Origin of the sequence: Pseudomonas sp. YQ_5 (genome assembly GCF_043103305.1) — a bacterium.
GTDB lineage: Bacteria > Pseudomonadota > Gammaproteobacteria > Pseudomonadales > Pseudomonadaceae > Aquipseudomonas > Aquipseudomonas putida_Y.
In genome coordinates this window covers 1-55,559 of sequence record NZ_JBICJS010000012.1, presented here as the reverse complement: position 1 = coordinate 55,559, position 55,559 = coordinate 1, and the positions used below count along the sequence as shown (strand labels likewise).

Genomic DNA, 55,559 nt, shown 5'->3' with positions numbered 1-55,559 from the left:
CTTGAGGATCATCGGAAATGGCTCTGCTTGGGCGCTACAACAGTTTGCAAATCGTGAAACACGTGGACTTCGGTCTGTACCTGGACGGCGGCGCCGATGGCGAGATCCTGCTGCCCGGGCGCTACATCCCGAAAAACGCCGAGACCGAGGTCGATGACTGGTTGAACGTGTTCATCTACCTGGACAGCGAAGACCAGCTGATCGCCACCACCGAGAAGCCCAAGGTGCAGGTTGGCGAGTTTGCCAGCCTGAAGGTCAAGGACATCAACGGTGCCGGTATCTTCCTGGACTGGGGCCTGTCCAAGGACTTGCTGATGCCGTACTCGGAAGAGGCACGGCCGCTGAAGATTGGCGATTACTGCGTGGTGCACGTGTACCTCGACAAGCGTACCCGCCGGATCACTGCCACCTCGCGCCTGGACCGCTATCTCGATGTCACCCCGGCCGACTACAAGGTTGGTCAGCCGGTCGAGCTACTGGTGGCCGGCGAAACGCCGATGGGCTTCAAGGCCATCATCAACAACCGCCACTGGGGCCTGATCCACAAGAACGAGGTGTTCAAGTTCTTGCGCTCGGGCATGCACGAGAAAGGCTTCATCAAGGAAATGCGCCAGGACGGCAAGATTTCACTGAGCCTGCAGCCGGTAGGCGCCGCCCTGGCGGACACCCTTCAAGAGCAGATCATGGCGCGCCTGGAAGCCGAAGGCGGGGTGTTGGGGGTGTGCGACAAGAGTGACCCTGCGCTGATCAGCAAGCTGTTCAACGTCAGCAAGGGCAACTTCAAGAAGGCCATTGGCGGGTTGTTCAAGCAGGGCCTGATCGTCATCCATGACGATCGTATCGAGAAAGCCTGACCGCGTTACGGCTGTACGAAGTTGCGGAAGTCCAGCTGCTCGCCACCCGGGCGGGTGTCGCGCAGCAGCGAGTCACGGTCGGCGCTGAGGGCCAGGCTGATGGTGGAGCGGCGCTTGCCAGGCTTGCGCACTTCCATCTGCTCCAGGTGAGCCTTGAGGAAATTGGTGGGTACCTTCAGGTGCTGCAGCTCATCGCTTTCTGGCGTGTGCAGCAGCAGGTTGACCCAGTCGGCCTGGCCTTTGCCCAGCAGTGCCACTGGCACTTCGAACCACCACAGGTTGCGTTTGTTGTCCAGGACGGCGAACAGCGTATTGCTGCTGGTCAGCACTGGGCGGGCCAATGCTTCGTTGCGCCGGGCGATGGCGGCGGGTTTGTCGAGTTTCATGCAGGTTCCTGCGGGTTGACGCTATGAAGGCCTGCATTGTGAGGGGTGGCACGGGGCGGGGCAAGGTTTGTAACTGGCGGCGCATGTGCGAGCCTCTTCACCGGCTTGTGCGGTATTCGCCCGCAGTCTTACCGTCCGGCTTCTGACCGGGAAATCCGTTGAAACTCCTGGCGAAGGCGTTGGGTCCACCTAATGTCGACACGGTTCACGTGTCTCCATTTGCAGGAGTTTTGCCATGAGCGGTACTAAAGACAAAGCGAAAGGCTTGGCCAACGAAGCGATCGGCAACGTGAAACAGGGTGTTGGCAAGGTGACCGACAACGACAAGCTGCGGGCCGAAGGCAAGGCGCAGGAGCTGAAAGGCGAGGCGCAACAGATCAAGGGCAATGTGAAGGATGCGGTGAAGAAGCCTTGACTTGAGACGGCCTGTGCCGGCCTCTTCGCGGACGAACCCGCGAAGAGGCCGGCACTCTACGTAAGCAAATTCTTCAACCACGGCCGGGAGCAGCACAGCACGGGCAGGGTCTATTAGACTTGTCTGTTGTAACGATCAAGCGGCGAAAGGAGACGCTATGATTTTCCCCGACCTGCGCGGCTTGCCCCTGCACCGCGTGCTGGTTCGCACCGTCAAGGAATTCCTCGACGACGAGATGTCCACCTATGCCTCAGCGCTGGCCTACCAGGCGCTGTTCTCGCTATTCCCCTTCCTGTTGTTCCTGATTGCCCTGATCGGTTTCCTGCACCTGCCGGACTTTTTCTCCTGGCTGCGTCTGCAATCGGAACTGGTATTGCCGCCCCAGGCGCTGGAGCAGGTGAATCCGGTGATCGACCAGTTGCAACAATCCAAGGGCGGGCTGCTGTCGGTGGGTATCGTGATCGCCCTGTGGACCGCCTCCGCTGGCGTGCGCCTGATGATGAGCGCCATGAACGCCGCCTACGATGTGCCCGAAGGTCGCCCGGTGTGGAAGCGTATCCCGCTTTCCATTTTCTACACCGTGGGCCTGGCTGGCATGCTGCTTGCGGCCGCAGCACTGATGGTACTGGGCCCCCAGGTGATGGAATGGATCGCCGCCCAGATCGGCATGCAGGAGTTCATCGTCACACTGTGGACCATCCTGCGCTGGCCGGTGATCATCATTCTGCTGATGGTGGCAGTGGCCCTGATCTATTACGTGATGCCTGATGTGAAACAGCAGTTTCGCTTCATCACCCCAGGCTCGGTGCTGGCGGTGGTGGTGTGGATCGTGGCCTCACTGGGCTTTGCCTACTACGTGAAGACCTTTGCCGATTACAACGCCATGTACGGCAGCATTGGTGCAATCATCGTGCTGTTGCTGTATTTCTATATTTCGGCCGCCGTGTTGTTGCTCGGCGCCGAAATGAATGCGGTGATCGAGCACATGTCAGCCGAAGGCAAGAACCCGGGCGAGAAAGACTTCGACGAGGATAAGCCCAAGGAAACCTTGACTGTACTGGGTCACGAGCACCCGAACCCGAGCAAGCCTCATAGCGTCGAGCCGAACCCCTGATGATCCGTGACATTCTCAAGATGGGCGATGAACGCCTGCTGCGCATCGCACCGCCAGTGCCCGAGCACATGCTTGGCAGTGCCGAACTGCAGCAGTTGATCGACGACATGTTCGAAACCATGCGTCACGTAGGCGGTGTGGGCCTGGCTGCCCCGCAGATCGGCATCGACCTGCAGTTGGTGATCTTCGGCTTCGAGCGCAGCGAGCGATACCCCGAAGCCGAGGCGGTGCCGCAGACCATTCTGCTGAATCCGGTCATCACCCCGACCTCCAGCGAGGTCGAGGACGGCTGGGAAGGTTGCCTGTCGGTGCCTGGCCTGCGCGGCGTGGTGCCGCGCTTCAAGCATATCGGCTACCAAGGCATCGACCCCCACGGCAACCCGATCAGCCGCTTTGCCGATGGCTTCCATGCACGGGTGGTGCAACACGAGTGCGACCACCTGATTGGCCGGCTATACCCCTCGCGCATCCAGGACTTCGCCAGGTTCGGCTACACCGATGTGTTGTTCCCCGGGCTCGAGGTCAGCGAGGACTGACCTCGCTGCAGGGCTACCAGGCGTTTGTTGCGCTGATAGCGTTGCAGGCGGCTGGCCAGGGCTTCTGGCAGTTGCTGGGCCAGGTCGAAGCCCAGGCGCTGGTAGAAGGGCGTTAGCTCGGGATGACAGAATAGCCAGACAGGCCCGCCAACTTGCGCCAGCGCTGCCTCGACCAACCGCGCGGCCACCCCTTGGCTGCGTCGCTGCGGGTCGACGAACAGGCCGGTCAGCCAGAATCCCTCACTCACCGCACTCAAGCTCAGCCCGGCGATGATGCCAGGCGCCCGCGCTACCCACAGTTCGGCATCGCTTGCAGCGCGCATGCGTGAGCTGTGCTGGCGGTAGAAGTGGTCCAGCAAACGGCGTTCTGTGTCCGAAAGCTTCGAACAGGACAATTGTTCAGAAATGGTGAGTCCTACCCTGAAACGTGGCCAGAGGCTCTGGCCTGATGATTTGCGGCCACTTTGTCGCAGATTGTTGCAAAACCGGCAAGGGTGAATATCCGACTCCGGGGTTCAACTATTGCTGGCCGGGAGTAGAATTTTGTTCATCCCCCCTGGCAGTACGAAGCGGGATCGGTACTTCGTGCCATCTAGACCATAGATGACAACTTCTCCGCGCCGGATACGGCAATAGAAGTCAATCGATCAGCTTGAACGCGCAAAAGGCAAAACCACATGAAACCATTACTGATTCTTGCATTGGTCGGTATGTCCTCGTTCGCCCTCGCCGATGAGGCCAAACCCGTTTCCAGCGAGCCTGTGGCTCAGCAGTACGACTACTCGATGAACCTGGACATCAAGCGGGTGATCAACCTGTCGACCATCCCCAATGTCTGCGAAGTGGTACCTGCGACCATGACCTATGAAGACCATCAGGGCCAGGTGCACACCATTCAGTACCGGGCCATGGGTGAAGGTTGCCAGCAGGGGTGATAGCTAGGTAGTGCGATGAAAGTTGCTGCTGGCTTCCATGTGATCGCCGCGGCATTTTCACCGCCCGTGGGATCGAGCGCCGCCCGCGCGGCGCATCGCGAGCAAGCTCGCTCCTACATTTGTTTCTGGCCAGTATTGCCTGTGCCTACGCGCGCGACCGCCTTGTTTGCTCCACCCGATATCGAGGAGGGCGCCAAAGGGCCGCGCGCTTCTGCCTCAGGAATAACTGGCCCGAAACAAATGTAGGAGCGAGCTTGCTCGCGATGCGCCGCGCGGGCGGCGCTCGATCTCCCAGGCGCCCAATCACCGAGAACATTCACCGAGAACATTCCCCAGGCAGTCCCTGATGCACGCTCTCAGCTGCCCCCATACAAAATATTCTCCCCCACTGTCGATTCCCCCTCCCTCAGTTCGACCATAAGTGAAGGCACGCACGCAGTGTGCCAAAACACCCTGTCCTGTCGGAGGACCCCCCGATGAGCACCGCAGCCGAATCCGAAATCCGCCAATTGATCGAGCGCTGGATGCAAGCCGTGCGCGATCGCGACATCCCGGGCATCATCGCCCCCTACGCCGACGATATCGTCGCCTTCGATGCCATCCAGGCCCTGCAATTCAAAGGCAAGTCCGCCTACACGGCGCATTGGGAAATGTGCATGGGCATGTGCACCGGCCCCATGGTCTTCGAACTTGCCCAACTTACCGTGCACGCCGCTGGCGATCTGGCCCTGGCCCATTGGCTGAACCGCTGCGGCCCGGGCGATGACGAAAGCCAGTGCGGCTTCATGCGCGCCACGGTGGGCTATCGTCGTCAAGGCGGCCAGTGGCAGGTAATCCACGAACACTGGTCGGCGCCTTTCGACATGGAAACGCAAAAAGCCCTGTTCGATCTCAAGCCCTGAGCCGTTATCGCCAAACGCACTTAGCCAAATGCCCTGGAGGCGACCATGAAATACCTGTGCCTGGTCTATTGTGACGAGGGGCTGTTGCACAGCCTGCCCGACAGCCCGGAAGACGCCGAATGCATGGCCTACGCCGAAGCCATTCACGGTTCCGGGCGAATGCTGGCGGCCGAGGCGCTGAAGTCGGTGCAGACTGCTACCACGGTGCGCATGCGCAACGGGCATATGAGCCTGACTGATGGCCCGTTTGCCGAAACCAAGGAGCAACTGGCCGGCTTTTACCTGGTGGAGGCCCGCGACCTCAACGAAGCGCTGAGTATCGCCAAGGGTATCCCTGCCGCGCGGGTCGGCAGTGTCGAGGTGCGACCAGTGCGTGAGCTGCAACCCTGACAGCCAAGGAGAACAATCAGCATGAGCCTTGCACCCATTGCGCAAGCGCAACACGAGTTGTCCATCAGCCGCCTGATCGACGCACCACCGGCCAAGGTATTCCGCGCCTGGACCGAACCCCAGTGGCTGATGCAGTGGTGGGGGCCGCACGGCATGACCACCCCGGAATGTGAAATGCAGTTGTGGGCCGGTGGCCTGTTTCGCACTCTGATGCGGGCGCCGGATGGCAGCGAGTACCCGAACCAGGGCGTTTTTCTGGAAATTGCCGCGCCACGCAGGCTGGTGTTCACCGATGCCTTCGGCCCCGGTTGGGTACCGTCGAACAAGGCGTTCATGACCGCCGTGATCAGCTTTGACGAGGAACAGGGCAAAACCCGTTACACCGCCCGTGCCTGGCACTGGAATGCCACTGACTGCCAGGCTCATGAAGAAATGGGCTTCTACCAAGGCTGGGGAGAAAGCCTGGACCGTCTTGTGGATGTGGTGACCCAGCGGATGCCCGACTGATGACAGCACCGGCACAGGTGCGCGCCGAAGTCGAGGCCGTGTACCGGCAGGAGTCGCGGCGCATCCTGGCGACACTGATCCGCTTGCTGGGTGATTTCGACCTGGCCGAGGAGGCCATGCATGATGCCTTCTTCGTTGCCGTCGAACGCTGGCAACGCGACGGCATCCCCGCCAACCCGCGAGCGTGGCTGGTCTCTGTCGGGCGCTTCAAGGCCATCGATGCGCTGCGCCGGCGCGCCCGCTTCGACCGCTCCCAGGCTGACTTGAGCATGCTGCTGGAGGGCCAGGCGCAGGACCCCAGTGAAGAAGAACTGCTGGCGGATGACCGCCTGCGGCTGATTTTCACCTGTTGCCATCCGGCCCTGTCGCCCGACGCTCAGGTGCCATTGACCCTTCGCGAAGTCTGCGACCTGACCACCGAGCAGATCGCCCGCGCCTTTCTGCAAAGCCCGACAACCATCGCCCAGCGCATCGTGCGCGCCAAGGCCAAGATCCGTGACGCCGGCATACCGTACCAGGTACCAGAGCTGAATGAGCTGCCTGAGCGCCTGGAAAGCGTGTTGCGGGTGATCTACCTGGTGTTCAACGAGGGCTATTCGGCGTCATCGGGCGAGACCCTGCTGCAGCAGGCGCTGAGTGATGAAGCCATTCGCCTGGCGCGGTTGCTGGTGCAGTTGCTGCCCGACCCGGAGGCGGTCGGCCTGCTGGCGTTGATGTTGCTGCAGGCGTCCCGGCAACGGGCGCGAATCGATGGCCAAGGCAATCTGGTGGTTCTGGAGCAGCAGGATCGTAGCCTGTGGGACCGGCAGTTCATTGTCGAAGGCTGTGAACTGGTGCGCCAGGCCCTGCAGAGCCGTGCATTCGGGGCCTATACCGTCCAGGCGGCGATTGCTGCTGTGCATGCCGAGGCGGCGACGGCTGAAGAAACCGACTGGGGGGAGATCGTCGGGCTGTATGACGTATTGCAGCGGTATTGGCCATCAGCGGTGGTGGAGCTGAACCGGGCGGTGGCGCTGGCGAAGCGGGATGGGCCGGAGGTTGGCTTGCGGGAAGTCGAAGGGATCCTGGCGCGGGGGGAGTTGCTGGACTATCACCTGGCACATGCGGCGCGCGCCGAGTTGCATTGCCAGCTGGGGCAGGTGGACGCGGCGCGTGCGGCCTGGCAGCAGGCGCTGGCCTTGACACGGCAGGCGCCAGAACGGCGGCATATCGAGCGGCGCTTGCAGGCTATCGAATGATGTGGGGTGTGCCGGCTCTTTGCGGGCCAGCCCATATCCCACAGGATGCCCGCTAAATCAACGAATTAGCGGGTTACCCAGGAGAGCAGCCTTGAAGTAGGTGCTGGCTGCATCACACTTCAGCTAGCCACAAAGTTCGGCGGCGACACCAGCTCGACGGTCTGCTGTTTGCGCGGTGCCAGGATCTCGGCTTCACCCGCGACCACCAGCTCGTCGTTCTGGTTGTACACGTTGGTGGCGATGCGCACCTTGAACTTGGGCAGCTTCTCGAGGATTTCCAGGCGCACGGTCAGGGTGTCGCCGATTTTCACCGGCTTCTGGAAGCTCATCTGCTGGCCCAGGTAGATGGTGCCAGGGCCAGGCAGTGTGCAGGCCACTGCAGCACTGATCAGCGCGCCGCTGAACATGCCGTGGGCAATACGTTCGCGGAACATGCTCTTGGCGGCGAACTCGGCATCCAGGTGAACCGGGTTGTGGTCACCGGACATCGCAGCGAACAGCTGGATGTCGCGTTCTTCAACGGACTTCTTGTACTCGGCCTTCTGGCCGACTTCGAGGGCTTCGTAAGGCGTGTTGGTGACCTGGGACATCGATGCTTCCTTAAGCGTTGGGCGAGGGCGGCTATCATTCGCTGCGTGCAGGGCGGCCAAGGGCCAGCGCCTGTTCAAGCCAGCCGAGAATGTCGGCGATGACCTCGCCACGGTTGGTTTCGTTGAGTACTTCATGCCGCGCCTCCGGATAGACGCGCAGCTGTACATGTCGGTTGCCGGTCGCGCGCAGGGCGTCGGCCAGGTGGGTGAGACGCTTGCCGGCACTGACCGGATCACATTCACCGCCGATCACCAGCATCGGCAGGTTGGGATCGATTTGCGCGAGGTTACCCGGCTGACTGATCTGCGCCAAGCCTTGTAGCAGGTCGAGCCACAACTGGTTGGTGCAGCGAAAGCCACATAACGGGTCGTTCACGTACTGATCGACCTCGTCCGGGTCGCGGCTGAGCCAGTCGAATGCCGTGCGGTTGGGCTTGAAGGCGTTGTTGAACGAACCGAAGGACAACCATTCGATCAGTGCACTCTTGCCCAGTGGCCCCTGGCGCCAGGACTCCAGCCGGGCAATCAGCCGCGCAAAGCGGTACAGCACGGCCGGTTGGTAGTTGGAGCCGCTGAGGATCGCCCCGTGCAGGCTGCCACTGTGATGCAGCAGGTAGGCCTGGGCGATGTAGCTGCCCATGCTGTGGCCGAACAGGAACAGCGGCGTGCACGGGTACTGCTGGCCGATGTGCTGGGCCACACATCCCAGGTCGTTGACTACGGCATTCCAGCCATGATGTCGGGCGAACAGGCCGAGGCTGCCCAGTTCGGCAGTGCGCCCGTGGCCACGCTGATCGGCTGCGAACAGGGCAAAGCCGGCCTCGCTCAGGGCCTGGCCCAGGCGCTGGTAGCGCCCGGCATGCTCGGCCATGCCATGGGCCAGCAGCACCACGGCCTTCACCGGTGTGGCCGGCAGCCATTGGTGTACGTAAAGGCTGCAGTGCTCACTGGCGGGCAGCCAGAAGGCGTCGTGGGGCATGGCGGGTCCTTGTGCGCGCGGTTACCCGAACAGTGTATGCACAACCGGCCGGATTGCAGGAGGGGCACAAATAAGATTCACAATGTTAATGGCGGCACTTGGCGTATATGCCACCTTGGGCTTACCTGCTAACGTCGGATCAACGCCTTTTCGCCAGCAGGCGATCAGGTAAAGGACTAAAGGACGCAGTGCAGGTCCAGGCAGAGGAACAATAATAAATGCAAGCCGACTTCTGGAATGACAAGCGCCCGGCGGGCGTGCCTTCCACCATCGACATCAATGCCTACGCCTCGGTCGTCGAGGTGTTCGAACGCTCCTGCAAACGCTTTGCCGACCGCCCGGCGTTCAGCAACCTCGGCGTGACCCTCAGCTACGCGGAACTGGAGCGCCATTCGGCTGCCTTCGCTGCCTGGTTGCAGCAGCACACCGACCTCAAACCGGGTGAGCGCATCGCCGTGCAGATGCCCAACGTGCTGCAGTACCCCATCGCCGTATTCGGTGCCATGCGCGCCGGGCTGATCGTGGTCAACACCAATCCGCTGTACACCGAGCGCGAGATGCGCCACCAGTTCAAGGACAGCGGCGCGCGTGCGCTGGTGTACCTGAACATGTTCGGCAAGCGCGTGCAGGAGGTACTGCCTGATACCGGTATCGAATACCTGATCGAGGCAAAGATGGGCGACCTGCTGCCGACCGCCAAGGGCTGGCTGGTCAACACCGTGGTCGACAAGTTGAAGAAGATGGTGCCAGCTTACCAGTTGCCCCAGGCGGTGCCGTTCAAGCAGGTGCTGCGCGAGGGCCGCGGGCTGTCGCCCAAACCGGTGTCGCTGAACCTCGATGACATCGCTGTGCTGCAGTACACCGGCGGCACCACCGGCCTGGCCAAGGGCGCCATGCTCACCCATGGCAACCTGGTGGCCAACATGCTGCAGGTGCTGGCCTGCTTCTCGCAGCACGGCCCCGATGGGCAGAAGCTGCTGAAGGACGGCCAGGAGGTGATGATCGCGCCGCTGCCGCTGTATCACATCTATGCCTTCACCGCGAATTGCATGTGCATGATGGTGACAGGCAACCATAATGTGCTGATCACCAACCCGCGGGATATTCCCGGCTTCATCAAGGAGCTGGGCAAATGGCGTTTCTCTGGCTTGCTGGGCCTCAATACCCTGTTTGTCGCACTGATGGACCACCCGGGCTTCCGTCAACTGGACTTCTCGGCACTGAAGGTCACCAACTCTGGTGGCACAGCGCTGGTCAAGGCGACCGCCGAGCGCTGGGAAGACCTTACCGGGTGCCGCATCGTTGAAGGCTACGGCCTGACAGAAACCTCGCCGGTAGCCAGCACCAACCCTTACGGCCAGCTGGCGCGTCTGGGGACGGTGGGTATCCCCGTGGCGGGTACTGCGTTCAAGGTCATCGATGATGACGGTAACGAACTGCCGCTGGGCGAGCGGGGCGAGCTTTGCATCAAAGGCCCGCAGGTCATGAAGGGTTACTGGCATCAGCCCGAGGCAACGGCCCAGGCACTGGATGCAGAAGGCTGGTTCAAGACCGGTGATATCGCGGTGATCGACCCGGACGGCTTCACCCGCATCGTCGACCGTAAGAAGGACATGATCATCGTCTCGGGCTTCAACGTGTACCCCAACGAAATCGAGGATGTGGTGATGGGGCATCCCAAGGTCGCCAACTGTGCGGCAATCGGCGTGCCGGACGAGCGTTCAGGCGAGGCGGTCAAGCTGTTCGTGGTACCGCGCGAGGGCGGAGTGAGCGTTGATGAGCTGAAGGCCTACTGCAAGGCCAACCTCACCGGCTACAAGGTCCCCAAGCACATTGTGCTGCGCGAGTCATTGCCGATGACGCCGGTGGGCAAGATTTTGCGGCGTGAGTTGCGCGACATAGCGTGAAACCAGGATGGCTTCTTCGCGGGTAAATCCGCTCTTACACCGCCTGATGTAGGAGCGGGTTTACCCGCGAATGCCTCTGAACTGCTCTAAAAGGCTGTATACAGCCTTATCTGCGACATTTTGGATAATTACTCTAAAAATGACTTGTATTGTTCATTGAGTCATTTTTGTGACCGTAAGGCCTCTTTTGGCCTCTAGGCGACCCCAGGCAAAGCTGTTACTCTCGGCCCGCTTCCAGATGATCCGGTTTGCAACGAACCGTCATCTCATATCAATAATAAGCGCATCGACGCGTGAATCGAACTTCGCTGTTGCTGAAGGAGTGGGCTTCCATGATCGAAAATTTTTGGAAGGATAAGTACCCAGCCGGGATTACGGCGGAAATCAATCCTGACGAATTCCCCAATATCCAGGCGGTACTCAAGCAATCCTGCCAACGCTTTGCCGACAAACCGGCCTTTAGCAACCTGGGCAAGACTATCACTTATGGCGAGTTGTATGCGTTGTCGGGGGCGTTTGCCGCCTGGCTGCAGCAGCATACCGACCTCAAGCCGGGTGACCGTATTGCCGTGCAATTGCCCAATGTCCTGCAATACCCGGTCGCGGTCTTCGGTGCCATGCGTGCCGGGCTGATCGTGGTCAACACCAACCCACTGTACACCGCGCGGGAGATGGAACACCAATTCAACGACTCGGGTGCCAAGGCCCTGGTGTGCCTGGCCAACATGGCCCACCTGGCCGAAAAAGTGGTGCCCAAAACCCAGGTCAGGCACGTTATCGTCACCGAAGTGGCCGACCTGCTGCCGCCACTCAAGCGCCTGCTGATCAACAGCGTGATCAAGTACGTGAAGAAGATGGTGCCGGCCTACAACCTGCCGCAGGCCGTGCGTTTCAATGACGCCCTGGCGCTGGGCAAGGGCCAGCCAGTGACCGAGGCCAACCCGCAGGCCAACGACGTGGCGGTGCTGCAATACACCGGCGGTACCACCGGCGTGGCCAAAGGCGCCATGCTGACCCATCGCAACCTGGTGGCCAACATGCTGCAGTGCCGGGCACTGATGGGCGCCAACCTGCACGAAGGCTGCGAAATCCTCATCACCCCGCTGCCGCTGTACCACATCTATGCCTTTACCTTCCATTGCATGGCGATGATGCTGATCGGCAACCACAACGTGCTGATCAGCAACCCGCGAGACCTGCCGGCGATGGTCAAGGAACTGGGCAAGTGGAAGTTCAGCGGCTTTGTCGGTCTCAACACCCTGTTCGTTGCCCTGTGCAACAACGAGGCATTCCGTGCCCTGGATTTCTCGGCGCTGAAGATCACCCTGTCGGGCGGCATGGCCCTGCAACTGAGTGTGGCCGAGCGCTGGAAGGCCGTTACCGGTTGCGCCATCTGCGAAGGCTACGGCATGACCGAAACCAGCCCGGTGGCGGCGGTGAACCCGTCGGAAGCGAACCAGGTGGGTACTATCGGAATTCCGGTGCCATCGACCCTGTGCAAGGTCATCGACGACGCTGGCAATGAGTTGCCGCTTGGCGAAGTGGGCGAGCTGTGTGTCAAGGGCCCGCAGGTGATGAAGGGCTACTGGCAGCATGAAGATGCCACGGCCGAGATTCTCGACAGCGAAGGCTGGCTGAAGACCGGCGACATCGCCGTGATCCAGGCGGACGGTTACATGCGCATCGTCGACCGCAAGAAAGACATGATTCTGGTCTCGGGCTTCAACGTGTACCCCAACGAGCTGGAAGACGTGTTGGCGGCCCTGCCGGGCGTGCTGCAGTGCGCAGCCATCGGTGTGCCGGACGAGAAGTCGGGTGAAGTGATCAAGGTCTTCATCGTGGTCAAGCCGGGCATGACCGTGACCAAGGAGCAGGTGATGGAGCACATGCGTGCCAACGTTACCGGCTACAAGGTACCGCGCTACATAGAGTTCCGCGATTCGCTGCCAACCACCAACGTGGGCAAGATCCTGCGCCGCGAACTGCGTGACGAAGAGCTCAAGAAGCAAGGCTTGAAGAAGATCGCCTGACCATAAACCTGCACGCTCAGTGTGGCAGCGGCCTCGTGTCGCGAAAGGGCCGCGACGCGGCCCTGGGATTTTGGCGGCGATGCGACAATGGTTGGGGGCGCTATGCGCCCCTTTCGCGACACAAGGCCCCACAATAAGATGCGGCGCCGTCTTCAGACATTGTGAGCCCCTGTAGGAGCGGGTTTACCCGCGAATACGGTAGTGGCGACAACGGTGAACGGCGGGTGGATATCGGTCAGCAGGGCCGGCCCTTTCGCGGGTAAACCCGCTCCTACATCCGCGCAACTCAGCGCAGCTTCTCGAGCATCTGGTAATACCACATCCCCGCCGCCAGCAGCGGATTCCCCAGCAAGTCCCCCATCGGCACCCGCACATGCTTGCACTGGGCGAAGGTGTCGAACTTCTCCAGCGTCCCGGTCAACGCCTCGGCCATGATTTCACCCATGATGTGGCTGGTGGCAATGCCATGCCCCGAGTAACCCTGGCAGTACCACACGTTGTCCGACAGCTTGCCCAACTGCGGGATGCGGTTGACCACGATGCCCATGGCGCAGCTCCACTGGAACTCGATCGGCACCCCCTTCAATGCCGGGAAGGTGCGTTCGATGCAGGGGCGCAATTCGCCTTCGATGTCGCGTGAGTCCTTGCCCGAGTAGTTGGCGCCGCCGCCGAACAGCAGGCGCTTGTCGGCCGTCAGGCGGTAGTAGTCGAGCACGAAGCGGCAGTCGTACACCGCCAGGTCCTGGGGGTTGATCTGCTCGGCCAGTTCACCCAGCGGCGCGGTGGTGACGATACCGCCCATGGCTGGGAAGATCTTGCCCTTGAGCTGGCGCTTTTCCAGCTTGTGATACACATCACCGGCCAACATCACCTGGCGTGCCTCCACCCGGCCGTGGGCGGTAACCACCGCCGGGCGCGGGCCATGGACGATGTCCAGTACTTCGGAATTTTCGAATATCAGTGCACCCAGGCCATGTGCGGCACGGGCTTCGCCCAGGCACAGGTTGAGTGGGTGCAGGTGCAGGTTGCGCAGGTTCTTCAACGCGCCCAGATAAAGCGGGCTTTGCAGATGCTCCGCCACTGCAGAGCGGTCGAGCAGTTGCACCTGCTCGCCCATGCCGCGGCGCCGTGCTTCGGCCTCGAACGCACGCAGCTCGTTCATGTGCGAAGGCTTCATGGCTGCATGCAGGTGGCCACGCTTGAGGTCGCAATCGATGCCATAGCGCGCCACGCGCTGCTCGATCACCTGGTGCCCGCGCCAGCGCAAGTGCCAGATGAAATCGTCGACTTCGGCGCCCAGGTGGTTGCGCATCTGTGCGCGCATGGCTTCGTCGCCCGACAGGCTGCCGGTGACCTGGCCACCGTTGCGCCCGCTGGCGCCCCAGCCGATGCGGTTGGTTTCGACGATGGCGACCTTCAGGCCGCGCTCGGCCAGTTCCACTGCCGTGGCCACGCCCGTAAAGCCACCGCCGATGATCGCCACATCCACCTGTACTGTGCCCTTGAGTTGCGGGTACTCGCTGTGGTCGTTGAGGGTGGCGCTGTAATAGGACGGCGCGCGCTGCGCCGGGCCGTTGTTCAATGCTGCGTTCATGGGTGTTCCTTGTTATGTGGGGGCTCAGGCCTGGTGCAGGTACCAGCGCCAGTCCTGTTCGCTGACTTCGGCCATGAACTGGCGGTACTCGGCGCGCTTGACCTTCAGGTACACGCCAAGAAAGTCTTCGCCCAATGCTTCGCGGGCCCAATCGGAATGTTGCAGGGCGTCGAGGGCGGTCAGCCAGTCGGTGGGCAGGTGTTCGGTGGCCTGGGCATAGCCGTTGCCTTCAACGGGGGCGCCTGGGTCAAGCTGTTCGCGGATGCCCCGGTGGCTGGCAGCAAGGATCGCCGCTGCAGCCAGGTAAGGGTTGGCATCAGCGCCACAGATGCGGTGCTCCACATGCCGGCTGTTGGCCGGGCCACCCGGCACGCGCAGGCTCACGGTGCGGTTGTCCACGCCCCAGGTTGGCGCCAGTGGCGCATAGCTGTTGGCCTGGAAACGGCGGTACGAGTTGGCGTTGGGGCAGAACAGCAACAGCGAGTCGCGCAGGTGGCGCAGCATGCCGGCCACGGCCTGGCGCAGCAGCGGGGTGCCGGCCTTGTCTTCGCTGGCGAACAGGTTGTTGCCGTCGCTGTCGGCCAGGCTCAGGTGCATGTGCATGCCGGTGCCGGCCAGCTGGGCGAATGGCTTGGCCATGAAGCAGGCCTGCATGCCGTGGGCATGGGCCACACCTTTTACGAGGCGTTTGTAGCGCACCGCCTGGTCCATCGCCTGCAGCGCATCGCCATGCTCCAGGGTGATTTCCACCTGGCCGGGGGCGTACTCCGAAATGGCCGTGCGCGCCGGGATGCCTTGGGCCTTGCAGGCAGCGTACAGGTCGGCGAGGAACGGTTCGATCTGCTCCAGTTCGCGCAGGCCATAGACCTGGGTGCTGCGGGGGCGGCCGCCGTCGTTGTCCAGCGCCGGTTGTGGGCGGCCTTGGGCATCACGCTGCTGGTCAAGCAGGTAGAACTCCAGCTCGCAGGCCATCACCGGGTGATAACCGTCAGCCTTCAGCGCTTCGATAGTGCGCAGCAGCACATGGCGTGGGTCAGCGATGCTGGCGGGCAGGCCCTCCTTGGGGTGCATGCTCACCTGCACTGCGGCGGTTGGCACCCGGCGCCAGGGCAGGCGCACCAGGCTGCCGTCAAGCGGGTAGGCACGGCAGTCGATATCGCCAACGTCCCACACCAGGCCGGAGTTTTCCACGTCGTCGCCATTGAGGGTCAGGCCAAGGATGGTGCTGGGCAGTGGCCGGCCGGTCTGGTACACGGCCAGCAGTTCCTCGCGGTGCAACAGTTTGCCGCGTGGCACGCCGTTGGCGTCGAGGATGAACAGTTCAAACAGCTCGATATCGGGGTTGTCGGCCAGAAAACGGGTAGCCTGCTCTACAGGGGTAAAGTGCATGATCAATTCGCTCATGGGCGCGCAGGGCCGCCGCGCAAGCAGGCGGCCCGGATGAATCAAACGGCCAGAAGGTGGCCGGGTTTGGTCACAATGGCGTGAGCGAGGTGTCCGGTGGGCGCGCGTGACGGCAGTGCCACAAGGCCCAGAAGGCGAGGATGATGTGGACCAGCGGATTTTCCCCGGCACGCCTCCGGGCCTTCGGCAGCGAAGGGCGGGACGACGGCGGGGCGATGGGCTGGGCGGGAGTCATGCCTTTGATACTCACATGCAGCGTAAGGTTGATTAAAGCAGTGAATGGCAACCTTTACATCGCACTTGGCTAAACATTCGCCCGGGAGCGTGCAAGCAGCAGAGAATCTGCAAATCTGCGACAATCGCCCGACTTTCTGAATGCCGATCATGAAAAAGCAGGCTCACCTGCATCACTAAAAAGCCCCATGACTGACCACGCCATCGACAAACTGCTGCAAAACCTCGACCACGCCATGATTGCCGACCGCCATCGCCTGCGCCGGCAACTGCACGAACTGCGCAAGCGCCCCGACGAGGCGAAGCTGGCGCAGTGGGTGGAGAAGGTCCAGGCCTCCTGCGCTCAGGTCACCGCGCGTCAGCAGAGCGTGCCGACCGTACGCTACGACGACAACCTGCCCATCGCCGCCAAGCGTGACGAAATCAAGAAGGCCCTGGCCGAAAACCAGGTGTTGGTGATCGCCGGCGAAACCGGCTCTGGCAAGACGACCCAGTTGCCGAAGATCTGCCTTGAGCTTGGCCGTGGCAGCCATGGGTTGATCGCCCATACCCAGCCACGCAGGATCGCAGCGCGTAGCGTGGCCGCGCGGGTCGCCGAAGAGCTGGGCACGCCCTTGGGCGCGCTGGTCGGCTACCAGGTGCGTTTCGAAGACCAGAGCGATTCCAACACCTTGGTCAAGCTGATGACCGACGGCATCCTCCTGGCCGAAACCCAGCACGACCGCTTCCTTGAGCGCTACGACACGATCATCGTCGACGAAGCGCACGAGCGCAGCCTGAACATCGACTTCCTGCTCGGCTACCTGAAAACGTTGCTGCATCGCCGACCGGACCTGAAACTGATCATTACCTCGGCCACCATCGACCTGGAGCGCTTTTCCAGGCACTTCGACGGTGCGCCGATCATCGAGGTGTCCGGGCGCACCTTCCCGGTGGACACCTGGTACCGCCCGCTGACCAGCGAACAGGACGAAGAGGGCAACCAGATCGAGGACGACCTCACGGTCGACCAGGCCATCCTTGCCACCCTCGACGAGCTGGCGCAGCACGAACGCAGCGAAGGCAAGGGCCCGGGCGATGTGCTGATCTTTCTGCCGGGCGAGCGGGAAATCCGTGATGCCGCCGAGATCCTGCGCAAGGCGCAACTGCGCCATACCGAGATTTTGCCGCTGTACGCGCGCCTGTCGCCGGCCGAGCAGCAGCGTATCTTCCAACCGCACACCGGGCGCCGCGTGGTGCTGGCCACCAACGTCGCCGAAACCTCGCTGACCGTGCCGGGCATCCGCTATGTGATCGACACCGGTACTGCGCGCATCAGCCGCTACAGCTACCGCGCCAAGGTCCAGCGCCTGCCGATCGAGGCGGTGTCACAGGCCAGTGCCAACCAGCGAAAAGGCCGTTGCGGCCGGGTCGAGCCGGGCATTTGCGTGCGCCTCTACAGCGAAGAGGACTTCAACAGCCGGCCAGCGTTTACCGACCCGGAGATTCTGCGCACCAACCTGGCGGCGGTGATCCTGCAGATGTTGCACCTGCGCCTGGGCGCAATCGATGCCTTCCCGTTCATCGAGCCGCCAGATGGCAAAGCCATCAGCGACGGCTTCAACCTGTTGCAGGAGCTTTCGGCGGTCAACCGCGAGAACCAGCTGACGCCAATTGGCCGCCAGCTGGCGCGCTTGCCGATCGACCCGCGGCTGGGCCGCATGCTGCTTGAAGGCGCGCGCCTGGGCAGCCTGCAGGAAGTGCTGATCGTCACCAGCGCGCTGTCGGTGCAGGACCCGCGTGAACGCCCTCCAGAACGCCAGCAGGCCGCCGATCAGGCGCACGCACAGTGGAAGGACGTGGACTCGGACTTCGCTGCGCTGGTCAACCTGTGGCGTGGTTTCGAGGAACAACGCCAGGCGCTGACCGCCAACCCGCTGCGCAACTGGTGCCGCAAGCAGTTCCTGAACTACTTGCGGCTGCGCGAGTGGCGCGATGCTCATCGTCAGTTGGCGCTGATTTGCCGCGACCTGCAACTGACGGTGAACAAGGAACCGACTGATTACCAGAAGCTGCACAAGGCAATCCTCAGCGGGCTGCTCAGCCAGATTGGCCAGAAGACCGAAGAGGGCGACTACCAGGGCGCCCGCCAGCGGCGCTTCTGGGTGCATCCATCGTCGGGCCTGGGGCGCAAGCGCCCGCAGTGGGTCATGGCTGCCGAGCTGGTCGAAACCACCAAGCTGTATGCGCGCATGGTGGCCAAGATCGAGCCGGACTGGATCGAGCCGCTGGCCGGCCACCTGATCAAGAAAAACCATTTCGAGCCGCACTGGGAGAAGAAGCGCGGGCAGGTGGTGGCCTACGAGCAGATCACGCTCTACGGGCTGATCCTGGTCGGCCGTCGGCCGGTGCACTACGGCCCGATCGACCCGGCGACCTCGCGCGAGCTGTTTATCCGCGAAGGCCTGGTGGGTGGCGAAATCCAGTCGCGGGCCAAGTGCCTGGCGGCCAACAAACGCCTGCTTGAAGAGCTGGACGAGCTGGAAGCCAAGGCTCGCCGGCGTGACATCCTGGCTGACGAAGAAACGCTGTACGCTTTCTACGAAGCGCGCCTGCCGGCGGAAATCCACCAGACGGCGACCTTCGACAGTTGGTACCGCATGGGCAGCCAGAAGGACGCCAACCTGCTGATCATGCGCGAGGAGGACGTGCTGGCCCGCGAGGCCAGCGAAGTGACCGCCGCACAGTACCCCGACAGTATGCAGGTGGGCGATTTGCGCCTGCCGCTGAGCTACCACTTCGAGCCCGGCCACCCCCGCGATGGTGTGACGGTGCGGGTGCCGGCGCCGCTGTTGCCGAGCCTGCCGGGCGAGCGCCTGGAGTGGCTGGTGCCGGGCCTGCTGGAGGCCAAGTGCGTGGCGCTGGTGCGCAACCTGCCCAAGGCCCTGCGCAAGAACTTCGTCCCGGTGCCAGACTTCGTCAAGGCTTCGCTGGCGCGCATGACCTTCGGCCAAGGGGCGCTGCCTCAGGCCCTGGGCCAGGAGCTGTTGCGCATGACCGGGGCACGTGTGTCGGACGAGGCCTGGGACGAGTCGGTCAACCAGGTCGAAGGCCACCTGCGCATGAACATCGAAGTGGTCGATGGTCAGGGCAAGTTCCTTGGCGAAGGCCGCGACCTGGCGGAACTGACCGCGCGCTTTGCTGCCGCCAGCCAGGCTGCCTTGGCCGTGCCGCGTGACGCCAAGGGTGAGCAGCCGGTGCAGGCCAAGGCCTTCAGCGAAGTGAAGCAGACCGCCCAGCAGAAGATCGCCGGCCTGTCGATGACCGTGTACCCGGCGCTGGTGGAAGACAACGGCACCGTGCGTGAAGGGCGCTTCTCGACCCAGGCCGAAGCCGAGTTCCAGCACCGCCGCGCATTGCAACGGCTGTTGCTGCAGCAGTTGGCCGAGCCGGCCAAGTTCCTGCGCGGCAAGCTGCCGGGGCTGACCGAGCTGGGCCTGCTGTACCGTGAAATGGGGCGGGTCGAGGCGCTGGTCGAAGACATTCTGCTGGCCAGCCTGGACAGTTGCATCCTTGAAGGCGAACAACCGTTGCCACGTGATGGCGCGGCCTTGGCCGCGCTGGCTGAACGCAAGCGCGGCAGCTGGGCCGAGCATGCCGAGCGCCTGGCAAGGCAGACCCTGGAAGTGCTGAAGCTGTGGCATGGTCTGCAAAAACGCTTCAAGGGCAAGATCGACCTGAGCCAAGCGGTGGCACTGAACGACATCAAGCAGCAGCTAGGCAACCTGGTGTACCCGGGCTTCGTCCGCGAAACGCCTGGGGTGTGGTTCAAGGAGTTGCCGCGTTACCTCAAGGCGGTTGAATTGCGTCTCGAAAAACTCGGCTCGCAAGTACAGAAGGACCGGGTGTGGAGCGGCGAGTTGGCCAATTTGTGGGCGCAGTACAAGGCCCGTGCCGACAAGCATGCCCAGGAAGGCAAGCGCGATGAGCAACTGGCGCTGTACCGCTGGTGGCTGGAAGAATATCGCGTGTCGCTGTTCGCCCAGCAGTTGGGGACCAAGGTACCGATTTCTGACAAGCGATTGAGCAAACAATGGAGTCAGGTGGAAGGCTAACCTTCATTATTTGTGGCAAACTTTGGGGCGTTTGGGGCCGCTTTGCGGCCCTTGGCGGGTAAGCCCGCCCCGCAGGGGTAAATGTACGCCCCTGAATTGGCACTAAAGTGCCATTAACCTGTCATATTCCCAGCCAGCGCCTTGTGGCGATGGCCTTTGACCAGAGGAACGACCGTGCATAACGTCGTGATCAGCGGCACCGGCCTGTACACCCCGGCCCAGAGCATTTCCAACGAAGAGCTGGTGGCTTCCTTCAACGCCTGGTCGCAGCAGTTCAACCAGGACAACGCTGCCGCCATCGAGCGCGGTGAAGTCGAGGCGGCGCCGCTCTCCGATGCGGCGTTTATCGAAAAGGCCTCGGGCATCAAAAGCCGCTTTGTCATGGACAAGGCCGGTATCCTCGACCCGCAGCGCATGAAGCCGCGCCTGCCCGAGCGCAGCAACGATGAACCGTCGGTGCTCTGTGAAATGGCCATGGCCGCCGCCCGCCAGGCCCTGGAGCGCGCTGGCCGAACGGCGGCCGATGTCGACGGGGTGATCGTCGCCTGCTCCAACTTGCAGCGCCCGTACCCGGCCATCGCCATCGAAGTGCAACAGGCACTGGGTATCCAGGGTTTTGCCTTCGACATGAACGTGGCCTGCTCGTCGGCCACCTTCGGCATCCAGACCGCCGCCAACAGCGTAGCGCTGGGCCAGGCGCGGGCAGTGCTGATGGTCAACCCCGAAGTGTGCACCGGTCACCTCAACTTCCGTGACCGTGACAGCCATTTCATATTTGGCGATGCTGCCACCGCCGTGTTGCTGGAGCGTGCCGACCAGGCCACTTCGGCGCACCAGTTCGATGTCGTCAGCAGCAAGCTTTGGACTGAGTTCTCCAACAACATCCGCAACAACTTCGGCTTCCTTAACCGTGCAGCGGAAGAGGGCGAAGGCGCTGCGGACAAGCTGTTCATCCAGGAAGGCCGCAAGGTGTTCCGCGAGGTATGCCCGAAGGTGGCCGAGCTGATCGGTGAGCACCTGGAGGAGAACGGGCTGCAGCCGAGCGACGTGAAGCGATTCTGGTTGCACCAGGCCAACCTCAGCATGAACCACCTGATCGTCAAGAAGCTGTTGGGGCGTGAAGTGGCCGAGGAAGATGCACCGGTGATTCTGGACCGTTACGCCAATACCAGCTCGGCGGGGTCGGTGATTGCCTTCCACCTGTACCAGGATGACCTGGCCAAGGGCTCGTTGGGCGTGTTGAGCTCGTTTGGTGCGGGGTATTCGATTGGTAGCGTGATTCTGCGCAAGCGCTGATTCATCAGGCGCTTGTTACGGCTTCTTCGCGGGCTCGCCCGCTCCCACAGGTACGGCACAGTGCTCAAGGTTTGTTGTGATCCTGTGGGAGCGGGGAAGCCCGCGAAGGGGCCGGCGCATTTCACACAGGCAAAAAGAAGCGGGAAACGCCGGATGGGGTCGGCGTTTCCCGCTTCAGGTGAAGCAGAGCAGGGTGTTGTTTAGAACTTGGCTTCCAGATCAACCTGCAGGGTGTCTACGTCAGCATTGCTGTTCGGCAGCTGCGACAGGTCGGTCTTGGCCATCAGGTAGGCAGCACCCAGGGAGAAGTTCTTGTCGATTTCGTAACCGACCTTGAACTTGTGGCCACGCGAACCTGTGAAGCCGTTGCCGAAGTCCGAATCGGTGAACAGGCTGACCACCGCGTTACGCTGCACATCGCGGTAGTTGTAGTCCAGGCTCCAGGCGCCCATTTTGGTTTTCAGGCCAGCCAGCCAGGCCTGATCTTCGCCATCGGTGCTCTCGGTGTTCTTCACGTACTGGCCATAGGCCGACAACGGAATGGCCAAGCCGGTGAAATCGATCTGGCCAAAGCCTTCCACCAGATTGAACTCGTTGGTGGTGTTGCCGAACGACTGCAGGATGGTTGCTTCCTTGTCGTTGTCGTAACCATAGATGCTGGCACCCACGGTGAGCTTGAGCACGTCGGCCGGCGCAAACTTGGCGCCCAACTGGCCGTGGTAAACCTGCGCATCGTGCTTGTACTGGACGCCGTCACCATCGACGTTGTCCTTCAGGGTGTACTGACCGGCGCTGGCAAAGACCTCGGCCCCGCCCAGGTCAGCCTTGTAAGTGGCAGCCACACCTTCCGGGTTGATGTCGCCATCCCAGATGATGTCGCCCATGCTCACCCAAGGCTGTTGCATCTTGCCGCCAATCAGGTGCAGGTTAGGGACTGCAGTCGGGTGCCAGTCAAGGTAGGCCAGGTCGACCCACAGCGACTTCTTGTCGAAGTAGTTGTCGAAGCTCTGGTTGGTCGAACGTCGGTCAGCGCTGCTGCCAGTGGCGATACGAACCCCGGCGTCGACCTGCGGGTTGATCTCGCTGTAGAAGCCGACACGGGCACGCACGCGCTGGCGGTCCTGGTTGCCGCTGCTGCTGTTCGGGTCGTCGACGTTGACGTCTTCGTAACGCAGACGCACGTCACCCTTGATCTGGGTCTTGGCGGCCCATGCCACTTTTTGTTCGAAGGAGCTCATACGTTCGGACTGAGCTTTCTGGTCGGCCTTTTCCTTGGTTTCTTTTGCCAGGTCGCCCTGCAGTTCGTTGTACTGCGCCTGGTTGATCGAGCCATTGGCGCGGAGCATTTCGAGCAGCTTGGCGTCGACAGCAGCACTGGCCGGGGCACTCAGGGCCAGCATCATGCCGGTGAGGCTTACTCCGGTAAGTGTGGAAACAAGACGCATAAGGTTCTCCCTACTGAAAAAAATGGGGGAGGCTCAAGCGCCTGCCCCTGCGTTGGCATGTCTTCGGAAAGGGCCTGAGTAGACAGGTTCTGTGGATCCGGAAAACAGGCGCAAGTATTGCGGGGGTCAATGACAGATTAATGTCTGATTAGTGGCACTCTTGTTAAGTAATTGAGAATGAAGGGATCAACCCGGCGTTCGTCATTTGAGCGACGGGCCTTCCTTGGGGATACTGACGGTCTTCAGACAGCGAGCCGAAAATGTGACCAGCCTGTACAGCCTTGCCCATCTGCGTGATCTCCCGACAGCCACCTGGGATGCCCATGTGCCAGCCGGTCAACCCTTCCTGCGCCATGCTTTTCTCAGTGCAATGGAGGACAGCGGCAGTGTGGCGCGTAGCACTGGCTGGGCTCCCGAGCACCTGGTGCTGGAGCGTGACGGGCAGGTGCGGGCGCTGTTGCCCGCTTACCGCAAATGGCACTCGTTTGGCGAGTATGTGTTCGATCATGGTTGGGCCGACGCTTGTGAGCGGGCCGGTATCGCCTACTACCCCAAGCTGCTCGGCGCCGTGCCGTTCAGCCCGGTCAGTGGCCCGCGTTTGCTGGCTGCCGACCCAGCCGACGGCTTGCTGGTGCTACAGGCGCTACCGGAATACCTGGGTAAGGGTGGGTTGTCAGGGGCGCACATCAACTTCACCGACCCGCAGCTGGATGCGCAGATGGCTGGCTTGCCGGGGTGGATGGAGCGGTTGGGGTGCCAGTTTCATTGGCGCAATCACGGTTACCGCGACTTTCAGGACTTTCTCGACAGTCTTAGCTCGCGCAAGCGCAAGCAGATGCGCAAGGAACGCGAGCAGGTGGCGGGGCAAGGCATCGACTTTCGCTGGTATCGGGGCGACGAACTGGATGAAGCACAGTGGGACTTCGTCTTCCTGTGTTACGCCAACACCTATGCGGTACGCCGTCGGGCGCCTTACCTGACCCGCGAGTTTTTCAGCCTGCTGGCCGAACGCATGCCCGAGGCTGTGCGCGTGGTGATGGCCCGCCAGGGTGGGCGAGATGTGGCCATGGCCTTGAGCCTGGTGGGCGGTGACAGCCTGTTTGGCCGCTACTGGGGCTGCCTGGATGAGTTCGACCGGCTGCATTTCGAGACGTGTTTCTATCAGGGCATGGACTTTGCCATTGCCGAGGGTTACCAGCGTTTCGATGCCGGGGCGCAGGGGGAGCACAAGTTGATTCGCGGTTTCGAGCCGGTGTTGACGCGGTCGTGGCATTACCTGCTGCATCCGGGGTTGCGGCGGGCGGTGGAGGACTTTCTGCTGCAGGAACGGGAAGGGGTCAGGGGGTATGCCGAGGAGGCGCGGGGGATGTTGCCCTACCGCCGGGACTGAGCGTTTTGTGTTGCCTGTGCTGGCCTTTTCGCGGGCTTGCCCGCTCCCACAGGTATTGCACAGTTCTGAGGCCTGTGGTGATCCTGTGGGAGCGGGCGAGCCCGCGAAGAGGCTGGTGCAAGCGTCAATCGACCCCGACAAAGCCCCCGGTCTGGTGGTGCCACAACCGGGCATACAGCCCTTGCTGTTCCAGCAACTCACTGTGGCTGCCACTTTCGGCAATTCGTCCCTTGTCCAGCACTACCAACCGGTCCATACGGGCAATGGTGGAAAGCCGGTGGGCGATGGCAATCACCGTCTTGCCCTGCATCAGCGTCTCCAGGCTTTCCTGGATGGCAGCCTCCACCTCCGAGTCCAGCGCTGAAGTGGCCTCGTCCATGATCAGGATCGGCGCATTCTTCAACAGGACCCGGGCAATGGCGATACGCTGACGCTGACCGCCCGACAACTTGACCCCGCGTTCCCCCACATGGGCATCGAAGCCGGTACGCCCCTGGGCATCCGACAGTTGCGGGATGAACTCGTCGGCGCGGGCACGGCGCACGGCTTCGATCAACTCCGCCTCGCTGGCATCTGGGCGACCATACAGCAAGTTGTCGCGGATCGAACGGTGCAACAGCGAGGTGTCCTGGGTGATCATGCCGATCTGCGCACGCAAGCTGGCCTGGCTGACCTCGGCAATGTCCTGGCCGTCGATCAGGATGCGCCCATCCTGCACGTCGTACAGGCGTAACAGCAGGTTGACCAGGGTCGACTTGCCTGCCCCTGATGGGCCGATCAAGCCAATTTTCTCACCAGGGCGGATGTCCAGGTTGAGCCCTTCGATGACATTGGCAGCCTTGCCGTAATGGAAGTCGACGTCATCGAAACGCACCGCGCCGCGGCTGACCTTCAGTGCCGGCGCATTGGGCCTGTCGGTGACGGTGACCGGCTGGGCGATGGTCTGCAGGCCGTCCTGCACCATGCCGATGTTCTCGAAAATGCCGTTGACCACCCACATGATCCAGCCTGACATGTTGACGATGCGGATCACCAGGCCAGTGGCCAGGGCGATGGCGCCGACGGTGATCAGCGACTGGCTCCACAGCCACAGCGCCAGGCCCGTGGTGGTGACTACCAGCAGGCCGTTGAGGGTGGTGATGACCACGTCCATGCTGGTGACCACCCGTGAGGCCAGCTGGGTTTTCTCGGTTTGTTCGCGGATTGCTTCGCGAGCGTATTGCTGTTCGTAGTCGGTGTGGGCGAACAGCTTGAGGGTGGCGATGTTGGTGTAGCCATCGACGATACGCCCCATGAGCTTGGAGCGGGCGTCGGAAGAAATCACCGAGCGTTCCTTCACCCTCGGCACGAAGTAGCAGAGCGCGGCGATGTAGCCGATGATCCACATCAGCAGTGGCAGCATCAGGCGCCAGTCGGCCTCGGCAAACAACACCAGCGACGTAATGGCGTAGATCAGCACATGCCATAGCGCGTCCACGGCCTGCACGGCGGAGTCGCGCAGCGAGTTGCCGGTCTGCATGATGCGTTGGGCAATGCGCCCGGCAAAGTCGCTCTGGAAGAAGTTCAGGCTCTGCTTGAGCACGTAGGTATGGTTCTGCCAGCGGATCAGGCTGGTCATGCCAGGGTTGATGGTCTGGTGCACCAGCAGGTCATGCAGGCCGAAGAACACTGGCCGCAGCAGCAGGATCACCACCAGCATCCAGATCAGCTCGCCGCTGTGCTCGCTGAAGAAGTTGGCATTGGGCGTACCCTGGGCCAGGTCGATGATGCGGCTGAGGTAGCTGAACATCGCCACCTCGATCAGCGAGGCGAACAGGCCAACCACCAGCAGCGCGAGAAAAGCAGGCCATACCTGGCGCAGGTAGTACAGATAGAACGGCCACACCGTGCTCGGGGGGGCTTCGCTCGGTGCCGCGCGGAAAATATCGATCAGTCTTTCGAAACGACGGTACAGCATGGTCGACAAAACTCCTGTTCGTCCGACCCTCAGGCGGTTTCACATCCTTGTGAAGCCTGCAGTCAGTCGATACGTTTGGCGGACTTGATATAGACCGGATCGGCCGGTACGTCGCGCATGCCTTTTTTGATGGTGGTGGGCGAGTTGACGATCTGGTCGACCACTTCCATGCCCTTGGTCACTTTGCCGAACACCGCATAACCGGCGTCGCGGCCCGGGTTGAGGAAGTCGTTGTCGGCGACGTTGATGAAGAACTGGCTGGTGGCTGAGTTCGGGTTGGACGTGCGCGCCATCGACAGGGTGCCGCGGGTGTTCTGCAGGCCGTTGCTGGCCTCGTTCTTGATTGGGTCGTTGGTGTTCTTCTGCACCATCTGGTCAGTGAAACCGCCGCCCTGGACCATGAACCCCGGGATCACGCGGTGGAAGATGGTGTTGTTGTAGAAGCCGCTGTCGACGTACTCCAGGAAGTTCTTGGTACTGATCGGTGCCTTCTCGGCGTTCAGCTCGATTTCGACCTGGCCGAAGCTGGTGTCCAGCATGACGTGCGGGGTCTTGTCGGAAGCCATGACACTGGTGGCGAAGGCGACCGAGCAGGCGGTGAGCAGGAGTTTTTTCAGCATGGGCTCAAAGATCCTTGAGAGGTGGAAACGGCTGCGAGGAACTGCAGCAGGGTCTGGTTGAAGACCTCGGGTTGATCGAGGGGTGTAGCGTGCCGGGAATCGTCGACGACGACCAGCCTGGCGTTGGGTATTAGGGCGACGTAGCGCTCTTTGAGTTGTATCGGCGTGTAATCGTGGTCGGCGGCGATCACCAGGGTTGGGCAGTGAATCTGCCCGATACGTTCCTGCACGCCCCAGTCGACGATAGCGTCGAAGCTCTTGAGGTAGGCGCGTTTGTCGTTGCGCGCCCAGCGCTGGGCCATCTTCTGCCGCAGGTCTGCTTGTTGTGGCTTGGGGAACAGCCGCGCGGCCAGCCCCTTGCCGACGGTTTCGACACTGAGGATGCGCGCCAGGCTCCAGCGCTTGAGCCACCACGCCCAGTCACTGCGGGTGCGGCGCTTGACCTCGGGGGCGCTGTTGACGATGCACAGGCTGCGCAACCATTGCGGGTGGTCGACGGCAAACTGGAAGCCGACCATGCCGCCCATGGACAGGCCGACGAAGTGCACCGGCCCTGTGTGCAAGTGCTCGAGCAGGGCCAGCAGGTCGGCACTGAAGGTGGCGATCTGGTAACCGTCAGAGGGCTTGTCGGAGCGACCGTGGCCGCGGATGTCCATGAGGATCACCCGATAGTGGCGGCTGAGCACCGGCACCTGCAACTCCCAGTCCTGGCAGCTGGAGCCCAGGCCGTGCAGCAACACCAGGGGTTCGCCCTGGCCATATTCCTCGTAATGCAGCGTGCATCCTTCGTGTTCGAAATAGGCCATGGGCGCGGTCCTCTCAGGCTTGCGGGGGGGCTGCGAAGGGCACGTCCAGTGGCGCGGTATCGAAATTGCGCAGCAGGTCGATGAGAATCTGCGTGGCCGGTCCCAGGGTCTTCTCTTTGCTCGAATAAAGGTAGAACAGTGGGTGGCGGCTGCCACCCTGATCCAGCGGCAATGGCTTGAGTACGCCTTCGCGCAGCTCGCGCTCGATCATGTGACGGGGCAGCCACGCAAAGCCCAGGCCGCTGCTGACAAAGGTGGCGGCGGTGCCCAGGCTGCCGACGGTCCAGCGCTGCTCGGCGCCCAACCAGCCCACGTCACGCGGTTGGGCGCGGCCGGAATCGCGGATCACCACCTGCAGCTGGCTTTCCAGGTCCTGGAAGGTCAGTTCACGTCCCAGGCGGTGCAGGCTGTGCTCGGGGTGGGCGACGGCGATGAACTCCACGGCGCTCAATTCGGCACCCAGGTAGCCGCCGATGCTGTAGCTGCTGATGGCCAGATCGGCGATGCCTTCGTGCATCACTTCCTCCACGCCAGACAGCACCTCTTCACGCAGGCGCACCCGGCAGCCGCGGCTTTGCGGCATGAACGCAGCCAGCGCGCGCACCAAGCGGGCACTGGGGTAGGCGGCATCGACCACCAGGCGCACCTCGGCTTCCCAGCCTTGTTCCATGTGGTGGGCCAGGTCTTCGAGCTGGCTGGCCTGTTTGACCAGGTGGCGCGAGCGGCGCAGCAGCACATTGCCGGCCTCGGTCAGCACCGCCTTGCGCCCATCGATGCGCAGCAGCGGCACGCCCAGTTGCTCCTGCATGCGGGCCACGGTGTAGCTGACCGATGACTGCGAGCGGTGCAAGGCCTCGGCGGCCTGGGCAAACCCGCCGTGATCGACCACTGCTTGCAGGGTTCGCCACTGGTCAAGGGTAACGCGCGGCGCTTTCATCTTTCGCTCCTGTTGTCCTAAGCTGCGCTCTTTCAAGGAGAGCGGCCCATGAAGAAATATTGTGCGGCAATACTGATGTGCCTGCCCCTCGGGGCCATGGCTTATCCCATCGATGTGGAGAAGGAGCTGACCGGGGTCAAGCTCGACTACACCGCCTATGACACGGCCTATGACATTGGCGCCATCACCCTCAACAACTATGGGCAGGTCCCGGCGGCGTGCAAGGTGACCTTTCGCAATGGCCCGGAGGCACCGCGGGTGCGCCGGGTGAACGTACCGGCGGGTAAAAGCGTCGATGTCACCGCCAAATTCAATCGGCAAATCATCAAACTGCGCATCGCCTTGAACTGCAGTGCGGAATAAACTGATTAATCGATAGATTGGACCCACTTTTTACGCTTTTTTATCGATAGGTCAAGCCTTAATCTCACCTCCATCGAATCGCACCCTTTTTTGCCGATGGAGGCACCCCATGTCCCGCGTACTGATCATCGAAAGCAGCGCCCGCCAGCAGGATTCCGTTTCCCGTCAGCTGACCAAAGATTTCATCCAGCAATGGCAGGCCGCCCACCCGGCCGATCAGATCACTGTGCGCGACCTGGCAGTAAGCCCGGTACCCCATCTGGACGCGAACCTGCTGGGTGGCTGGATGAAGCCTGAAGAACAGCGCACCGCCGCCGAACTGGAGGCCCTGGCCCGTTCCAACGAACTGACGGATGAATTGCTGGCTGCTGACGTGCTGGTGATGGCTGCGCCCATGTACAACTTCACCATCCCCAGCACCCTGAAAGCCTGGCTGGACCATGTGCTGCGTGCGGGTATCACCTTCAAGTACACCCCAACAGGCCCGCAAGGCCTGCTGACCGGCAAGCGCGCCATCGTCCTGACTGCCCGTGGCGGCATCCATGCTGGCGCCAGCAGTGACCACCAGGAACCGTACCTGCGCCAGGTGATGGCGTTCATCGGCATCCACGATGTCGACTTCATCCATGCCGAAGGCCTGAACATGAGCGGCGAGTTCCACGAGAAGGGCGTCAGCCAGGCCAAGGCCAAGCTGGCGGCGGTGGCCTGAGGTTTCACGAATTCCCAACCCTGACACCTGTTTTTGCTCCTTTGGGTGTACCTGCCCGGCTTGTATGGCCGGGCTTTTTTATGCCTGGGATTTTTAGGGCATCAGTGCTGGCCTCTTCGCGGGTAAACCCGCTCCTACAGGGCCTCCATTCGCCGGAAGATATAGCAGGTCCCTGTGGGAGCGGGCGTGCCCGCGAAGAGGCCGGTACAGCCCCTACATTCCTCATGGTTGAACTCATTCGTCGCAACCCGCTAAGGTCGCGGCCTTGATTCACGAGAGACAACCATGGGCTACCTGATAATCGTCGCGCTGATCCAGGCGTTTTCCTTCAGCCTGATCGGCGAGTACCTGGCCGGGCACGTTGACAGCTATTTCGCAGTGCTCGCCAGGGTGCTGCTGGCCGGCCTGGTGTTCCTGCCGCTGACCCGCTGGCGCCAGGTCGAGCCACGCTTCATGCGTTCCATGCTGCTGATTGGCGCGCTGCAGTACGGCATCACCTATGTCTGCCTGTACCTGAGTTTCCGGGTGCTTACTGTACCGGAGGTGCTGCTGTTCACCATCCTCACGCCGCTGCACGTGACCTTGATCGAAGATGCCCTGAACCGGCGCTTCAACGCTTGGGCGCTAGTGGCCGCGCTGGTCGCCGTGGCCGGTGCCGCCGTGATCCGCTTCGACAGCATCAGCGGCGAGTTCTTCATCGGCTTCCTGCTGCTGCAACTGGCTAACTTTACCTACGCCGCTGGCCAGGTGCTGTACCGTCACCTGGTCGCTCGCCATCCCAGCGACCTGCCACACTACGCGCGCTTTGGGTACTTTTACCTCGGCGCGTTGCTGGTGGTGCTGCCGGCTTTCTTGCTGTTCGGCAACACTCAGCACCTGCCGAGCACTGATGTGCAATGGCTGGTGCTGTTGTTCCTGGGGCTGTGTCCGACGGCGCTGGGGCTGTACTGGTGGAACAAAGGTGCATGCCTGGTTTCTGGCGGTACGCTGGCGGTCATGAACAACCTGCATGTGCCGGTAGGGCTGCTGCTGAACCTGTTGATCTGGAACCAGCACGAGCCGCTGGGGCGGCTGTTCATCGGCGGGGGGATCATCCTGGCGTCGGTGTGGCTGAGCCGCCTGGGTGGGCGCGCACAGGCGCCGCTGGCCGGCAAGGCCTGACGCGCCCGTTGATCCGGGGCTGCAGGGCAGCCCCGGCAATCTCAGGCCTCGCTCATATCTTCAATGCGACGCGGCATCGGCTCCGCCGCCGTACGCCCGGCCAACCCCACCCGCATGTCATTGCCACTCGGCTGCTGATACAGGCTCAGGCCAAACTCCGGCAACACCGCCAGCAGGTAGTCGAAGATATCGCCTTGAATCCGCTCGTACTCTTCCCACGCCGTGGTGGTAGTGAAGCAGTAAATCTCCAGCGGCACGCCTTCGGCGGTGGTCTGCATCTGCCGCACCATGCAGGTCATGTTCTTGTGCACGTTGGGGTGGTTCTGCAGGTAAGCCAGGGCAAAGGCACGGAAGGTACCGATATTGGTCAGCTTGCGGCGGTTGGCCGACAGCTCCGCCACCGGCCCCAGCGCCTCGTTCCAGCTCTGCAGTTCCTGGCGCTTGGCGGTCAGGTAGTCACCCAGCAGCCGCACCTGGCTCAGGCGCTGCTCTTCTTCGCGGGAGAGAAAGCGTACGCCGCCGGCGTCGATGAACAGGCTGCGCTTGATGCGTCGGCCACCGGACTGCTGCATGCCGCGGTAATTGCGGAATGACTCGCTCATCAGGCGCCAGGTGGGGATGGAAACGAGGGTCTTGTCGAAGTTCTGCACTTTCACCGTGTGCAAGGTGATGTCTACCACGTCGCCATCGGCGCCTACCTGCGGCATTTCGATCCAGTCACCCACATGCAGCATGTCGTTGCTGGTCAACTGCACGCTGGCGACGAATGACAGCAGGGTGTCCTTGTACACCAACAGCAGCACCGCCGACATCGCACCCAGGCCGGACAGCAGTAACAGCGGCGAGCGGTCGATCAGGGTGGCGACGATGACGATCGAGGCGAAGATCCACAACATCAACTTGGCCAGTTGCACGTAGCCCTTGATCGAGCGGGTGCGGGCGTGTTCGGTGCGGGCATAGATGTCGAGCAGGGCATCCAGCAGGCACGACAGCGCCATGGTCATGAACAGCAGGGTAAAGGCCAGGGCGACATTGCCGAGGAAGTGCTGGGCGGTGTCGGACAGCTCGGGCACCAGCTTCAGGCCGAATTGCAGCACCAGTGACGGGGTCGTTTGTGCCAGGCGGTGGAACACCTTGTTGTGGCGCAGGTCGTCCAGCCACTTCAGCGCATGCTGACGGGCCAACAGGCGCCCGCCTTGCAGTACCAGGAAGCGCGCCAAGCGGCCGACTATCAGGGAAATGAGCAGCAGTGCCGCCAGACCGATGGCGGCGTGCAGCATTGGATGTTGATCGAGGGTGCCCCACAGGTCGAGGGAATCACGCCAGATTTGTTGGATATCCATGGGCTTGCGTACAGTCTTGTTGCGAAACGAAGCTGTATTAGAGCGCGGATAGCGACAAAGTTGCCAAAAGAAATTCGGCTAAGGCGGCAGAAAACGTTACCCTATGCAACTGAATTTCCCGCACTTGTCTGAGGTTACCTCCGTGTTCTCCCAATTCGCCCTGCATGAACGCCTGCTTAAAGCCGTGGCCGAGCTTAAATTTGTCGAGCCAACCCCGGTGCAGGCCGCGGCCATCCCCCTGGCCCTGCAAGGGCGGGATCTGCGTGTGACTGCGCAGACCGGCAGCGGCAAGACGGCAGCCTTCGTACTGCCACTGCTCAACCGTCTGGTCGACCTCAGCGGCCCGCGTGTCGAGATTCGCGCGTTGATCCTGCTGCCGACCCGTGAACTGGCCCAGCAAACCCTCAAGCAGGTGCAGCTGTTCTCGCAGTTCACCTACATCAAGTCGGGCCTGGTGACTGGCGGCGAAGACTTCAAGGAACAAGCCGCCATGCTGCGCAAGGTGCCCGACGTGCTGATCGGCACCCCGGGTCGCCTGCTCGAGCAGCTCAATGCCGGCAACCTCGACCTGTCCCACGTGCAGGTCCTGATCCTGGACGAAGCCGACCGCATGCTCGACATGGGCTTTGCCGAAGACATGGAGCGCCTGTGCAAGGAGTGCGAGAACCGCGAGCAGACCTTGCTGTTCTCGGCCACCACGGGTGGCGCAGCCCTGCGCGACATCATCGGCAAAGTGCTGAAAGACCCTGAGCACCTGATGCTCAACAGTGTCTCGCAACTGGCCGAAGGCACCCGCCAGCAGATCATCACCGCCGACCACGACCAGCATAAAGAGCAGATCGCGCAGTGGTTGCTGGCCAACGAAACCTTCGACAAGGCGATCATCTTCACCAACACCCGCGCCATGGCCGACCGTATCTACGGCCACCTGGTGGCCAAGGATGTGAAGGCTTTCGTGCTGCATGGCGAAAAGGACCAGAAGGACCGCAAGCTGGCCATCGAGCGTTTCAAGCAGGGTAGCTCCAAAGTGCTGGTGGCGACCGACGTAGCAGCCCGTGGCCTGGATATCGACGGCCTGGACCTGGTGATCAACTTCGACATGCCACGCAGCGGTGACGAGTACGTCCACCGTGTGGGCCGCACCGGCCGTGCCGGTGGTGAAGGCCTGGCGATCTCGCTGATCACCCACAACGACTGGAACCTGATGTCGAGCATCGAGCGCTACCTCAAGCAGCAGTTCGAGCGCCGGGTCATCAAGGAAGTGAAGGGTACCTACAACGGGCCGAAGAAAGTCAAAGCCTCGGGCAAGGCGGCCGGTAGCAAGAAGAAAAAGGTCGAGAAGAAGACTGGCGACAAGAAAGCTGCCGCCAAGCGCAAGCCTACTGCCAAGCCGAAGGCCAACGCGCCTCTGGCCAGTGCAGATGGCCTGGCTCCGCTGAAGAAGCGCAAGCCTGCTGCTGAATAAAACTCACGCCGGCCCTTTGCAGAAGCGACGCAAGTTCGCATCTGCAAAGGGCGTGCGCAGGCGACGAACGATCACTCCGCCTTTTTCTCTGCCTGCTTCAACTCCTTGATCCGCTGGTCGATCAGCTGACACTTGTCGGGCAAGTCCTTGCTCGCTGTCCCCAGATCCATCCCCTGGAGCTCATCATTGATCTCCTTGGCCTTTTGCGGGTTCTGCTCGGTCAACTGAGTGACCAGCCCGGCCAGCTCCTCACGTTTCTGCGTTGCTTCTTCAGGTGTGCAGGCCCAAGCGGGCAGGGCGCAGAGCAGGGCAGTGGCACAGGCTATGGGCAGTAGCGGTTTCATCCTTCCAACCTCCGGCGATGTGATGCCCGGTGGAGGGCTGTGGGGGCAGGGAAGTTCAGGGCTTGCGACCGATGGAAGATTTCTTTGGTGGTGGTCCTTGGGAGACCGAGCGCCGCGCAATCTCCCCACACACACAATCCGCAGCCCTTCTTCCCCAGTATCGCGTGCAGAGATTTTTTGTCGTCACAACGGTCTTGGTCGAGATCTAAAAAATTGCTCGAACCCTTTGAGAGCGGGCTGACTTCATCGGCAAATCTGTAAGCAATTTCCCAAAGTAGCCTTGTTTGCTCGCGTTCTATTGCCCCGCCAGGTGTAGGGAGCTAGGGTCAATCGCACCTGAGGGCACGCAGCGCAATCCGCCCTTCGCCTTCGGGAACAACCTCAAGACGGCGATCTCGAAATGCCGTCGTTATCAGCCCAATCCTTACCAAGGAGAGGTAAGCATGGCCTTCGATGCCTATATTCAAATCGCAGAGATCACCGGCGAAGCACTGGACGAGCAGTACGCCAACTGGATCGAGATCATCGGCTACAAGTTCGGCGCCAACCAGAGCACCTCTGCCACCGCAAGCTCCGCGGGCGGCGCATCTTCCGGGCGGACCACGCTCACCAACTTTACCTTTACCAAGTATCTGGACAGTGCCAGCTGCAAGCTGCTTGAGGCCAGCTGTGCCGGCCAGCACCTGAAGGAAGTGAAGCTGGTGGTGTGCCGGGCCGGTACCGAAAAGCTCAAGTACTACGAAGTCATTCTTGAAGAAGTGATCATCGCCGATTACGCCCAGAGCGCCAGCGCCGGGGTGCCGATAGAAGTGATTCAATTGAACTACGGCCGCATCAAGACCACCTATACGCGGCAGAAGCGCCGCGACGGCAGCGCGGGCGGCAACGTGACCGGCGGCTGGGACCGCATCGCCAACAAGAAGTGTGCGTGAGGTGCGACCATGTCCGAGGCTCGCAGCTTTATCAATCCTCAGGCGCAATCGTTTGAGTCGCTGAAGGCCGGCACGGCCATGTCGGCCAATCAACGGGCCAAGTTTGATGTGCTAAATGCGCATATCGCCAATGGCGTGGTTGTTGGAGGGGAACTGGTGATTGTTGGTGACCCCAGTACGCCATCGTGTACGAGCCATGAGGCTTTTTTAATGGCGAAGGCAGCGGGAATACATCATCAGCTGGAGGTCAATGGTGCTGGGGTGGATGACTTCTTTCTGGACAACTACGAGATGCTGAGAAGTTTCCTCACCCACGCCTCCATGGGCGCTGGCGCTATAAGCGATGGCTGGAATAGGCACCTTGAGTCGATCAAGAAAACGCTGGATGACATTGAGGTCTTACATCGTCAATATTTGAGAGATGGCACAATTAAGGGGCGTAATGAGTTTTATGCCAGGCGAATGACCTTATTCATGAAGCTAGAAGAGCAGCTGAATAAATTGGCTGCGTACGGTTCAGGCCTGCGAAATAGAGGTTCGGTGAAGAGAGTCCTCGAGATATCAACCAAGAGCTACCTGCATACGGGTGAGATTGCTGGGTACGCCGAGAAGATCGCAGGAATCTCGAGAGCAGCCAATTTGATAAAGAAGGGTACTTATACCGGCTTGGGGCTCGACGTGGCTTCAACAGGGCTAAGTATCCATCATGCATGTACCTTTGGACGCTCTGAAGACTGCAGAAAGGCCAAGTATGTGGAAGGCGTCTCTCTGGTTGGCAGTACGGGGGGATCGATCACTGGCGGGGCGATTGGTGGATTTCTAGGGGGAACTGGTTGCGTACTTTTCCTTGGAGTGACGACAGGCGGTCCGGGGGCTCTCGCGTGCACTGTCATTGGCGGTGCCGTGGGTGGCGCTACAGGCGGTTCGGTCGTAGGTGGTATCGGTGAAATGCTTGGTGAGTTGATATATGAGGTGGCGCAATGATTGGGTTCGACGCCAGGTGGTTAGGCCTTCCCTTGATGGTGGCTATGTTCATAGTCATATTTATATGGGTTTATGTCTCGGTTCGCTATGTGAGTCAAATAGAGTCGTTGCTTTCTAATAGTTTGATGGTTTCTGGTAATAAAAAGATTTTTGGTCATGCAGGTTTGGTGGGTAAAGTGATGCGTACCGGCTCGGCATCCGTGATGTTGTCGATGAGGGCGATTTGCGTTCGTAAAGGCCTTCTAGACGTTCAGGATGTAAGAAAATTTCCTGGTGGATTGCGCCGCATGCTGGTTAGCTTGTGGTTTCTTCATGTCGCTATTTTCTTGTCGCTCATTGGCCTTTGGAGTTGGTTGAAATTGGGGGGTTATTAAATTTCGTGTCTGGACAGGAAAATTTGCGCCTATCGTAGTGTTTTCAGCGCCTGGGAGACCGGGCGCCGCCCGCGCGGCGCGCAACAACGCCAGCGCTAAGCGCTTCGGAACGCTTGGCAACCCTGGCAGGTCCCAACCTGTGTACCCCTTTCGTCCACAGCAGGAGCCCGTAGCCATGAGCATCACCTACGACTGGGACCTGATCGAACGCTTGCTGCACGAAGTGCAGAACGGCGCCGGTCACAGCTTCACGCCCCGCCCTTATGCCGAACAGCATGCTGCGGCATTGGCCGCCAAGGGTGAGCCGGTGGGTGACGTGGATCACCTGAAAACCCGTGCATGCGAGTATGAAAAGCTGCTATTTGAGCGCGGATTCATTGAATGCCGGCCTGAAGAAGACGGCGGCAATGGCGAAAACTTCGTCCTGACCGAACGCGGCTCGCGCTTGATGAGCCTGATCGACAGCAGCATCCCCGGCTTCGAGCACCCGCGGCAGGTGCTGGATGAGCAGGAGGATGCGCTGGACGAAACGACATTCGATCAGGTATCTGCGAAGGCACAGATTGCTTGAGGTCGTTTTAAGGCTGGCAAGTGCAGCGCTCGAAACCCGATAATCGGTAGCTTCTGAACGCTGCCGAGCCTTGCCCATGCCTACGATCATCCCAGAGGCCCGCTTATGAGCGCGGTCCGCAAGAACCCCGACGCCTTTGCGTTCCAGGTAATGCTGGGGCTTTGCCTGATCTGGGGCTGCCAGCAGGTACTGATCAAGACCGCTGCCGTCGACATCGCCCCGGTGATGCAGGCAGCACTGCGCAATGGCATTGCCGCTGTACTGGTAGGCCTGATGCTGTGCTGGCGGGGAGGCTGGGAGCAGGTCGGCAGCACTTGGCGCGCAGGGGTGGTGGCGGGCGGGCTGTTCGGGGTGGAGTTTCTGTTCATTGCCGAAGGACTGAAACTGACGTCGGCGGCGCACATGTCGGTATTCCTCTACACCGCGCCGGTATTTACCGCCTTGGGCCTGCATTTTCGGCTAGCCAGTGAACGCTTGCGGCTGCTGCAATGGCTGGGCATTCTGCTGGCCTTCGGCGGCATTGCCATGGCCTTTGCCGGTGGCACTTCGTTCGAGGACATGGACAGCCGCACCTTGCTGGGTGATGCCTTTGGCGTGATCGCCGGGCTGGCCTGGGGCGCGACTACGGTGGTGGTGCGTTGCTCACGGCTATCGGAGGCGCCGGCAACCTTGACTCTGTTCTATCAGCTGGCGGTCGGGTTTGCCGGGCTGCTGCTGATTGCCCTGGTCAGCGGGCAGATCGGCGCGGTGTCGCTGACGCCGCTGGCGATGGGCAGCGTGTTGTTCCAGGGGATTGTGGTCTCATTCATCAGCTACCTCACCTGGTTCTGGTTGCTGCGTAAGTACCTGGCATCGAACCTCGCGGTGTTTTCCTTCATTACCCCGTTATTTGGGGTGACCTTTGGTGTATTGCTGCTGGATGAGCCGCTCAGTGCGAATTTCGTGGTCGGGGCGTTGATGGTGTTGCTGGGGGTGATCCTGGTAAGTGCCGAGCCTTGGGTGAAACAACAATTGCGGCGGTTGGTAGGGTGATGGATAGCCTGTACCGGCCCCTTCGCGGGCGGCCGGAACAGGCTACATCGACTCAGGATGCAACCTTGGCCTGACAGGCGCTTCCCTGCTGTGCATTACCGGGCAGTTGGACCAACACTCCAGCCACCACCAACCCGCCCGCCGCTAGCATCAATGCGGGTTGCAGCCCGCCGCTGTAATGGCTGCTGAGCGCGGCCAGCAGCGGCCCACTCAACTGCCCCAAGGCAAAGCACGCGGTCAGCAGCCCGGCATTGCGCTGTGTGGCATGTGGCGCCAACTCGCGCGAGCGTTGCATGACCAGTTGCATGCAGGCCAGGAACGGCCCGCCACACAGCGCAACACCCAGCGCCAGCCCGATCCCTCCACCCATCAGGCAGGCCAGCACACCCAGCCCTTGCAGCCACAGGGTGGCAGTCAGCCAGGCTGAAGTGTGGCCACCACGGCGCACGCTCACCAGCAAGACGCCCAGCGCCGCCGCCAGGCCAAACGCCGGCCAGAACAGGTCAGCCAGCCACTGCCCGCGAAACTGCTGATTGGCCATCTGTGACAGAAAGGTGGCCGGCAGGATGTAGCCCATGCCATACAGGCCATACACCAACCCCAGGCGGCCAGTGCCGACACTGCGCGTCGGGCCTTGTCGTACTGGCAACTGAGCCGGTGCCGCTTGTAATGCCCGTGGCAACCACGGCCGCACGGCCAGCAGCATCACCAGGGCAGCCACGGCATAGATCAGCCACAGCGCTGCCGAGTCCAGCCCCTGTACATGTGCGGCCAGTGCCAGTAGCCCGGTCACGGCAATACCCAGGCCAGGCCCGGCGAATACCAGCGCTCCCAGGCGTTGGCGGTTGTGGGCATTGGCTACTTGCTGGCTGAGGCTGGTGATCATCACCAGCACCCAGGCGCTGGCTACGCCGGTGCCAAAGCGCAGCAGCAGGTGGCCCCAGAAGCCGTCGGCAGCCCATGAGGCCAGGGTCAGCAGCACACACAGCCACAGCCCCCCATGCAGGCGCAGGCGTACCTGGCCTGGCGAGCGGGCGAACATGGCGTCCACCGCACCCACGAAGTAGCCAAGGTAATTGGCCGCCGCGACCAGCCCGGCGACTGTCAGGTCGAACTGACCTTCGGCAATCAGTTGCGGCAGTTGCGGGGTGAGGGCGAAACGGCCGATGCCCATGGCCATCATCAGCGCCACGGCGCTGGCGAGCAGTTGAATGAATGGCGACATGACAGGTCTCCTGCGCGGATATAAGCGATGGATGGCAGGTTAGGACGGTTTGCTTTTCAATAAAATTGAATAATGATGATCAAGTTATTCTGTTTTGGAGAATGCTATGGAGTTCAGCCAGCTGCGCATCTTTCAGGCCGTGGCCGAGGAAGGCTCGGTTACCCGCGCCGCAGAGCGTCTGCACCGGGTGCCATCAAACCTCTCCACGCGCCTGCGCCAGCTCGAGGAGCAGTTGGGCGTCGAACTGTTCCTGCGCGAACGCCAGCGCCTTCAGTTGTCGCCAGCAGGCAAGGTGCTGCTGGACTATGCCAACCGCATGTCAGCCTTGCGCGACGAAGCGCTGGCCGCCGTGCGTGGCGGTCAGCCGGCTGGTGACTTCGTACTGGGGACCATGTACAGCACGGCGGCGACCCACCTGCCGGGGTTGCTGGCGCGCTATCACCAGGCTTACCCGCAGGTGAACCTGCAAGTGCGTGCAGCACCCAGCGGCGAGTTGCTTGAGGGGCTGCTCAACCACACCCTGGATGCTGCTCTTGTGGACGGGCCACCGAGCCTTGCCGGGCTTGATGGCGTGCCGCTGTGCGATGAGCAACTGGTACTGATCACCAGCCCCGAGCACCTGGCGGTACGCACCGCCAAGGACGTGGCGGGCAAGGCGGTGTTCACCTTCCGCCAGGGCTGCTCGTACCGCATGCGCCTGGAGGCCTGGTATGCCCATGCCCATACGCCGATGGGGCGGGTGATGGAGATCGAGTCATATCAAAGCATGTTGGCCTGTGTGATCGCGGGGGCGGGTGTGGCGATGATGGCCCAGTCGATGCTCGACAGCCTGCCTGGCCGTGACCGGGTGAGGGTGCACCCGCTGCAGGCTCCTTTCGATCAGGCGGTCACCTGGCTGATGTGGCGCCAGGGCATGCGCGGGGCTAATCTGCAGGCATGGATCGACCTGCAACAAAGCGAAACGATTAACCAGTCGTCGGAATGCACCGCCACGGCTTGATCCGCGTCAAAATGGCCCTTATCTGTAGGAACAGAGGAATGCGTAATACAGGACATCGGGCTATGATCTGTATGAAACATCGCAGGATTGATTTGCCGTGAGGCTGACCCGTCAAGGGGGCATTATGAATAAACCACTGTCAAACTGGCTCCACGACCTGGCCGTCGCCTTGGGGCTGATTCCACCACCCTTGCAGCCGGTGCCGATCCCGACTGATGAAGAGCAGCGCAAACGTCAATCGCGTCGTCGCTGATTAACGACAGAGGCCGCTGCACCCGAGTGTGTGCAGCGGCCTTTTTGTGCCTGTTGATTGTCTATTGCCTGTACTGGCCCTCTCGCGGGCAAGCCCGCTCCTACAAGCGAAAGGGCCGGTACAACGGTCAGGCCAGCTTCACCGCCGCCACCGACTTGCGCGACACCAGGCTCACCACTACAAAGCTAACCAGCCCTACCGCCAGGCTGTAGTAGATCGGCGTATTGGCCTCCAGCCCGTCCAGGAACATGAACAGCAGGGCGGTGGCAAAGCCCAGCGACATGCTGGCAATCGCGCCTGCGGTGGTCGCACGCTTCCAGAAGATCGCCCCGATCAGCGGGATCAGCATGCCGCCGACCAGCAGGTTATAAGCCAGGGTCAGGGCGTTGATCACATCATTTACCACCAGCGCGATGCCCAGCACCACCAGGCCAGTGAGCAGGGTGAACAGACGGCTGGTACCCAGGCTCGACTGCTTGCCGCCACGCAGCTTGGGCAGCAGGTCTTCGGTCACGGTGGTCGAGGCAGCCAGCAGGCCGGCACTGGCGGTGGACATCATCGCCGCCAGGGCCGCGGCCATCAGCAGGCCACGGATGCCATCGGGCAGGGTGGTCTTGATCATCTCGGCAAAGGCGTTGTTCGGGTTGGCCAGGTCGGGCATCAGCACGTGCGCAGCCATGCCGATCGCAGCACAGGCCAGGCCATACAGCACGCAGTACACACCAGCGGTGGTACCGGCACGCTGACAGACCTTTTCGTCACGGGCGGTGAACACCCGTTGCCAGATGTCCTGGCCGATGAGGATGCCGAAGAAGTAGATCAGGAAGTAAGTGATGATGGTGTCCCAGCCAATGGTAGTCAGCTGGAAGCTGGCCGCTGGCAATTTGGCCACCAGGGTGTCCCAGCCACCGGCCTTGTACAGGCACACTGGCAGCAGGATGAACATCAGGCCGACGGTCTTGATCACGAACTGGACGATATCGGTCAGGGTCAGCGACCACATGCCACCGATGGTCGAGTACAGCACTACCACGCCGCCGCCGAGCATCAGAGAAGCCCAGAACGGCAGGTCCAGCAGCACCTGCAGGACGGTGGCCATGGCCAGGGTCGAGGTGACCCCGATCATCAGCGCGTAAGCCAGCATGATGACGGCGCTCGCCTGGCGTGCGGTGGGGTTGTAGCGTTGCTCCAGCACCTGGGTCACGGTGAAGATGCGCAGGCGCAGCAGCGGTTTGGCGAGGAACAGGTTGATGGCGATGATGCCCATACCCAGGGCGGCGCACAGCCAGAAGCCGGAAATGCCGTGGACGTAGCCCAGGCGCACGGTGCCGACGGTGGAGGCGCCACCGAGTACGGTGGTGGCCATGGTGCCCATGTACAGCACCGGGCCGAGATTGCGCCCGGCTACCAAGTAGTCTTCATGGGTTTTCGCGCGTCGCATGCCATACCAGCCAAGCCCTAGCATGCCAGCGGTGTAGATCATTACAACAATGATGTCCAAGGCCATTGGGGGTCTCCCGATTATCTTTATTATGGCGAGATCGACCGCGCGGGCGTTTGCACGGCGCCCGGCGGTCTTTTCTTGTGTTGGCGGGCCTCAGTGGCCCTCCCTCATGGCTCCTGCCGGGGTAGAGCGGTATTAGCGACGCACCACGCCAGGTAGCACGCAGAGCATCTCGAACAGCAGGTTGGCACCGAGCAGCGAGGTGTTGCCGGTGGTGTCGTAAGGCGGGGAGACTTCGACAAGGTCACAGCCGATCAGGTCCAGGCCGTGGCAGCCGCGAATGATCTCCATCGCCTGGATGGTGGTCAAGCCGCCGATTTCCGGGGTTCCGGTACCGGGCGCCCAGGCCGGGTCGATGCCATCGATGTCGAAAGACAGGTAAACCGGGCCACCGCCGACTTTTTCCCGCACTTCGGCCATCAGGGGCTCCAGCGACTTGTGCCAGCACTCTTCGGCCTGGACCACGCGGAAGCCCTGGCGACGGCTCCAGTTGAAGTCATCGGCGGTGTAGCCCTGGGCGCGCAGGCCGATCTGCACCACGCGCTCACAGTCCAGCAGGCCTTCTTCCACGGCGCGGCGGAAGGTGGTGCCGTGGGCGATTTTCTCGCCGAACATGTGGTCGTTGACGTCGGCGTGGGCATCGATGTGCACCAGACCGATCTTGCCGTGTTTTTTGTGCAGCGCACGCAGGATCGGCAGGGTGATGGTGTGATCGCCCCCCAGGGTCATGGGAATGACGTTGTGCTCGACGATCTCGTCATACGCTTCTTCGATGATGCGCACGGCGTCCAGCAGATTGAAGGTGTTGATTGCCACATCGCCGATATCGGCGACCGACAGCGAGTCGAACGGGGCGGCACCGGTAGCCATGTTGTACGGGCGGATCATCACCGATTCGGCGCGGATCTGCCGTGGGCCGAAGCGGGTGCCGGAGCGTAGCGAGGTACCGATATCCAGTGGTACGCCGATGAAGGCAGCATCCAGGCCTGCGGCGCTTTGCAGGTGGGGGAGGCGGAGCATGGTGGCGATGCCGCCGAAACGCGGCATTTCGTTGCCGCCCAGTGGTTGGTGGAGAGTCTTGTCCACGGTGGGCCTCATCAGTCGGTCGATTGTTGTGTTTGTTCGAACCTGTGCCGCCGCGCGCCATTCATGTGTGGTTTGCCGGCGGGCAGGGACATTTCGGCCAAGTCTGCTCAAGGTAGTGCCCAGGAAGAATCGCTACCGACAAATACTTAGTTCAGGATTTTCTGAACTAAAGGCGTGTGGAGCAGTTAGACTGCGCGCACATACCCTTGTGGAACCGTTGCACCATGGCCTCGACCTTGCCCGACCTAAAACTGCTGCGCATCTTCATCAGCGTGGTGCGCCACCAGGGCTTTGCCAACGCCCAGCGCGAGCTGAACCTGTCGACCTCGGCCATCAGTACCTACATGAGCCAGCTGGAGGGCGCTTTGGGTATCGTGCTGTGCCACCGTGGTCGGGGCGGCTTCAGCCTTACCAGCAAGGGCGAGCTGTTCCATCAGGAAACCCTGCGCCTGCTGGCCGAGCTGGACGGTTTCGAGCAGTATGCCGCCGCCCTCAAGGGTGAATTGCGTGGCACCCTCAACCTTGGGGTGATCGACTCCACTGTCGGTGACCGCGCCTTGCCGCTGGCCGAAGCCATCGGTGCCTACAGCCAGGAGCACCCAGCGGTGCACCTGCACCTGTCGGTGTCCAGCCCCTACGAGCTGCAACTGGGTGTGCAGGACAACCGCCTGGACCTGGCCATCGGCGCGTTTTCTTCGCGGATGAGCGGCTTGCTCTACCAGCCGTTGTACCGCGAACAGCACTGGCTGTACTGCAGCAGCCGCCACCCGTTGTATGCCGAGCGGCGCATCCCCGAGCAGGTGGTGACCCAGCAGCGCATGGTCGGGCGTGGTTACTGGAGCCAGGCCGAACTGGCCCGGCATGGCTTCAAGCACAGTGCAGCGACGGTTGAAAGCATGGAGGCGCAGCTGATCCTGATCCTTTCCGGGGCCTACATCGGCTACCTGCCCGAGCACTACGCCCAGGCCTGGGTCGACAAAGGTGATTTGCGCGTGCTGTCGCCGTCGACCTTTGGTTACCAGGCCCCGTTCTCGCTGATCATTCGTCGCGGTCGCAGCCGTGAACCGTTGATCCAGACCTTCCGTGACCTGCTGAAAAGCCAGCTCAACGTGGGCTGAGATGCGACGCATTCATGCATTCCGTCGGGAGGGGGTTAAATTCTGGCAAACGCCGGCCGCTAACCTGATAGCGCTCTGCTACATATCAACTTGCGCTGATGATTTCCCCTCATTTCATCCTGCAAGGATCGCCCAAGATGCGCATGAATTTGCCCGTCACTGAGCACGAAAGAACCTTCCCCGGCGATCAACGCCTTATTTCCACGACTGACCTCGACAGCCGAATCACCTACTGCAACGACGCCTTTGTGGCGATCAGCGGCTTTACCTACGACGAGCTGGTCGGCCAACCGCACAACCTGGTGCGCCACCCGGACATGCCGCCGGCAGTGTTTGGCCACATGTGGGAAACCATCAAACAGGGCAAACCCTGGATGGGCATAGTCAAGAACCGGGCGAAGAACGGCGATTACTACTGGGTAAGCGCCTACGTCACGGCGATATACGAACAGGGCCGGATCAGTGGCTACGAGTCGGTGCGCTCGGTGCCCACGCGCGAGCAGATCCGCCGCGCCGAGGCACTGTATGCGCGCTTGCGCGATGGCCGCGGCCCAGTGCCTTGGGCTGCCCGCCTGGGGCACGGCCTGGGCCATGGCTGGCCGCTGATCGGCGCCGGCCTGCTGTCGGCGGCGGGTTACCTTTGGCTGCCACCCTATGCCGCGCTCGCGGTGCTGATGGCAAGTCTGCTGCTGGCGTGGTACTGGGTCGAGCACCGGCAGAACCAGGCCATTCGCCGCACGTTGGCTGAGCATCCCAAGGCCTTTACCAGTCCGTTGGTGGCGCTGACCTACAGCGACAACCCGGGCCTGCAGGGCCAGCTCGACCTGGCCATCATCAGCGAGGAAGCCCGCCTGCAAACGGCCCTGACCCGGCTGGTGGATGCCGGGGTCGGGGTAAAGTCGCGGGCGGCGCAATCTTCCGACCTGTCCGATGCCCAGGCGCAGATGCTCGACCGGCAGCGCAGCGAGACCGACCAGTCCGCCACGGCTATCGCACAGATGGCGGCAACCATCCAGCAGGTTACCCACAACGTGCAAAGCACGGCACACGCGGCAGGTGATGCCGACCAGCTGGCGCAGCAGGGCAGCGAGCTGGCCCTGAAGAGCCTGCAGGCCATGGGCAGCATGAGCGATGCAGTCAATGACATTGGTCAGGCGGTCAACGCCTTGGCCGAGCAGACCCAGTCGATTGGTAGTGTGGTCGACGTGATCACTTCGATTGCCGAGCAGACCAACCTGCTGGCGCTCAACGCCGCCATTGAAGCGGCGCGCGCCGGTGAGCAAGGGCGTGGGTTCGCCGTAGTGGCTGATGAGGTGCGGTCGTTGGCGCAGCGTACCCGTGCGTCGACCGAAGAGATCCACCATATCATTGCTTCATTGAGGGCCGGGGCGGAGCGAGCGGTGAGCACTGCCAGCCGGGGTGAGCAGATTTCCCGGGACAGTGTGCACAGTGTCGAGGCGGTGCAGGCGGCGCTGAGCGGGATTGCCCAGGCGGTCAGCCGCATCACCGGCATGAGCCAGCAGATGGCGACGGCATCGGAGCAGCAGACCCATGTGGCAGAAGACATCAACCAGCAGATCGTGAGGATTGCCCAACTGTGCGACCAGAGTGCCGGGCAAGCCAGGCAAGGCGCGGAAATCAGCCAGGACCTCGAGCGCATGGCGGAGTACCTGCACAGCCTGGCTGAAAGGTTCAACCGCTGAAATCACGGGGCCCGCAAAGCGGGCCCCGGTTATGTGGCAAACTGTCCCCGCCAAGGAGACCGCCATGCCCAGACCCCGCTGCGAGCGCTGCCAGCGCCCGCTCGACCATTGCCTATGCCCATTGATTCCCGCGCTCGATAGCCGTACCCGTGTGGTCCTGCTGCAGCACCCCAGTGAAACTGCCCACGCCCTGAACACGGCGCGCCTGGCTGCCCTTGGCCTGAACAATGCCGAGCTGCGGATTGGGGAGGTATTCGATGACCTGCATGACCTGCTCGCCACCCCCGGATACCACCCGGTGCTGCTGTTCCCGGGCGATGACGCGCAGGAGCTGACAGCGTATGGCGAGGCGGGCGACAAACCTTTGTTGCTGATCGTACCCGACGGCACCTGGCGCAAGGCGCGCAAGCTGCTGTACCTGAACCCGTTGCTGGGGGGGCTGCCACGGGTGACGCTGGGGCAGGTGGTGGCTTCGCGCTATCGGTTGCGCAAAGCGCCGGAGGCGGGTGCAGTGTCGACGATCGAGGCGGTGGTCGGGGCGTTGAACACGTTGGAGCAACCGGCCTGCTTTGACGCACTGCTGGCGCCGTTCGAGGCGTTGATCGAGGGGCAGATCAGGGCCATGGGGGTAGAGACGTTTCAGCGTAATCATGGCCGCGAGTGAGGGTTGGGGCTGCTTTGCAGCCCATTCGCAGCACAAAGCGGCCCCGCTATCTCAAACCCGCTCAACGCATCTCAGGCAGACGCGCCTCGGTGCGTACTTCGGTAGTCGCCAGCGCCTCTGGCGGCAGCGAAATATGCTGTTTGCTCAGCAATTCACCCATGGTCGCCAGTACGCGGTAGCGTGAGAACTCTTCGGTATAACGCACCTCGGTGTAGCGGCGGTCGGCGTTGTACAGCTCGTTTTCACTGTCGAGTACGTCCAGCAGGGTGCGCTGGCCCAGGCCGAACTGGTCCTGGTAGGCCGCACGCACACGCTTGGTGGTCTCGGCGTATTCACGCGCGGTTGGCAGCTGCTTGCTGGCGTTGTTCATGGCGTTCCACGCCAGGCTCAGGTTCTCGGTCAACTCCCGCAGGGCGTTGTTGCGAATGTCCAGTGCCTGGTTGATCTTGTGCGCGTCGGACTGCAGGCGAGCCTTGTCGCTGCCGCCGCGGAACAGGTTGTAGTTCATCTCCACGCCAGCTTGCCAGTCGTTGTTGTTGTGGCCTTTTTCGCCGCCGGTGTTGTTGTTGGCACCAGTTGCCAGAATGGCGTCGAAGCGTGGGTAGAAGGTCGACTTGCCCACTTCGTACTGCTTCTCGGCGGCGTTGACGTCAGCCTGGGCAGACTTGATATACGGGTTGTTCTGACGCATGCCATCGCGGGCTTCTTCGAGGGTGCCTGGCACCTCGCCCTTGATGGTCTGCGGGCTTTCCAGCTCGTCCGGGGCACGGCCGATCACACTGAAGAAGTTGGCCTCGGCATCGGCCAGGTCGACTTCGGCGGTGTCCAGGTTGTTTTCTGCCAGGGCGCGACGGGCGCGGGACTGGTCGAGGTCGGCGGTGCTGCCGACGCCGCGCTCGTTGCGCAGGCCAATCTGGTCGTTGACGCGCAGGTGAGCTTGCAGGTTGTTCTTGGCCAAGGTCACCAGTTCACGGCGTTTTAGCACTTCCAGGTAGACCTCGACTGCACGCAGGGCGACATCCTGGGCGACGGCCTGGGTGTAATAGGCGCGGGAGGTAGAGACCGCCTCGGTGCGGCCCACTTCATTCGCGGTGTTGAAGCCGTCGAAGATCATCTGCCGCAGGCGCAGCTCGGACTGGGTGTAGTTGAGGGTTTCCTTGTTGTGATTACCCGCTGCACGGGTAGTGGCGTTGTCCGAGCGCTGGCGGCCGTAACCGGCAACCAGGTCCACGGAAGGGTAGTAGCCACCACGCGCGAACTTCACGTCTTCATCGGCCGACAGCTTGCTGTTACGGTTGGAGCTGACTTGTGGGTGGTAGTCCACGGCGCTTTGGACAGCCTCGGTAATCGACATCGCCTGTACGTTGGCACTCGCCAGGGCCAACAGTAAAGCACTGGTGATGGGGTTCAAAACGCGCATGGTACATCTCCCTGATCCTGGAATTGATCCTGCTGCTCGCCAAAAAAATGACGATAAACTTATCGCATATAGTGTTGCAGGTTTTTAACAACACAGCTAAGTACATTCAACGCGATAGATAAGAAGATTTATTCATATCAAATTGACATATAAGACTTTTATTGTCTAATAATTTTGCTTTAAGGGGCAGGGAATGACGGTGCTGAATGCTATGAAAGCCAATGAGCACAAGGGTTGTGCGCGGTTCCAGAACTAATTCAGATAAAGAGGGCGCCCATTAGGCGAAAGCGATATTTGGCGACAAAATATTGTCACTTTGGCCTGTGCAGCGTTTTCAGGCTGAGAATGTACAGGGTGACCAGTACGGCACTGGTCAGCATGAAGGTACGTGCCCAGAATAGCGGGACCAGGTAGCACGACAGGCCAATGCTGGCCCACATCAGGCCGATGGCGTAGACCTTGCCCTTGAGGGGGATGCCTTCACCACTGAGGTAGTCACGGATCCATGGCCCCAGCTTGGGATGATGGACCAGCCAATGGTGAAAGCGCGGCGAGCTGCGGGCAAAGCAGGCCGCCGCCAAAAGCAGGAAGGGGGTGGTGGGCAATACCGGCAGGAATATCCCCAGCACCCCCAGCGCGACGCTGAGCCAGCCGGTAGCCAGCAGCAGGTAGCGCACAGGTTGCTCAGTGGTGGCGTGGCTTGAGCAGCGCTGGTTTTTCGTCAGGGGCGTGCAGCAGCAGGAATAGAGCGCTCAGTGCTTCGGGGATCTGCACGATCATGTCATCCTGCAGGTTGGCGTTGCTGGCGATGTCGGCGAACTCTGGTTGCTCGTCGAACAAGCCCGAACCCACCATGATCGGCAGCAGCATCTCGCTGACTTCTTCTTCGGCGTTTTCGAACCACGCCTCTTCCCGCAGGAACACGCCTTCCATGAAGCCGATGCACCAGCCGCGCAGGTCTGAATCGTCCGGCTCATCGGTCAGGTCGAGGTCGCATGGCAGGTCGAATTCTTCGTCGCTGGCCAACTGGCGGGCAATGTGCGCCTTGAGCGCTACCAGGGTGGCCTCGATCTCGGTGCGCTGGGCTTCGCTGGCGTAGTGCGGCTCTTCGGCGAACAGGGCGTCGATCCACTCGCGCTCGGGCACGTCCTCGGCGTTGATCGAAAGTGCGGTGAGGTAGCCGTGTGCGGCGACATAGTCCAGCGCTTCTTCGTGCAGCTCGTCGGCGTCGAGGAAGGCTTGCAGGCGGGTCAGTTGCTCGGCGAAGGACATTACAGGGCTACCTTGGGGAATAAACGATAACGAATTCTAGCACCTTGCAGCGGCAGCGGGGCAAAGGGAACGTCTATCGCCATGGTGCCTGTGCATCGCTGTGCTGCGGTATACTCCGCGATTTTTCATCCAGGGGCAGGTTTTGCCGGCTGCCTGGCAAAAACCGCTTACGCATTTGGCGTGTGCGGGGCGGGTTTTTCGTCCAGCCTTTATCCAGGATGGTACGGCGATTTGGAGTTGCACATGCTCGAACAGGCTCAGCGCGTTCTCAAGGACATCTTCGGCTACGACAGTTTCCGTGGGCGCCAGGCAGCGATCATCGAATGCGTGGCCAATGGCGGCGATGCCTTGGTGCTGATGCCCACCGGTGGCGGCAAATCGCTGTGTTTCCAAGTGCCGGGGCTGCTGCGCCCGGGCCTGACGGTGGTGGTATCGCCACTGATCGCGCTGATGGACGACCAGGTCGCCACCCTTGACGAGCTGGGTGTGTCTGCGGCCGCCCTGAACTCTACCCTGACGGCGGAGCAGCAGCGTGAACTGGCCGGGCGCCTGCGCCGTGGTGAAGTCAAGATGCTGTATCTGGCACCGGAACGCCTGGTGCAGCCGCGCATGCTCGACTTCCTGCGCGATCTGGATATCTCGCTGTTCGCCATTGACGAGGCCCACTGCGTATCGCAATGGGGTCACGATTTCCGCCCAGAGTACCTGCAGCTGGGCCAGCTGGCCGAACTGTTCCCGCATGTTCCGCGCATTGCGCTTACCGCTACCGCCGACATGCGGACCCGCGAGGAGATTGTCCAGCGCCTGCACCTGCAAGGCGCCGAGCGCTTCCTGTCGAGTTTCGACCGGCCCAACATCTTCTACCGCATCGTGCCCAAGGAGGCACCGCGCAAGCAATTGATGGCCTTTCTCGGCGAGCGCCGTGGCAACGCTGGCATCGTCTACTGCCTGTCGCGCAAGAAGGTCGACGAAACCGCCGCCTTCCTCTGTAGTCAGGGTTTCCCAGCGCTGCCTTACCACGCCGGCCTGGCCGCCGAGACGCGGGCGGCCAACCAGCATCGCTTCCTGAACGAGGAAGGGCTGATCATGGTTGCTACCATTGCTTTCGGCATGGGTATCGACAAGCCCAACGTGCGCTTCGTTGCCCACCTCGACCTGCCCAAATCGCTTGAGGCCTACTACCAGGAAACCGGCCGTGCCGGCCGTGACGGCCTGCCCTCCGATGCCTGGATGGCCTACGGGCTGCAGGACATGGTGATGCTCAAGCAGATGCTGCAGAACTCCGAAGGCGACGAGCGCCACAAACGTATAGAGCAGCACAAGCTGGATGCCATGCTGGCGCTGTGCGAAGAAACCCGCTGCCGCCGCCAGTCGCTGCTGGCCTACTTCGACGAGACCCTCGAACAACCGTGCGGGCATTGCGACAACTGTGTCGACAACATCCAGACCTGGGACGCTACCGAGCCGGCCCGCCAGGCGCTGTCGGCGGTGTTCCGCACCGGCCAGCGTTATGGTGTTGGCCACCTGGTCGATGTGCTGTTAGGCAAGGACACTGAGAAGGTGCGCAATTTCGGCCACGAGAAGTTGTCGGTATTTGGTGTTGGCAAAGGTCTGGCCGAGGTCGAGTGGCGCTCGCTGTTCCGGCAGCTGGTGGCGCGCGGGCTGGTCGATATCGACCTCGAAGGCTACGGCGGCCTGCGCCTGTCCGACAGCTGCCGGCCGCTGCTGCGCGGCGAGGTGACCTTGCAACTGCGCCGTGATCTCAAACCCCAGACCACAGCCAAAACCTCGTCGTCCGGTGGCGGCAGCCCGGCCAGCCAGCTGGTGCGTGCCGAAGAGCGCGATCTGTGGGAAGCGCTGCGTACCCTGCGTCGCAAGCTGGCCGAAGAACACAGTGTGCCACCCTACGTCATCTTCCCCGACTCGACACTGCTGGAGATGCTGCGCAGCCAGCCGGTCAGCCTCAGCGACATGGCCCAGGTCAGCGGTGTGGGGGCGCGCAAGCTGGAGCGCTACGGCCAGGCGTTCCTCGAAGTGCTGAACAACAGTGGTGGCACCGACGAGGCACCGAAAGTGGTGCTCGACCTGCGCCACGAACTGGTCAGCCTGGCCCGTGCCGGCATGACCCCGGCGCAGATCGCCGGGCAGCTCAACTGCAGCGAGAAGAACGTGTATAGCCTGCTGGCCGAGGCGCTGGGGCGCCAGGAGCTGAGTCTTGATCAGGCCATCGACCTGCCGGAAGACCTGATGCTGGAGGTACAGGACGCCTTTCTTGATGGTGAGGGTGAACTGCCACCGGTGTCGGCCATAGCCCCCCAGTTCGGGGCGCGGGTACCGGAGGGCGTACTCTATTGCGTGCGGGCAGCACTGGCGGCGGAATTCGAATTGTAAACACCGGCAGGATCGAAGGCGGAAGCGCCATCTGCTGACCTTTGTCATGCTTTTTGACGATTATCGAACGCGTAGACCAGGCCGAGCCTTGCCTCATGGGGCAGGGCATGGTTAGCTGCCTAATAATTAGATCTACTCAATGAGTTCCTTATGCCCCTGAACGACAACCAACACCGCTTTGGCATGCAACTGGCCCAGATGTCCCGAGGTTGGCGTGCCGAGCTGGACCGCCGCCTGGCCGGGCTCAACCTGTCCCAGGCGCGCTGGCTGGTGTTGCTGCACCTGGCCCGCTTCGAAGAAGCCCCGACCCAGCGTGAGCTGGCCCAGAGCGTAGGCGTCGAAGGCCCGACCCTGGCGCGTCTGCTTGACAGCCTGGAAGCGCAAGGGCTGGTGCGGCGGCAGGCGGTACTGGAGGATCGGCGGGCGAAGAAGATTGTGCTGTGCCCGCCGGCCAAGCCGTTGATCGATCAGATCGAGACCATTGCCAACCAGCTGCGGGTAGAGCTGTTTACCGGCGTGGACGAGGCCGACTTGCAGATATGTATGCGCGTGCATGCCAAGATCCTGGCCAACCTCGAAAAGTCCTGAGCTCACCCATCAATTCAGGTGCAGTGCAAGCCCAAGCCTCAGAAGGTGTGCCCAAGGTTCAGGTACACCGCTTGTTCATGTGCAGTGTTGGCGCCATAGCTGAAATTCAGCGGCCCTAGAGGCGTCTCCAGCCCCAGGAAGATGCTCGCCGCATTGATGTACCCACTGTCGAACTCGTTGTCGTTGTTCCATGCCCGCCCACGCTCCAGCGAACCGCCAATGTATAACGGGAAGTCCAGCGGCACATAGGCCCGCGGCGTCAGCCGGCGGTAATAGACCATGCGCAACAGGCTTACGTTCTGCCCCGATACCGAGTCCTGGCGGAAGCCTGACAGCTGTCGCGCCCCGCCTATCACAAAGCTCGACGTCACCACTTCGGTATCGTCCAGCGTGCGCCCGTAGCCCCCACCCAGCACGAACGTGTTCGGCCCGATGCTGATGGCCTTGTCCAGGTTAAACAGCCACTGCCGGTAATCCTGGTCGGAGTCCAGCGACTTGTCGTATTTGCGCAAGGTCAGGCCGATGTCCTCGCCATGGTGCGGGAAATACACGTTATCGAGGGTGTCGAACGAGTACTTCAGTTCGTAGAAACCTTCGTTGAAACTGACTTTGGGCAAGTCCTGGTCGCCGATGCGCACTTCGGCTTCGCCCCAGGCCTTGCCCGCGCCCAGGCGCACTTCACCGCTGTTGCCGATCTGCCGGCCTACATTCAGGCCAAAGCCGTAGCGCTCCAGGCGATACTCGGCGACGGGGTCGTTGTCCAGGGTCGCTTCGATGTTCTGCGAGCCCAGGTCCAGGTACGGCGCGATGAAGTAGCGTGAGCCCACATCCAGGGGTTGGTAGAACTCACTGTACAGCTCTTGCTTATCGCCGATCTGGCCGCGGGTAAGCCATTCGGCGCCAAGGCTGTTGATGCCGTTGACCCGGTAGCTGGCGCCCAGGTTGAAAGCGCTGTCGCCACGCAGGTCATCGGACAGGTTCAGGCCCAGGCGCAGGTAGTCGGTGCCGCCGCGTCGTCCGCGGGCGTTGATCACCAGGGTGTTGTCGTTGCCCTTGTGCACCACGCGGTACTGCACCCTGTCGAAGTAGTCCAGGCCATACAGCGTACCCATGTCGGTCTGCAGGCGGTCCAGTTCCAGCGGTGCGTCGATCGGCTGGCGGATGTACGAGCGGATCACATCATCACTGACCTTGGAGTCGTTTTCGATCCGGATTGCGGTAATTACCGGCGTGCGCTGGCGCGGCGAGCGGGCCACGGCCAGGCTTGCGTCGCCCTCGAGCTGGCGCAGGGCGGCCAGGCGTGGGTCAAGCAGGCGAGTGGCGCGGTAACCGGCGTCGATCATGTCGCGGGCACGGCCGAAATCTGTCACGCCGAAGGCAGTCAGCGATGGCTGGATGAGAATGTCGTCGCGGTGCAGGCTGGCCAGTTGTTCTTCGGAGTTGCGGCGGGTCATCAAAGTGATCGACTGATTCAGCACGTCGACCACCGTCAGTAATTGTTTGCGATCGCGCAGCGGGGTGCCGATGTCGACCACGATGGCCAGGTCCACGCCCATTTCGCGGGCCACATCCACCGGAATGTTGTCGACCATACCGCCGTCCACCAGCAGGCGGCTGTCCAGTTCGACCGGGGCGAACACGGCGGGGATCGACATGCTGGCGCGGATTACCTGGGGCAGGTGACCACGGCGGAATACGACTTTTTCGCCACTGGCGATGTCGGTGGCCACGGCGCGGAAGGGAATGGGCAGCTTGTCGAAGTCGCGGGTGTCGGCGGTATGCGCCAGTTTGCTTTCCAGCAGCAGTGACAGGTTCTGGCCCTGGATCACACCCAGCGGCAGGCCCAGGCTGCCGTCGTCGCGAAAGCTGAGCTTCTGCTTGACCAGAAAGTCGCGGTCATCCTGCTTGCGCCGGAACGGCACATCCTCGCGCGGCGGTGCATCGGAGAGCGCCTGTTGCCAGTCAAGGGTGGTAGCGAGTTTTTCCAGCTCTTCGACACTGTAGCCCGAGGCGTACAGGCCGCCGACCACCGCGCCCATGCTGGTGCCGGCGATGGCGTCGATGCGCACACCCTGTTCCTCCAGCGCCTTGAGTACGCCGATGTGGGCCAGGCCACGGGCTGCACCGCCAGATAACACCAGGCCGACCTTGGGCCTGGCGGGTTCCGCAGCGATTGCCGTAAGCGAGGTAAGGGCGAGCAGAAAACAGAACAGCAAACGGCGCATCGTGAGTCTCAAACCGTGGGCGAAAGACCGCTAGTATAAGCGGCCCCTCACCTGGAGATGTTTCACCATGGCTGACAACAAGCCGGAAATCGTAATCACCTATTGCACCCAGTGCCAGTGGCTGTTGCGCGCTGCCTGGCTGGCTCAGGAACTGCTCAGCACCTTTGCCGACGACCTTGGCCGGGTAGCGCTGGAGCCGGGTACGGGGGGTATCTTCCGCATCACCTGCAATGGTGTGCAGATCTGGGAGCGCAAGGCCGACGGTGGTTTCCCCGAAGCGAAGGTACTGAAGCAGCGGGTGCGCGACCTGGTCGACCCGCAGCGTGACCTTGGTCACAACGACCGCTGATCAGGCGCCCTCGGTGAGTGGTCGCTGCCTGGGCGGTTGCTCGGCCGCCAGACGGCTGGACAGCACGATGGCGAAGATGATCAGCGCGCCGCCCAGCAGCATGCGCACGGTGGGGGTTTCGGCGAAAACTGCCCAGGCCACGGCAATGCCGTAGACCGGCTCCATGCCGAACACGACGGCGGCGGTGCGCGCCTTGATCACCGCCAGGCTGGCGACGAACAGGCTGTGCGCCACACCCGTGCAGAAGATGCCGAGCAGGGCGATCCACAGCCAGTCCAGGGGCGCAACGCTGGCCAGGCCGGGGGCGGCGAACGGCAGCAGGCACAGGCCTACCACCAGGTTCTGCCACAGTGCTGCCTGTACCGCAGGCAACCGGCCGGAGCCAGCCCGGTTGGTCAGTGACAGCAGCGAGAACAGCAGGCCCGAGAGCAGCGCCCAAAGCAGGCCGCCGGTGGCTTCGCTGGCCAGGTCGAATGCCGGCGTGACCAGTATCAGGCCGATGCTGACCAGCACGACCAATACGGCTTCGTTACGGCGGATACGCTCGCGGAACAGCAGGCTTTCGAGGATCACCGTAAAGGCCGGGAAGCTGGCGAAGCCGAGGGTGGCGATGGCTACGCCGCCCACTTTGACGGCGATGAAGAAGCTGACCCAGTGGCCGGCCAGCAGCACGCCGCCGAGCAGCAGGCGGCGCGCGTCCTGGCTGCTCAGGCGTTGCCAGCCCCGGCCTGCCAGGCTGACGAACAGGGCCAGGGCGAGTACGGCGAAGGCAGCGCGACCGAAGACGATGATCGCCGGGCTGGCGCTGGCGGCCAGTTTGCCGAAGACGCCGGTAAGACCGAAGAACAGCGCGCCAATGTGCAGGGCGCCGAGGGCGGTGCGGTGGTTCATGGTGGTCCTTGATTAAGATCTCTACAGGCAGT

Annotated in this window: 52 protein-coding genes; 31 read left to right on the top strand and 21 right to left on the bottom strand. The window is 61.9% G+C overall.

All coding sequences use genetic code 11. The annotated features are described in order from the left end of the window. The first annotated feature begins 17 nt into the window (after positions 1-17). A complete protein-coding gene (locus tag ACF8EA_RS02345) occupies positions 18-854 on the top strand; it encodes a S1 RNA-binding domain-containing protein (RefSeq protein WP_021783393.1) in 837 nt (278 codons plus the stop codon). Between the two features lie 5 nt (positions 855-859). Here the strand turns inward: ACF8EA_RS02345 and ACF8EA_RS02340 are convergent, their stop codons facing one another. Continuing rightward, positions 860-1,240, bottom strand: coding sequence for a hypothetical protein (locus tag ACF8EA_RS02340; RefSeq protein WP_021783394.1), 381 nt, complete (start codon positions 1,238-1,240; stop codon positions 860-862). Between the two features lie 235 nt (positions 1,241-1,475). Between ACF8EA_RS02340 and ACF8EA_RS02335 the strand changes: the two genes are divergently transcribed. The 3 genes from ACF8EA_RS02335 to def all read left to right on the top strand — a co-directional run bounded on the left by ACF8EA_RS02335 (position 1,476) and on the right by def (position 3,305). Further along, positions 1,476-1,655 (top strand): CsbD family protein, encoded by a 180-nt coding sequence (locus ACF8EA_RS02335; protein WP_003254639.1) that lies wholly within the window; start codon positions 1,476-1,478, stop codon positions 1,653-1,655. A gap of 157 nt (positions 1,656-1,812) precedes the next feature. Further along, positions 1,813-2,769 (top strand): YihY/virulence factor BrkB family protein, encoded by a 957-nt coding sequence (locus ACF8EA_RS02330; RefSeq protein ID WP_021783396.1) that lies wholly within the window; start codon positions 1,813-1,815, stop codon positions 2,767-2,769. Beyond that, complete coding sequence (def, locus tag ACF8EA_RS02325; protein WP_392521038.1) at positions 2,769-3,305, top strand: peptide deformylase; 537 nt, start codon at positions 2,769-2,771, stop codon at positions 3,303-3,305. Before ACF8EA_RS02330 ends, def begins: the two co-directional genes overlap by 1 nt. Here the strand turns inward: def and ACF8EA_RS02320 are convergent. After that, positions 3,260-3,664: a GNAT family N-acetyltransferase gene (locus ACF8EA_RS02320; protein WP_289711649.1), complete on the bottom strand. Its 405-nt coding sequence runs from the start codon at positions 3,662-3,664 to the stop codon at positions 3,260-3,262. The two genes, def and ACF8EA_RS02320, sit on opposite strands and share 46 nt — an antisense overlap. Positions 3,665-3,982: 318 nt before the next feature. Between ACF8EA_RS02320 and ACF8EA_RS02315 the strand changes: the two genes are divergently transcribed. The 5 genes from ACF8EA_RS02315 to ACF8EA_RS02295 all read left to right on the top strand — a co-directional run bounded on the left by ACF8EA_RS02315 (position 3,983) and on the right by ACF8EA_RS02295 (position 7,277). Continuing rightward, a complete protein-coding gene (locus ACF8EA_RS02315; protein WP_003254632.1) occupies positions 3,983-4,240 on the top strand; it encodes a DUF2790 domain-containing protein in 258 nt (85 codons plus the stop codon). A gap of 476 nt (positions 4,241-4,716) precedes the next feature. Continuing rightward, positions 4,717-5,142, top strand: coding sequence for a nuclear transport factor 2 family protein (locus tag ACF8EA_RS02310; protein ID WP_010955229.1), 426 nt, complete (start codon positions 4,717-4,719; stop codon positions 5,140-5,142). A 45-nt stretch (positions 5,143-5,187) separates the two neighbouring features. Further along, on the top strand, positions 5,188-5,532 hold the full coding sequence (locus tag ACF8EA_RS02305) for a YciI family protein (protein ID WP_021783400.1): 345 nt from the start codon (positions 5,188-5,190) through the stop codon (positions 5,530-5,532). Between the two features lie 21 nt (positions 5,533-5,553). Continuing rightward, positions 5,554-6,039, top strand: a complete 486-nt coding sequence (locus tag ACF8EA_RS02300) for an SRPBCC family protein (protein ID WP_021783401.1) — start codon at positions 5,554-5,556, stop codon at positions 6,037-6,039. Then, positions 6,039-7,277 (top strand): RNA polymerase sigma factor, encoded by a 1,239-nt coding sequence (locus ACF8EA_RS02295; protein WP_392521037.1) that lies wholly within the window; start codon positions 6,039-6,041, stop codon positions 7,275-7,277. Before ACF8EA_RS02300 ends, ACF8EA_RS02295 begins: the two co-directional genes overlap by 1 nt. Before the next feature lie 119 nt (positions 7,278-7,396). On the opposite strand, the gene ACF8EA_RS02290 is transcribed toward ACF8EA_RS02295, so the two are convergent. Beyond that, on the bottom strand, positions 7,397-7,867 hold the full coding sequence (locus ACF8EA_RS02290) for a MaoC family dehydratase (RefSeq protein ID WP_003254624.1): 471 nt from the start codon (positions 7,865-7,867) through the stop codon (positions 7,397-7,399). Between the two features lie 34 nt (positions 7,868-7,901). Next, positions 7,902-8,846: an alpha/beta hydrolase gene (locus ACF8EA_RS02285; RefSeq protein ID WP_021783403.1), complete on the bottom strand. Its 945-nt coding sequence runs from the start codon at positions 8,844-8,846 to the stop codon at positions 7,902-7,904. A gap of 218 nt (positions 8,847-9,064) precedes the next feature. Here ACF8EA_RS02285 and fadD2 point away from each other — a divergent pair, with 218 nt between their 5' ends. Then, positions 9,065-10,753: a long-chain-fatty-acid--CoA ligase FadD2 gene (fadD2, locus tag ACF8EA_RS02280; RefSeq protein ID WP_319298155.1), complete on the top strand. Its 1,689-nt coding sequence runs from the start codon at positions 9,065-9,067 to the stop codon at positions 10,751-10,753. Between the two features lie 332 nt (positions 10,754-11,085). Continuing rightward, positions 11,086-12,783 (top strand): long-chain-fatty-acid--CoA ligase FadD1, encoded by a 1,698-nt coding sequence (gene fadD1 / locus ACF8EA_RS02275; RefSeq protein ID WP_392521036.1) that lies wholly within the window; start codon positions 11,086-11,088, stop codon positions 12,781-12,783. 286 nt (positions 12,784-13,069) lie between these two features. Here fadD1 and ACF8EA_RS02270 read toward each other — a convergent pair whose 3' ends face one another. Both ACF8EA_RS02270 and ACF8EA_RS02265 read right to left on the bottom strand, forming a co-directional pair. Beyond that, positions 13,070-14,377: an FAD-binding oxidoreductase gene (locus ACF8EA_RS02270; protein WP_021783406.1), complete on the bottom strand. Its 1,308-nt coding sequence runs from the start codon at positions 14,375-14,377 to the stop codon at positions 13,070-13,072. Positions 14,378-14,401: 24 nt separating this feature from the next. After that, the gene (locus tag ACF8EA_RS02265; RefSeq protein ID WP_392521050.1) at positions 14,402-15,766 is read right to left on the bottom strand and encodes a glutamine synthetase family protein; all 1,365 of its coding nucleotides are present in this window, start codon (positions 15,764-15,766) and stop codon (positions 14,402-14,404) included. Positions 15,767-16,203: 437 nt separating this feature from the next. Here ACF8EA_RS02265 and hrpA point away from each other — a divergent pair, with 437 nt between their 5' ends. Continuing rightward, positions 16,204-20,109, top strand: coding sequence for an ATP-dependent RNA helicase HrpA (gene hrpA / locus ACF8EA_RS02260; RefSeq protein WP_021783408.1), 3,906 nt, complete (start codon positions 16,204-16,206; stop codon positions 20,107-20,109). A 174-nt stretch (positions 20,110-20,283) separates the two neighbouring features. After that, a complete protein-coding gene (locus ACF8EA_RS02255) occupies positions 20,284-21,405 on the top strand; it encodes a beta-ketoacyl-ACP synthase III (RefSeq protein ID WP_392521035.1) in 1,122 nt (373 codons plus the stop codon). A 200-nt stretch (positions 21,406-21,605) separates the two neighbouring features. On the opposite strand, the gene ACF8EA_RS02250 is transcribed toward ACF8EA_RS02255, so the two are convergent. Next, the gene (locus tag ACF8EA_RS02250) at positions 21,606-22,850 is read right to left on the bottom strand and encodes a putative porin (protein ID WP_021783410.1); all 1,245 of its coding nucleotides are present in this window, start codon (positions 22,848-22,850) and stop codon (positions 21,606-21,608) included. A 262-nt stretch (positions 22,851-23,112) separates the two neighbouring features. Between ACF8EA_RS02250 and ACF8EA_RS02245 the strand changes: the two genes are divergently transcribed. Further along, positions 23,113-24,240, top strand: a complete 1,128-nt coding sequence (locus ACF8EA_RS02245) for a GNAT family N-acetyltransferase (RefSeq protein WP_021783411.1) — start codon at positions 23,113-23,115, stop codon at positions 24,238-24,240. A 124-nt stretch (positions 24,241-24,364) separates the two neighbouring features. Here the strand turns inward: ACF8EA_RS02245 and ACF8EA_RS02240 are convergent, their stop codons facing one another. The 4 genes from ACF8EA_RS02240 to ACF8EA_RS02225 all read right to left on the bottom strand — a co-directional run bounded on the left by ACF8EA_RS02240 (position 24,365) and on the right by ACF8EA_RS02225 (position 28,560). Continuing rightward, positions 24,365-26,197: an ABC transporter ATP-binding protein gene (locus tag ACF8EA_RS02240; protein WP_392521034.1), complete on the bottom strand. Its 1,833-nt coding sequence runs from the start codon at positions 26,195-26,197 to the stop codon at positions 24,365-24,367. Positions 26,198-26,259: 62 nt separating this feature from the next. Then, on the bottom strand, positions 26,260-26,817 hold the full coding sequence (locus tag ACF8EA_RS02235) for a peptidylprolyl isomerase (protein WP_021783413.1): 558 nt from the start codon (positions 26,815-26,817) through the stop codon (positions 26,260-26,262). Next, positions 26,811-27,623: an alpha/beta fold hydrolase gene (locus ACF8EA_RS02230; protein WP_392521033.1), complete on the bottom strand. Its 813-nt coding sequence runs from the start codon at positions 27,621-27,623 to the stop codon at positions 26,811-26,813. Before ACF8EA_RS02230 ends, ACF8EA_RS02235 begins: the two co-directional genes overlap by 7 nt. Positions 27,624-27,636: 13 nt before the next feature. After that, positions 27,637-28,560 carry a LysR family transcriptional regulator gene (locus ACF8EA_RS02225; protein ID WP_003254610.1) on the bottom strand — a complete coding sequence of 308 codons (924 nt, stop codon included), beginning with the start codon at positions 28,558-28,560 and terminating at the stop codon, positions 27,637-27,639. A gap of 48 nt (positions 28,561-28,608) precedes the next feature. On the opposite strand from ACF8EA_RS02225, the gene ACF8EA_RS02220 reads away from it, so the two are divergent. The 3 genes from ACF8EA_RS02220 (at position 28,609) to ACF8EA_RS02210 (ending at position 30,793) form a co-directional block, all read left to right on the top strand. Continuing rightward, complete coding sequence (locus ACF8EA_RS02220) at positions 28,609-28,923, top strand: hypothetical protein (protein WP_028697750.1); 315 nt, start codon at positions 28,609-28,611, stop codon at positions 28,921-28,923. 109 nt (positions 28,924-29,032) lie between these two features. After that, positions 29,033-29,632, top strand: coding sequence for an FMN-dependent NADH-azoreductase (locus ACF8EA_RS02215; RefSeq protein WP_135192909.1), 600 nt, complete (start codon positions 29,033-29,035; stop codon positions 29,630-29,632). Positions 29,633-29,917: 285 nt separating this feature from the next. After that, positions 29,918-30,793: a carboxylate/amino acid/amine transporter gene (locus ACF8EA_RS02210; RefSeq protein WP_003254607.1), complete on the top strand. Its 876-nt coding sequence runs from the start codon at positions 29,918-29,920 to the stop codon at positions 30,791-30,793. A 41-nt stretch (positions 30,794-30,834) separates the two neighbouring features. Here the strand turns inward: ACF8EA_RS02210 and ACF8EA_RS02205 are convergent, their stop codons facing one another. Beyond that, complete coding sequence (locus ACF8EA_RS02205) at positions 30,835-32,136, bottom strand: mechanosensitive ion channel family protein (RefSeq protein WP_028697752.1); 1,302 nt, start codon at positions 32,134-32,136, stop codon at positions 30,835-30,837. Positions 32,137-32,239: 103 nt separating this feature from the next. Between ACF8EA_RS02205 and ACF8EA_RS02200 the strand changes: the two genes are divergently transcribed. Next, positions 32,240-33,601, top strand: a complete 1,362-nt coding sequence (locus tag ACF8EA_RS02200; protein ID WP_012051553.1) for a DEAD/DEAH box helicase — start codon at positions 32,240-32,242, stop codon at positions 33,599-33,601. 71 nt (positions 33,602-33,672) lie between these two features. On the opposite strand, the gene ACF8EA_RS02195 is transcribed toward ACF8EA_RS02200, so the two are convergent. After that, positions 33,673-33,945, bottom strand: coding sequence for a hypothetical protein (locus ACF8EA_RS02195; RefSeq protein ID WP_012051554.1), 273 nt, complete (start codon positions 33,943-33,945; stop codon positions 33,673-33,675). A gap of 443 nt (positions 33,946-34,388) precedes the next feature. On the opposite strand from ACF8EA_RS02195, the gene ACF8EA_RS02190 reads away from it, so the two are divergent. From ACF8EA_RS02190 to ACF8EA_RS02170, 5 genes are all read left to right on the top strand, one after another. Beyond that, complete coding sequence (locus ACF8EA_RS02190) at positions 34,389-34,877, top strand: Hcp family type VI secretion system effector (RefSeq protein ID WP_392521032.1); 489 nt, start codon at positions 34,389-34,391, stop codon at positions 34,875-34,877. Positions 34,878-34,886: 9 nt separating this feature from the next. Next, positions 34,887-35,861: a hypothetical protein gene (locus ACF8EA_RS02185; RefSeq protein ID WP_392521031.1), complete on the top strand. Its 975-nt coding sequence runs from the start codon at positions 34,887-34,889 to the stop codon at positions 35,859-35,861. Beyond that, positions 35,858-36,235 carry a hypothetical protein gene (locus ACF8EA_RS02180; RefSeq protein WP_392521030.1) on the top strand — a complete coding sequence of 126 codons (378 nt, stop codon included), beginning with the start codon at positions 35,858-35,860 and terminating at the stop codon, positions 36,233-36,235. Before ACF8EA_RS02185 ends, ACF8EA_RS02180 begins: the two co-directional genes overlap by 4 nt. A gap of 175 nt (positions 36,236-36,410) precedes the next feature. Then, entirely contained in the window at positions 36,411-36,806 is a 396-nt protein-coding gene (locus ACF8EA_RS02175) for a hypothetical protein (RefSeq protein ID WP_021783418.1), read from the top strand. A 105-nt stretch (positions 36,807-36,911) separates the two neighbouring features. Further along, on the top strand, positions 36,912-37,838 hold the full coding sequence (locus ACF8EA_RS02170) for a DMT family transporter (protein WP_028697754.1): 927 nt from the start codon (positions 36,912-36,914) through the stop codon (positions 37,836-37,838). A gap of 52 nt (positions 37,839-37,890) precedes the next feature. On the opposite strand, the gene ACF8EA_RS02165 is transcribed toward ACF8EA_RS02170, so the two are convergent. Further along, on the bottom strand, positions 37,891-39,063 hold the full coding sequence (locus tag ACF8EA_RS02165) for an MFS transporter (RefSeq protein ID WP_103444754.1): 1,173 nt from the start codon (positions 39,061-39,063) through the stop codon (positions 37,891-37,893). Between the two features lie 106 nt (positions 39,064-39,169). Between ACF8EA_RS02165 and ACF8EA_RS02160 the strand changes: the two genes are divergently transcribed. After that, the gene (locus tag ACF8EA_RS02160; protein WP_084851169.1) at positions 39,170-40,063 is read left to right on the top strand and encodes a LysR family transcriptional regulator; all 894 of its coding nucleotides are present in this window, start codon (positions 39,170-39,172) and stop codon (positions 40,061-40,063) included. 124 nt (positions 40,064-40,187) lie between these two features. Beyond that, positions 40,188-40,316, top strand: coding sequence for a PA1414 family protein (locus tag ACF8EA_RS02155; RefSeq protein WP_256122388.1), 129 nt, complete (start codon positions 40,188-40,190; stop codon positions 40,314-40,316). Between the two features lie 127 nt (positions 40,317-40,443). Here the strand turns inward: ACF8EA_RS02155 and ACF8EA_RS02150 are convergent, their stop codons facing one another. Continuing rightward, positions 40,444-41,823, bottom strand: coding sequence for a sodium:solute symporter (locus tag ACF8EA_RS02150; RefSeq protein ID WP_021783422.1), 1,380 nt, complete (start codon positions 41,821-41,823; stop codon positions 40,444-40,446). Positions 41,824-41,955: 132 nt separating this feature from the next. Beyond that, positions 41,956-42,906: an agmatinase gene (gene speB / locus ACF8EA_RS02145; protein WP_028697758.1), complete on the bottom strand. Its 951-nt coding sequence runs from the start codon at positions 42,904-42,906 to the stop codon at positions 41,956-41,958. A gap of 224 nt (positions 42,907-43,130) precedes the next feature. On the opposite strand from speB, the gene ACF8EA_RS02140 reads away from it, so the two are divergent. From ACF8EA_RS02140 to ACF8EA_RS02130, 3 genes are all read left to right on the top strand, one after another. Continuing rightward, entirely contained in the window at positions 43,131-44,024 is an 894-nt protein-coding gene (locus tag ACF8EA_RS02140) for a LysR family transcriptional regulator (protein WP_003254585.1), read from the top strand. A 137-nt stretch (positions 44,025-44,161) separates the two neighbouring features. Continuing rightward, positions 44,162-45,727, top strand: coding sequence for a PAS domain-containing methyl-accepting chemotaxis protein (locus ACF8EA_RS02135; protein ID WP_021783424.1), 1,566 nt, complete (start codon positions 44,162-44,164; stop codon positions 45,725-45,727). A 64-nt stretch (positions 45,728-45,791) separates the two neighbouring features. After that, positions 45,792-46,391, top strand: coding sequence for a tRNA-uridine aminocarboxypropyltransferase (locus ACF8EA_RS02130; protein WP_392521029.1), 600 nt, complete (start codon positions 45,792-45,794; stop codon positions 46,389-46,391). Between the two features lie 61 nt (positions 46,392-46,452). Here ACF8EA_RS02130 and ACF8EA_RS02125 read toward each other — a convergent pair whose 3' ends face one another. The 3 genes from ACF8EA_RS02125 to ACF8EA_RS02115 all read right to left on the bottom strand — a co-directional run bounded on the left by ACF8EA_RS02125 (position 46,453) and on the right by ACF8EA_RS02115 (position 49,083). Then, entirely contained in the window at positions 46,453-47,811 is a 1,359-nt protein-coding gene (locus ACF8EA_RS02125) for a TolC family outer membrane protein (RefSeq protein WP_021783426.1), read from the bottom strand. 311 nt (positions 47,812-48,122) lie between these two features. Beyond that, positions 48,123-48,488 carry a YbaN family protein gene (locus ACF8EA_RS02120; protein ID WP_021783427.1) on the bottom strand — a complete coding sequence of 122 codons (366 nt, stop codon included), beginning with the start codon at positions 48,486-48,488 and terminating at the stop codon, positions 48,123-48,125. 7 nt (positions 48,489-48,495) lie between these two features. Beyond that, entirely contained in the window at positions 48,496-49,083 is a 588-nt protein-coding gene (locus ACF8EA_RS02115; protein WP_010955200.1) for a YecA family protein, read from the bottom strand. A gap of 243 nt (positions 49,084-49,326) precedes the next feature. Here ACF8EA_RS02115 and recQ point away from each other — a divergent pair, with 243 nt between their 5' ends. Beyond that, positions 49,327-51,474: a DNA helicase RecQ gene (gene recQ, locus ACF8EA_RS02110; protein ID WP_021783428.1), complete on the top strand. Its 2,148-nt coding sequence runs from the start codon at positions 49,327-49,329 to the stop codon at positions 51,472-51,474. Between the two features lie 150 nt (positions 51,475-51,624). Continuing rightward, the gene (locus ACF8EA_RS02105; RefSeq protein ID WP_252461595.1) at positions 51,625-52,062 is read left to right on the top strand and encodes a MarR family transcriptional regulator; all 438 of its coding nucleotides are present in this window, start codon (positions 51,625-51,627) and stop codon (positions 52,060-52,062) included. A 38-nt stretch (positions 52,063-52,100) separates the two neighbouring features. Here the strand turns inward: ACF8EA_RS02105 and ACF8EA_RS02100 are convergent, their stop codons facing one another. Beyond that, the gene (locus tag ACF8EA_RS02100; RefSeq protein WP_392521028.1) at positions 52,101-54,287 is read right to left on the bottom strand and encodes a patatin-like phospholipase family protein; all 2,187 of its coding nucleotides are present in this window, start codon (positions 54,285-54,287) and stop codon (positions 52,101-52,103) included. A 67-nt stretch (positions 54,288-54,354) separates the two neighbouring features. Between ACF8EA_RS02100 and ACF8EA_RS02095 the strand changes: the two genes are divergently transcribed. After that, on the top strand, positions 54,355-54,636 hold the full coding sequence (locus ACF8EA_RS02095) for a SelT/SelW/SelH family protein (protein ID WP_021783431.1): 282 nt from the start codon (positions 54,355-54,357) through the stop codon (positions 54,634-54,636). On the opposite strand, the gene ACF8EA_RS02090 is transcribed toward ACF8EA_RS02095, so the two are convergent. Then, a complete protein-coding gene (locus ACF8EA_RS02090) occupies positions 54,637-55,527 on the bottom strand; it encodes a DMT family transporter (RefSeq protein WP_275966576.1) in 891 nt (296 codons plus the stop codon). Between the last annotated feature and the right edge of the window lie 32 nt (positions 55,528-55,559).

What these genes read in the sequence shown, in the direction of transcription:
- ACF8EA_RS02345 (WP_021783393.1), top strand. Translation starts at nt 18, where the DNA reads ATGGCTCTGCTTGGGCGCTACAACAGTTTGCAAATCGTGAAACACGTG.
- ACF8EA_RS02340 (WP_021783394.1), bottom strand. Translation starts at nt 1,240, where the DNA reads ATGAAACTCGACAAACCCGCCGCCATCGCCCGGCGCAACGAAGCATTG.
- ACF8EA_RS02335 (WP_003254639.1), top strand. Translation starts at nt 1,476, where the DNA reads ATGAGCGGTACTAAAGACAAAGCGAAAGGCTTGGCCAACGAAGCGATC.
- ACF8EA_RS02330 (WP_021783396.1), top strand. Translation starts at nt 1,813, where the DNA reads ATGATTTTCCCCGACCTGCGCGGCTTGCCCCTGCACCGCGTGCTGGTT.
- def (WP_392521038.1), top strand. Translation starts at nt 2,769, where the DNA reads ATGATCCGTGACATTCTCAAGATGGGCGATGAACGCCTGCTGCGCATC.
- ACF8EA_RS02315 (WP_003254632.1), top strand. Translation starts at nt 3,983, where the DNA reads ATGAAACCATTACTGATTCTTGCATTGGTCGGTATGTCCTCGTTCGCC.
- ACF8EA_RS02310 (WP_010955229.1), top strand. Translation starts at nt 4,717, where the DNA reads ATGAGCACCGCAGCCGAATCCGAAATCCGCCAATTGATCGAGCGCTGG.
- ACF8EA_RS02305 (WP_021783400.1), top strand. Translation starts at nt 5,188, where the DNA reads ATGAAATACCTGTGCCTGGTCTATTGTGACGAGGGGCTGTTGCACAGC.
- ACF8EA_RS02300 (WP_021783401.1), top strand. Translation starts at nt 5,554, where the DNA reads ATGAGCCTTGCACCCATTGCGCAAGCGCAACACGAGTTGTCCATCAGC.
- ACF8EA_RS02295 (WP_392521037.1), top strand. Translation starts at nt 6,039, where the DNA reads ATGACAGCACCGGCACAGGTGCGCGCCGAAGTCGAGGCCGTGTACCGG.
- ACF8EA_RS02290 (WP_003254624.1), bottom strand. Translation starts at nt 7,867, where the DNA reads ATGTCCCAGGTCACCAACACGCCTTACGAAGCCCTCGAAGTCGGCCAG.
- ACF8EA_RS02285 (WP_021783403.1), bottom strand. Translation starts at nt 8,846, where the DNA reads ATGCCCCACGACGCCTTCTGGCTGCCCGCCAGTGAGCACTGCAGCCTT.
- fadD2 (WP_319298155.1), top strand. Translation starts at nt 9,065, where the DNA reads ATGCAAGCCGACTTCTGGAATGACAAGCGCCCGGCGGGCGTGCCTTCC.
- fadD1 (WP_392521036.1), top strand. Translation starts at nt 11,086, where the DNA reads ATGATCGAAAATTTTTGGAAGGATAAGTACCCAGCCGGGATTACGGCG.
- ACF8EA_RS02270 (WP_021783406.1), bottom strand. Translation starts at nt 14,377, where the DNA reads ATGAACGCAGCATTGAACAACGGCCCGGCGCAGCGCGCGCCGTCCTAT.
- ACF8EA_RS02265 (WP_392521050.1), bottom strand. Translation starts at nt 15,766, where the DNA reads ATGCACTTTACCCCTGTAGAGCAGGCTACCCGTTTTCTGGCCGACAAC.
- hrpA (WP_021783408.1), top strand. Translation starts at nt 16,204, where the DNA reads ATGACTGACCACGCCATCGACAAACTGCTGCAAAACCTCGACCACGCC.
- ACF8EA_RS02250 (WP_021783410.1), bottom strand. Translation starts at nt 22,850, where the DNA reads ATGCGTCTTGTTTCCACACTTACCGGAGTAAGCCTCACCGGCATGATG.
- ACF8EA_RS02240 (WP_392521034.1), bottom strand. Translation starts at nt 26,197, where the DNA reads ATGCTGTACCGTCGTTTCGAAAGACTGATCGATATTTTCCGCGCGGCA.
- ACF8EA_RS02235 (WP_021783413.1), bottom strand. Translation starts at nt 26,817, where the DNA reads ATGCTGAAAAAACTCCTGCTCACCGCCTGCTCGGTCGCCTTCGCCACC.
- ACF8EA_RS02230 (WP_392521033.1), bottom strand. Translation starts at nt 27,623, where the DNA reads ATGGCCTATTTCGAACACGAAGGATGCACGCTGCATTACGAGGAATAT.
- ACF8EA_RS02225 (WP_003254610.1), bottom strand. Translation starts at nt 28,560, where the DNA reads ATGAAAGCGCCGCGCGTTACCCTTGACCAGTGGCGAACCCTGCAAGCA.
- ACF8EA_RS02220 (WP_028697750.1), top strand. Translation starts at nt 28,609, where the DNA reads ATGAAGAAATATTGTGCGGCAATACTGATGTGCCTGCCCCTCGGGGCC.
- ACF8EA_RS02215 (WP_135192909.1), top strand. Translation starts at nt 29,033, where the DNA reads ATGTCCCGCGTACTGATCATCGAAAGCAGCGCCCGCCAGCAGGATTCC.
- ACF8EA_RS02210 (WP_003254607.1), top strand. Translation starts at nt 29,918, where the DNA reads ATGGGCTACCTGATAATCGTCGCGCTGATCCAGGCGTTTTCCTTCAGC.
- ACF8EA_RS02205 (WP_028697752.1), bottom strand. Translation starts at nt 32,136, where the DNA reads ATGGATATCCAACAAATCTGGCGTGATTCCCTCGACCTGTGGGGCACC.
- ACF8EA_RS02200 (WP_012051553.1), top strand. Translation starts at nt 32,240, where the DNA reads ATGCAACTGAATTTCCCGCACTTGTCTGAGGTTACCTCCGTGTTCTCC.
- ACF8EA_RS02195 (WP_012051554.1), bottom strand. Translation starts at nt 33,945, where the DNA reads ATGAAACCGCTACTGCCCATAGCCTGTGCCACTGCCCTGCTCTGCGCC.
- ACF8EA_RS02190 (WP_392521032.1), top strand. Translation starts at nt 34,389, where the DNA reads ATGGCCTTCGATGCCTATATTCAAATCGCAGAGATCACCGGCGAAGCA.
- ACF8EA_RS02185 (WP_392521031.1), top strand. Translation starts at nt 34,887, where the DNA reads ATGTCCGAGGCTCGCAGCTTTATCAATCCTCAGGCGCAATCGTTTGAG.
- ACF8EA_RS02180 (WP_392521030.1), top strand. Translation starts at nt 35,858, where the DNA reads ATGATTGGGTTCGACGCCAGGTGGTTAGGCCTTCCCTTGATGGTGGCT.
- ACF8EA_RS02175 (WP_021783418.1), top strand. Translation starts at nt 36,411, where the DNA reads ATGAGCATCACCTACGACTGGGACCTGATCGAACGCTTGCTGCACGAA.
- ACF8EA_RS02170 (WP_028697754.1), top strand. Translation starts at nt 36,912, where the DNA reads ATGAGCGCGGTCCGCAAGAACCCCGACGCCTTTGCGTTCCAGGTAATG.
- ACF8EA_RS02165 (WP_103444754.1), bottom strand. Translation starts at nt 39,063, where the DNA reads ATGTCGCCATTCATTCAACTGCTCGCCAGCGCCGTGGCGCTGATGATG.
- ACF8EA_RS02160 (WP_084851169.1), top strand. Translation starts at nt 39,170, where the DNA reads ATGGAGTTCAGCCAGCTGCGCATCTTTCAGGCCGTGGCCGAGGAAGGC.
- ACF8EA_RS02155 (WP_256122388.1), top strand. Translation starts at nt 40,188, where the DNA reads ATGAATAAACCACTGTCAAACTGGCTCCACGACCTGGCCGTCGCCTTG.
- ACF8EA_RS02150 (WP_021783422.1), bottom strand. Translation starts at nt 41,823, where the DNA reads ATGGCCTTGGACATCATTGTTGTAATGATCTACACCGCTGGCATGCTA.
- ACF8EA_RS02140 (WP_003254585.1), top strand. Translation starts at nt 43,131, where the DNA reads ATGGCCTCGACCTTGCCCGACCTAAAACTGCTGCGCATCTTCATCAGC.
- ACF8EA_RS02135 (WP_021783424.1), top strand. Translation starts at nt 44,162, where the DNA reads ATGCGCATGAATTTGCCCGTCACTGAGCACGAAAGAACCTTCCCCGGC.
- ACF8EA_RS02130 (WP_392521029.1), top strand. Translation starts at nt 45,792, where the DNA reads ATGCCCAGACCCCGCTGCGAGCGCTGCCAGCGCCCGCTCGACCATTGC.
- ACF8EA_RS02125 (WP_021783426.1), bottom strand. Translation starts at nt 47,811, where the DNA reads ATGCGCGTTTTGAACCCCATCACCAGTGCTTTACTGTTGGCCCTGGCG.
- ACF8EA_RS02115 (WP_010955200.1), bottom strand. Translation starts at nt 49,083, where the DNA reads ATGTCCTTCGCCGAGCAACTGACCCGCCTGCAAGCCTTCCTCGACGCC.
- recQ (WP_021783428.1), top strand. Translation starts at nt 49,327, where the DNA reads ATGCTCGAACAGGCTCAGCGCGTTCTCAAGGACATCTTCGGCTACGAC.
- ACF8EA_RS02105 (WP_252461595.1), top strand. Translation starts at nt 51,625, where the DNA reads ATGCCCCTGAACGACAACCAACACCGCTTTGGCATGCAACTGGCCCAG.
- ACF8EA_RS02100 (WP_392521028.1), bottom strand. Translation starts at nt 54,287, where the DNA reads ATGCGCCGTTTGCTGTTCTGTTTTCTGCTCGCCCTTACCTCGCTTACG.
- ACF8EA_RS02095 (WP_021783431.1), top strand. Translation starts at nt 54,355, where the DNA reads ATGGCTGACAACAAGCCGGAAATCGTAATCACCTATTGCACCCAGTGC.
- ACF8EA_RS02090 (WP_275966576.1), bottom strand. Translation starts at nt 55,527, where the DNA reads ATGAACCACCGCACCGCCCTCGGCGCCCTGCACATTGGCGCGCTGTTC.